The organism is Chryseobacterium sp. LJ668 (genome assembly GCF_019613955.1).
Classification (GTDB): Bacteria; Bacteroidota; Bacteroidia; order Flavobacteriales; family Weeksellaceae; genus Chryseobacterium.
Map to the genome: position 1 here is coordinate 230,686 of NZ_CP080443.1, position 57,671 is coordinate 288,356.

A 57,671-nucleotide genomic window follows, 5' to 3' on the forward strand; every position below is an offset into this window, starting at 1 on the left:
GACCCGGAGAAGCCATAATACTGTTGTAATTGCGGCTCTCCTGTTTGACAAACTGTAACAGCACGGACAGATTCCAGTTCCCGTATTTAAAATCATTGGTCAATCCACCATAGAAACGCTGACCGATATTCCTGATCACCTGCCGGTCATCGGGTGAAGAAATTTTTCCGTCACCGTTAAAATCAGTAAAGGCATACTGTCCGTTGGTGGCATTGATGCCGTTATGCTGATAAAGCTTGATGATGCTTACAGACTGACCCACAACATAGGTATTGGCATACGAAGAACCTTCAAGACCGGGAAACGACAAAAGCTTGTTTCTCGGAAAACTGATATTAAATCCTGCATCCCATGTAAAGACATCCCCTCGGAGAAGGTCCCCTTTCACATCAAACTCCCAACCCTTATTTTGTACGGTCGCACCCAAATTGGCAAGTACCGACGTAAATCCTGTTACTGCTGAAAGCTGATAACCGAGAAGCTGGCTTGATGACCGGTTGTCATAATAAGCAGCCGTCAGATTAAGCCTGTTCTTAAAGAGAGCCAATTCAACAGCAGTTTCGAACTTCAGGGTTTTTTCCCAGCTGAAGTCAGGATTGAAAAGCTTTGAAGGAAGCAATCCCACTACTCCATTATAGATAAGGGTTGACGTGATGTATGTGTTGAGATATTGGTTTTCACCAATGTTGTCACTGCCTGAAGAACCATAGCTCCCTCTTAGTTTACCGAAACTCAGCCATGAACTTTCTTTAAGTAAATTCTCCTTCGAAAAAATCCATGCGGCTCCAACCGCTCCGAAAGTCGCAAACTTGTTATTGGGTCCGAACCTGCTGCTGCCATCCCTCCTTCCGGTCAGATTGAGAATATATTTTCCTGCATACTGATAATTGATTCTGCCGAACAATGCCGCATATCGGTATTCGGTCGTCACATCATCAGAAACCACTTTGGTCTGTGCCGCTCCGATATTATTGATGAAAACATTGCTTTCAAATCCCAAACCCTGAATCGCAGCACTGGTATTGGTATCACGCTGATACGTTCCTCCTGCCAACAAATCAACCTGATGATTACCAACCTTAAAAACATAATTGATCTGCGGTTCAATAATCATCGAAAAGCGGTTTTGATTGCTCTTTGATGATGCAGACTGTGCTGAGGTCATCCCAGAGGACGGATTATTGGCAGTATGCGGACGAAGAGACCATTCTTCAAAAGCCTGATAGTTGATTCCACCATTTACTCTCAGGGTAAGGTTTTTCACTACTTCATAGGAAGCATTAATATTGTTCAGGAACTGCATCTGATCATTATTATACGTATTCCTGTACGCCGCCAAAGGATTATTGAAGGTATTGTTCTCCCAGTTCAACTGACCGTTGCTATCATACAATGCAGGTGCATTGGGCGCAAGCAGATACGAAGTAGTGGTCATATCCGAAGTCAGTACATTATTATCCAATGATGAAAAAAGATTAGACATATTGAAACTGAACTTACGGTCAGTCGAACGATGTGCAATATTTCCGGATATTGTATTGGTTCTATACCTGAAATCCTCTCCGAAAACCGTGGTCTGTTGATTATGTCCCAAGCTCAGCAAATAAGAAGTGTTTTCACTTCCACCGCTGAGGGAAAGCTGCGTATTGGATAAAACCGCTTTTTTCCCGATGAGTTCCCTGCGCCAATCCGTCATTCTACCCTGATCCCAGGTTCCGTTGACATCATAGGCATTGGCAGGATAAGTGCTGATGTTGTCATTAACAAAAGCCTGTTTTCGCATGTTGATGTACTGTTCCGTATTCATCATCTGCAATCCCGATACAGCATGACTCATTCCGTAAGACGAATTAAGGGTCAATCTCAAATTCCCTTTCTTGGCTTTTTTAGTCGTAATCAATACAACACCATTCGCCCCTCTCGATCCGTAAATCGCTGTTGCATCAGCATCTTTTAAAATCTCAAAGCTTTCAATATCATTGGGATTAATGCTGTTTAGAGGATTGATGTTGGCTTGGGCAAGGACTGATCCGGCATAACGGGAATTCACTCCACCTCCTATCGGAACGCCATCCACAATATACAGCGGCTGATTCCCATCAATCTCAGAATTGCTTCTGGTACGCAGTGAATTTCTGCCTCTGATCTGAATATCAAAACCACCTCCCGGTGTTCCCGAGTTCTGCGTAATCGAAACCCCACTCATCCTGCCCTGTGCCGCAGCAAGGACATTCGTGACGGGTTGGTTTTCGATGTCCTTAGCGGAGATCTTGGCAATGCTACCTGTTCTTTCTTTGTCTTTGACTTTATAGTAGCCGGCATTGATCACCACTTCTTCGATGCCTTTGACTTTTGGGTTGAAGTTGAGGTTGACTCTTTCTTTGCCGTTGGGATAGATTCGCTGTTCTGCATATTCAGGATGTCTGAAGATGAGGACAGGGTTTTCTCCTGTAATCTGGAGCTGATAATTTCCTTGTGTATTGGTGACAGCGGTTTGATCACTTCTTTCCTCAGAGACAGAGACTCCTGAAAGAGGCTGGTCATTCACGGTAACTTTCCCCGTGATGGTCTTGGTCTGAGCCTTTAGGTTGCCGCAAATAAGGGTCAACATAAAGGCAAAGCCAATACTTCCTATAGTATTATAGGATTTTTTCATAATTTTGTAAAGTTTTTAATTAAACGATTCAATCCAATGCTCCTCCCAAACGTTTTAGTCAGCTAATGGGAAGGGGCTTTTTTTATTGAATACTTTTCTTCTCAGGCTGAGCCTGACGAAGTGCTATTTCATTTTTTATAATATCACTACCGGATTCATGTATTTGAAAACAAAACTTTCCTAAGTGCCTTTTGGTTTGAAAAAGGACATGGTGAGGTCTTTGAGCAGTGACCAAAAGACACCGGAAAGCATTAATTAATATGAATGAAAATTTGTCCAAATAAGCTTAAAAAGCCGCAATAGGTTGTACACCCTATTGTATCATGTCAAGATACTCTATGTGGTGAAGCGGGCTTAGATTTTTATGTAGAAATGAGCGAACTGCATTGAAAGAAAAACGGCATGGAACTCTACATATCCAATTCGGGGTACTGGTATACCTTACATACAGATAAGAGAGCCCACGCCTAGGTCGTGAGCTTCCTGCTTATCATCTCGTATGTTAAAAATTACCAGTTTTCGAATTTGAGATTCTAAGCAATAGCTTCTATTATTCTTTGAAGTATCGCAAAGTTACATTTCAGTAACCTATTTTACAAATATAATAATATTTTATCATTGCGCACAGAAAACCGCACTATTTTTTTACTCTTTCTTTTAATTTGTTACAATGGACGATGAGAAAGACATAATTATTACTATTTGTAAGTATATTTATACAAACTGGATTTCACAGGCGGAATCACAGAGGGAGTTTGCGTCTAGATGCGGTATAGAAGAAAGTACTGCCAGAAGAATTAAAAACATTGCATTAGGTACCTCAAAGACCGACTATAATATGTCTTTAAGAACTTTAATTAGAATTTGTAAAAAACAAGAAATAAGTTTAGAAGATTTTTTCGGAAATATAAAAAGCTAAAATCCTGATGATGTCAGGATTTTCTTTTTTGTCTTACTCGTTTTTCTCTAGTTTTCATAAAGAAATTCCAAAAAGAAGTAATAAGAGAATCAAAAAATCAGACTTTCTGCACAAACTACCAGAATGAACTAGCCGAACTCCTTAGTGTTTCAAAAAGACAAATCTATTACTGTATATCATCAAGAAAAAATGGAATAGTACTTAGACAGATTCCACAGCAGACAATGCAAATCTTCTTTTAAAGCAAATTGTAGACTTTTAATATCACCAAAAGTTTTTGAGTTTAATTTTTTGCGAGTTTAATTTTGTATCTCATTTATTTGCTATGTTTGTAAAAACAATTAACACATGGAATTACAAAACATTCTCAGAATTTCTAATGCTATAAATGAAAATACTATCAAAGTAGGTAAAACTATTGATAAAACGTTTGATAATACGACTTACACTCATAAAAAATTAGAGCAGTTGGAAAAGGATATCTCGTATATCCATAGTAGCTTGGATCAGATCATTTCAAATCAAGGGTTATTAAATAGTAATTTAATAAAAATTGCAAACTCAATCGCTGAATTAAAGATGAAATAAAATAAAGACCTCAATTAAGAGGCTTTTATTATTTGTTTTTTGTGTTTTCAGTTTTTGTCTTAACTGCTTCGGGTTTAATCATAGGTCGGATAGTAGTTTTCCCACTTTGCTTAACTGCAATTGGCTGACTTGTAATGACTTTTCGTGGATCAATTTTCGGTTTTTCTGCCATGGATGTTGATTTTTGGTAGTTAAGTATTTCCTTATAATTTTTCAATTCAAATTTTGTGTTCTCATTTCTATTTTCAAATATAACAAATCCAGCAGTTAAAACATAAAAAAATGCCGCTCCTAATAACCAAAGAAAGTTAAAATAATACTTTTTTCTCTTTTCCCTATATGCTTTAATATTAAATGCTAAAGCAATTTCCTGTTCCCTAAGATAAGTGTGGTTGACATATTCATTCAATAAAGCTTCCTCATCTGTCGTTGGATCATCAGAGATATTTAAGTTTATCCTATAATTTTCTAAGATTGTTGTATAAAAGTATTCTGGTTCATGTATGTAGAGTACATCTTCGGGTCTATGAAATAAATAAGTGTATTTGATTGCAAAAAACAAGCAAATAAGTAAGGATAGAAAAGAACAGGAGAATACAATATTAAATCCTTCTAATTTAGCATCAATAAAATATTTAAATAATTCGATTATATAAACAAATATAAACGAATAAAGGACTATTAGAATGTTAAATTTACTTTCTATTTTACTATCCAATTCGTAATAAAAATCCAGTTGTTTAAGGTTAGTTTCAAGCTTACTCTCAAGGTCAAAAATTTTCATAGATATAATGGGTTAAATATTTCCTAAAACTTGAATTATAAGCCAACTGCGGATCTGCAAATTACGAAATTTAGCCAATACATATAATTCTCAGCTTTGTATTTATCATCTTTTTTCCAAGCAATTGGTTCTTTCAAATAATTTAAAAGGTTAATAAAGCCGTTTGCTGTTTTTTGTGAGACGGTCGTATTCGGTCTATTCTGGCGAGGTTATGCTCCTGTTGATTCTTCAGATAATAACTTCTCTAATTTTTCAATAATGTCTTTCACTTCTTGCTCAAGGTTTGCTCTGCTAAAAATGCTTATAAAATATCCTCGTCTATCAAAACCCTCTGGTCTCTCACCTCCTGAAGCTATTCCCAAAACTTTATCATTACTTTTTAGCCAAATTTCAATCATTCCTGAAGCATTATCCATTACCCGACTACCTTCTTTTCTGATTTTTGCATTTCTTCCGTTTCTATAATCATGATAAGCATCCCGATATTGCTTATTAAAATGCCTTAAGGATTCAATAGCTAACTGAATATCGTCTTTTTCTTCTTGTTCCATTTGTGGTTATTTTTTATTTTCTTGGTTATTTTCAAACACAGTGATATTGTATTTTTCTCTCCGAATTTGATATTAAAAGGATTAGTCTTTATTTGGTAAACTTTCATGATCTTTTATTCTGTCGTAGTAGGTGTGTTCTGCAGATGTCACTAATGGTTTAGTAGATGTCCATATTTACTTGCCTTAAACTCATCAATAAACTTTTTATACTCGTTCATGTTTAATATATCAACCTTTTCGATAGCAAGATAATCTTCGGTTTCAGTTAATTCATGGTCGATTTTCATATTTTTAAATGAAACATTATAGATTGAGTCAAGATATTTCTTTACTTCCTTTAGCTCGATGCTTCTACAAGGCAAGAGCTTGAAATCTTCTCCTGCTGGAACAGCAAAATGACCTGTAATTTGAATTTCGTTCATGTTTATTGTTTTAGTTTATCGAATATACAAAAGATTAATCACTCAATAGTTAATTTGTTCATATTTCCATAGAGCTTTTGCAAGTATTCTAAAGCCTTTTCCGCATCATTCTTACTGAAAGCTTATTAGTATATTCCTGAGATTATGTAAGTTTTTTAATACTTTTTTATTATAAATTTCTTATGGATGAAAAATTATTATAAATTTACCATTGCAATGGAAGATAATAATATTAAGATCAAATTAGACTTGGCTGAAAATGTTGATGTCGAGTTAGATAAGATGTCAATTACGGCTTTAGAGTCGTTTTTGAAAGTCACCAATGCGTTAAAAAACATTGCAGCGGCTGTATCTGAAAATGTTGTCTTCTCGATTGAAAAAGGTTCTGCGGCGGCTGTAGTCCATGGTTCTAAATATGAAATTCAGACGATTTATGGGAAAATAGATGAAGCCATAGAAGGTAAATCAGACGATGGAATTATTACTAAAAATCTTCGTGATATTCAGAATGAAATTAAGAACGATGTTTTACAATATCAATTTTTTTATTCCAATATTAAGCTAGAGGAAAGAATTAAGAACGCCACTAAGATCAAAAAAAAATCTAAATACAAATCTTATAGAAATGAATTTAGAATTCTTACCGGTAAATTTAATGAGGTAGGTGGGCAAACCATCAATTATCATTTAGAATATCCTGGTGGCGGTCAGGAAACTATTGATTGTACAATTTCTGAAGCTTTAGAACTTAAAGATTTTTTATTTCAAAATATATCATGTTTAGTAAAAAAGAAGATTGCTGAAAATGATATAGCAAAACCAACTTTTATTCATTGCACATTTTTAGCTGCAGATCAAATTTCACGTTTTAGAAATTTTGTTGATCTATTACAGGAGAAAGACGATATTATTGATAGATTAGATTTAATATATGATTTTTTTGATAGCTCTCCTTCAGTAATTGCTGATATGGCTGCCATGTTAAAAGCCTCCATAAATTTATTTGATGATATCAATGAATTAAAAACCTTACTGATTATAAGTAAGGGCATGAAAGATAATGAACACATAAAAAATATAAGAAATAGTGTACTAAGTAATTTTGAACTTCAAATGAACAAACTGTAATATGTTGGAGCTCATAAATACTGCCACAGAAAAAAATTATAAAAGCGATTTCATTGCAATAGGTTGTTGGAAAGATGGCGATGGAAACCCTTTTCATTCTGTATTTATTATAAAGTATAATAATGAAACATATCAGTATCATTACACCGGGGAAGATACTGATGCTATCAAATACAATAAAGATATAAGATCAAATTGTTATCATAAAATTACTTTTACGATTCATCCACACATCATTCCTTCATTTATAATGATGTGCAAACAAATTCAAAAAAAGGCAAATCCTAGATATGGTTTCTTTTATACAGGTGAATATTTTGACTTGAATGGTCAACATTTTTCTGAAAAGGAGATTGGTCAAACAATGACATGTACAGGGTTTTGCCTGAATGTTCTCAAAGGATTCTTAGAAGAGAATTATATTGATTATACTGAGTGGACTGAAGAAACCCATCAGGAGTATAATTATTTACAAAATTTTGCTGACGATCATGGTTTGAATGTTGAAGATATTGCAGAATCTCATCGCAGAATTTCACCCTTAGATCTGATATGCTCTGCATATTTTGCAGATTTACCAATAAAAAAAGAAAGTATTAATTCAAAAAAAGAAGAGGTATCTACTTACTTAGAATTTTCTTAAAATATATTCTTTTTTATATTCTTTTTGAAAACCATAAACATTTAATATAAGTATATTTTCGTAGCTTTATCATACTAATTCAAATAAATAAACGATATATGTCTTTAGTTTTTGACACAAAAGAAAAAAAGTTAATGCTTGCAGCTATTGACTTAGCTAAAAAAAATCACGAAGATAAGGAAGACTCCGATTACTTGGATCTGGTTGAAATAGAAAATGAAGTTATGCTCGAAAATATTTTTCTATCGAGAAAACAAATCAGCCATATCGAAACCATTACAGGACCACTTTTAGATTTCCCTGAAGAGTATGAGCAAATGGATATATATGATTTGGAAACAAAACTTCTTGATTATGTAGAATTACCATAATTTGTATATTTACAACATGATTTTTCAAAAAGTCATAAACATTATTATCAATGCGGATTACTTGAGCACTCCTCATTTTTGTGTAATAAATATTACAAATCCTATATTTGTGATATTCAGGGGCGTCTTTATAGAAAAACAAGATTATTTTCTCACATCTTATAGAATGTATTAATCTAGCAGAATCCAACCACATAAAAGCTGCCGAAGAAAAACTTGCTAATCATTATACTTCTAAAGAAATACAACAAAAGCAAAAGAGAAAAGAAACAGATAAGTTTATGAGTCATTGGAAAGATAGAAAACCTATTGTAAACAAAGATTTTCCAGCTCAAGGAACCGAAGAGGAGTAAGAGGAATTCACTCTAGAACGCTATGCCGTTAGATTTTTAACGAATTGGAAAAAAAACAATTATGGACAGATGGCTAAGCATATTTGTTTATTCTCTAAAGGAGATAATTTTGGAAAGGAAGCTGGGCGGGTTCGAAAAGTTTTTGAGCAAAGAAACTTAAAGGATTTTAAAATAATATCAGTTGAATATAAAGCTCCCGCAATTGCAGAAGTCAAAGTAAACGTGATGATCTTATTCAAAGAAATTGAATATAGAAAAAAATATTATTAAGATTGCTGTATCAGAATGAACAAAGAGAAAATAAGAGTTATGGTTAAGTAGGAGGTGTTTGTAAATATATGGATTCTTTCTTCTTTCATAAGATAGAAATGCTAGATTATGAGGTGTAATAGAATCATATTTAAAAAAGGCTCATCTTTCGATGAGCCTTAACATTAGGCAATCATTACAGTCTAGCGCAGTGTGAACATAATGGCTTACCGCCAGTTCCGCTCCGCTTGTTTTCTGTTTCAATATTGTTACCCTCCGTACAAGAAGTGTTGTTGTGGTGTACGGTTTGTTTGATGCTGTGAAAAGCTGTTGTTTTTGCCATAATTATTTTATTTATTTGTTAGCATTGTAAAAGTGGTCATTAAATAAATATAGTGTTTACGGGAATCCTCATTTCGATACATTTTTTAAAAAAAATTTTTATTATCAAATTTTTTATCAATACCTTATTATTTTAGTAAATGAATAACTTGTAAATTTAGCAGATGGCAGTAATATTAAAAATCGAAGTTTTAGAAGCTTTAAAAGAAAAAGTTATTGGAAATTTACCATTTGATGTAAATCAAAAAATTTACATAAGCGACCATATCTCTGCAAGAGATTTACTTCAGTTTTTTATAAAATCTACGAACTCTGATGATTTTAAAAATATAAATATTCTCTCACCCTCTTTAGATACAGCAGATGACTTTGTAAAATTTACAAGTGATTTAATTAAAATTAAGTTAATCACAGCAATGCTACAAGCTGCAACACAAATGGAATTAATTTCTGACAGCATGACACATGACGAAAAAATTAACTTCTTAATCGATCTTAAAAATTTAGATAATATTGCAACAATTAATAGTATTATATCTGATACATTGGAAAATGATCTTATACACTAAAACTATAAAGTTTTGAGTTCATTTCTTGAGATCTACGACAATGATAGCATATTAAATTATAAAACTGCCTTACTTTAGAATTTATACTGCTTGAAAATTTATTAAAATTGTAATCATCTACCAATGCACAAAAACACTTCTCCACAACTAAAATCCCAAGCCATCTACATTGACGGCAATGAAAGAACCGATGAAATAGAATCTTATTCTTTTGAGGGCGGTAAGTGTGTAGTGGTCTATAAGAATAACGGTAAATCTTATTCATATCATCAAAACAAAATTCAAATTGTAAAATCTGCTCTAAAAACCCAAAAAGCAGAAAATATTTTCAGTTATTTTAAAGAAATTGCAGAGACCATTGGTTTGAAAACAGAGGAAGGAAATAATATTCTTGCCGACAGCTACGAAAGAATATCTTTTATTCCAGAGACTTTGATTCTTTCCAACTATTTTAATAAAAAACAACCGGAGAAAAATGAACGATCCTCTCCTATTGAGATTTTTCCATTTGGTTTTAATCTCAGTCAAAAAGATGGGGTGAATAATGCTTTTTCCTACCCTTTAAGTGTTATTGAAGGTCCTCCCGGAACAGGAAAAACACAGACTATCTTAAATATTATTGCCAATGCAGTGATGAACAATCAAACTGTGGCGGTGGTTTCAAGCAATAATTCTGCAACCAAGAATGTTTTTGAAAAACTGGAGAAGAATGGAATCTCTTTTATGGCGGCACTTTTAGGAAGTTCTCAAAATAAAAAAGAGTTTATAGAATCCCAAACTGAGATCCCTGATTTGTCAGATTGGAGTTTATCTTTTGAAGAAGCAAGTGCACTTCAACAATCCAATACCCTACTTTTTGCCCAGCTTTCAGAAAAACTGGAACTCAAAAATGAGCTGGCTTACCTGAAACTGGAGATTGAAAATATAGAAACTGAATATCAGCATTTCTCTTTCGCTAATACTTTGTTTGCAGAGGTTCGTTTTAAAAAGAATGTCAGTTCAGATCAGTTACTTTCACTTTGGATCACGATTGAAAACTACGAGCAATTGGGTAAAAAATTCAATTGGTGGCGAAAATTGACTTTTCCTTTTCTGTATGGTGTAAGAGATAAAAACTTTTATGAACTGTCTTATCAGGATTTAATCAGATTAGTTCAGTCGAAATATTACACGACAAAAATTTCAGAACTTAAGTTGAAGCGACAGGATTTAGAATCGGCATTGCAGGATTTTTCTTTCGATGAAAAAATGAAAGATTATACAGACGTTTCGATGCAATTGTTTAAGAATATCCTTCATAAAAGGTATAACGGAAAACAACATAAGGAATATACAGAGCGTGATCTTCGCTCAAGATCACAAGAGTTCATCGAAGACTATCCGGTGATTATGAGTACAACCTATTCACTCAGAAGAAGTCTTGCTGAGAATGTGATGTATGATTTTGTCATTATTGATGAGTCTTCACAGGTAGATCTGGCAACGGGGGTATTGGCTCTATCCTGTGCTAAAAGAGCGGTGATTGTAGGAGATTTAAAACAGCTTCCGAATGTGGTTGATGCTCAGACGGCACAAAAGACGGATTTTATTTTTCAGAGCTATCAGCTTCCTGAAGCGTATCGTTATTCCAACCATAGTTTGCTTTCATCGATCACAGAAATGTTTCCTGATATTCCTAAAACGCTTTTAAAAGAACATTACCGCTGCCATCCTCAGATTATTGATTTTTGTAACCGCAAATTTTACGACAACCAGTTGATTATTTTATCCGAAGCGAAAACAGACCGGAATCCTTTGGTCGTCTATAAGACTGTGGCAGGAAATCATGCACGGGAACGAATGAATCAACGGCAGATCGATGTCATTACCCAAGAGATTATTCCACAGCAAAGTCTTGAAGATGTAGATTTTGGAATCGTAACGCCTTACCGTAATCAGACTTCTGCGTTACAAAATACCTTTCAGGGAACCCAAATCAAAGCTGATACGGTAGACAAATTTCAAGGAAGAGAAAATGATGTGATTATTCTTTCCACGGTAGATAATGAAATATCAGATTTTACTGATAATCCGAATCGTTTGAACGTTGCTATTTCTAGAGCAAAAGATCAGCTGATTCTGGTTGTCAATGGAAATGAAAGTGAGAAGGACAATAATATCTCTGATCTTATTCGGTACATCGACTATCACAACTTCGACATTGTCAAAAGTGAGCTCCACTCTATTTTTGATCATCTGTACAAAGGGTATGAAGAGAAACGAAGAGTCCTCCTATCAGGTCAAAAGAAAAAATCGGTTTTCGATAGTGAGAATTTAATGTACCTGCTCATCAATGAAGTTTTATCCCATGATGAATTTTCCAAATACGGTGTGGTTCTTCATTTTCCTTTAAGAAATCTTCTGCTGGATTTTGACAAACTTTCAGAAGAGGAAGAGCGATACGCTAAACATCATGCTACACATCTTGATTTTCTTATTTATAATAAGCTCGGTAAAAATCCTGTTTTGGCAATAGAAGTGGATGGGTATGAATATCATAGAAAAGAAAGCCTACAAGGTGAAAGGGATCAAATGAAGAATGAGATTTTGGAGAAGTATAGAGTTGCTTTACTGAGATTTTCTACAACAGGTAGTGGGGAGAGGGAGAGGTTGATTGATGCACTAAAAACGGTAAGAAAATAATTTCTTCTAATTACGGATTTCCGTATTTTATTTTGTTGTTATTGATTTAGATTTGTAAGTGTTCTCAATGAGATAAAATATCTAACAAATTTAAAATCAATACTAACCATGAAAAAAAAACTACTCTACCTAACGATCTTACTATCGTTAATTTCTTGTACAACAAATTACTACACCGTTTTATTATCTGAAGATACTCCAATATACGGAAGTAGTAATAATGAAAGTATTGTAACAACAATACCAAAAGACACTCAATTTTTCATTTCAACTAAAGCCAATAAGAAAAATTACAAAAGAATAAAATGGGACAATTATTTGGGCTGGGCATATAATCCAAGCTATACAACTTACAGTTCTTATACATCCTCTACCACGTATAACTCAACCAAATCAACTTCATCTTTCACACCACGTTCTAGTTCTGGTGGTTCTGTGCAAGTAAAGGGATATACAAGAAAAGATGGAACCTATGTAAGACCTCACACTAGAAGTGCACCGAGACGTAAGTAATGCAATTACGGTAAGATGACAAGTAAACGAGACCATTTATGAGTGTGATCACCTTTTATTTTATCTCATAAAATGTAAAATTTTAAGTAGATAAATAAGAAACCTGCACTAAATGCAGGTTTTGTTTTTCTTATAATAATTTATTTCTTTGATTCCTCAACAGAAACTTTTCTGAAATCCTTAAAAAGTTTGCTCAGTTCTAATGCTGATTTTCTTGCTCTTGTTCCAGCAGCTTTATTTCCTTTTTCAGATTGCTGATTTGCTTCAGTTGAAAATGCTTCAAATTCAGCATTGATTTTTTCGATAAGTTCTTTCATAACGTGATTGTATAAAATTTAATTGAATGACAAATATATTATTTTTTTTAAGTTTCACATGGGTTTCACTCTTGTTTAGAAAGTTTACATTTTGTGACCGTTAGATTTAACAACAGAATTTTTATTGCCTTCACCTAGTTTCTTCGGATTCTTAAAAGAAAACTCAAACTTCCCAATGTTCTTATCGAAACTGATGTAGCCTTGGTATTTTTTGCCTTTGCTGTCGGTGAGTCCGTTGATGTAGGAGGTCTCCCCTGCTTTGAGTTTTTCGATCTGCCATTTATGGAGAGGTTTGCCTCTGAAGGTGGCGGGTACTTCTGCTTTGATGGTATTTTGGAGGTTTTTATGTTGTAGCTGCAGTTGTAAGCCTTTGATATTTGAGTTGAATAGAAATTCCACATATCTTTTTTCTGCATTGAACTGAACCATAGCATTGAACAATGTGCCTCTTTTGGAGATCATGTTTTCAATGAATAAAGGTTTGCCTTCTTTGAGGGTTTTCTTTTGTTCGTCGTTCAAGGTGACTCCGCTTAGGACTAATGGAAGCCTTATATGTTCTGCTCTTAATGCGATGAGTTCATTGGTCAGTCGGTCTCTGCTGATAACGGATGGGGTCAGTTCATCGGTCATTGGGTTGATCAGGTTGACGATCCTGCCCATGTTCCCGGTTTCAAGAAGATTGTGTCGGTCTTCTTGGGTGAACTCATGACCAAATAGCTTTGTGGTAAAATCAGGTTCTTTTCTGACGGGATGAATGCGGACCTCAAGATATCCGACATCGTTGAGTCGTAAGGAAAGTCTGACATCCATGGCGGTTTTGATGGTTTCCTGATTAAATGTAATGGGAATCAAGGTGGGTGTTTTATATCCTTTAAGTAAGGGTTCTAATGCGTTGAGATATTTCAGTTTCTCTTGATTGAGATTGAGCTTGCTCATAATATTCCAGTCAATCTGTTCCGGGAGATAGCGGTACTGCTGTTCTTTAATGTGAGGTTGGATACTTTTACTTTGTTGGAACTGGGTGAGTTTATTTTGACGGTCTAATTGTGCTTGGACTGCATCAATGGAAACCGCATAGTCTTTGAGTTGGTCGATTTCTTTTACGGATGCTTGGTCGATGTAGTTTTGAAGGTCTTGGGCTATTTCTTTGGCTTCGTATTCGGTGATTTTGAAGAAAGTGAAATCTTCCGGGTTTTTTAACTGGTGGTAGAAGTCTGAATAGAATTGGGTGAAAGCATCTTCTTTTTGGTTGATTTTTAAGATGGGATTCGAGTATTCTTGGTTAGGTGCTGTGTGATTGATCGTTCCGTCTGGATTGATGTTTTGGACGAGGCCGATGGTGTTGCTGTTGTTGTGGAGAACCAATAAGGTGTCCGAGGATGGTGTGTTTTGCGTTTGGTTGTGGTTTTGGTTTTGATGATGATCTTTTTTTGGATCCTGATTTTTATCTGTTTCCATTATATGCTTGATTTAGTGAAGATCTAAACTAAGCGGTATTTTCAGAGTTGATAATTTTTTAGTATTTGATGACTTTAATTGGAAGGTGCTGCCCCATATTATTTTATTAAAACAAAGTAAGAGTAGAATAACATTTGTAGCGTTTATCGGACTAGTTAATCCAATGAGAAACTTAGATGAGACTACACTGCCATTGATGCGACAATTTAGATCTTACATTCACAAAATACGTACATTTGAGTGTTAGCTGAAATCTTTGGAAAATGACTGTACAAGAAGTAAAAAACATAGTTGATAAAATTGAGAATATAGATTCGTCAGATGAAAATGCTTACGAAAAAATTATTTTAGCATTAATGGAAATCAAACATTTTCCAGTATTGCTTTATGATATTCCAGCAGGCTCAATATTATTTAGAAGCAGGACGAATAGTGAAGATGATTTTTTCCAGACGATTGATGAAATTTCATTAACCCCGAATCAATTCATTCTGTCTTTTGGACGTTGTAATCGTCCCTTTCAGTCGAAATTCTACGCTTCAGAAAACCGCCCGACTTCGTTTATGGAATTAGTTGAATATTGGTCAAAAGGTAAGAAACCTGGCGACTCTGTATATGTCACAATTGGCTGCTGGCACTTGATTAACGATTTAAGAACTATCGTTATTACGACCCCAGATGCAGAAAATAGAGTAAATGAATACGATAAAAGAAATGGTGAAATTTTAGATAAATTTATTGAAGACTCTGCATCAGAAATTAGAGAAGCAAGTAAAGAAGTTTATAGATTCTTTTTTGACAAATTCCGTAAACCTTCAAAAGATGATCTTAAAAACTATCTAATTACAAGTGCAATAACAAATCTTAGTTTATCACTTACTGAAGGAAAAGCTTCTGGAATAACCTATCCAAGTGTCCCATTTGGTGGTCAAGGAGAATAACTTCGCAATCAATAGAGATTTTGTTAAGAAGGAAAATATGACTTTAATAAAGGTTATTAGAAACAAACTTAATATTACTCTTAATGAGCTTAATAAGTTCACATTTCAGGAATCAGAATTAATTGAGGCTATCAAAATTGATGGCGCAAAAAATGAAATTTCTTGGCCAAGTTAGGTTTAAACTAATCACTGCTGACCAAAATGGCTGGATTTTCTTGTTTGAACTCTAATTATCATGAAGTATTCTTTCTTTAGCTAGAAAGAATTCGGTTCACTTTTATGGGCAGCTATTTATTAAGAAAATCCACAGCTTTTTTTAACTAAAGTTCACTCACCAATCGAAAAGTCAAATTAATACGTTCATTCATATGCAAATTGGATTTAGCGACACGATGTTCCCAGTGCTCCTGCAAATCACCTTTCATCATTAACAAAGATCCATGTGGAAGCGGAATACTGTGTCTGCTTTGATGATGGTTTAGTTTTCTAAAGTCAAATTTTCGGGTCTGCCCGAGACTTAGAGATGCAATGACCGGTCTATCTCCGTATCTGCTTTCCTTGTCTCGGTGCCATGCTACAGAATCATTATTATCACGATATAGATTAAGTAATACTGAATTAAATTCATGACCAAAAACTTCTTCAATTTTGTTCTTTAAAGAAAGCAATTCAGGCGTCCATGCATTCACCTCGAATTCACTTCCTCCTAATTTGTATGATCTCTCACTATCACCATACCATGCGGTCAAACGTGGAGTTAATACTTTTTTATCATACATCGTCTGAGTTCTCTGTTTCCAAGGAGTATTTTCCAAAAGTTGAGAAAAAAGCCGATCTGATTCTTCTGAAGTTAGAAAATGTTCTCTGAACTCTAAAAGATCCTTTGGGAAATCATAAAATTCTTCTGCGCTAAATAAACTGAGTTGACCCATTGTCCTATTAACCTTTTTTATTATCTTTACACTATCCCACAATGGGAATTTTTTTTCATCATTTGTGTTTTAAGCTTTCCTAACAGGAAAGCTTTTTTGATATATACTATAAAATAAATTCTCTACTGAATATTTTTGTTAGAACTTCTGATCTCTGATCGAAGCTCCTCAAACATACTTCTGATTTCCTGGTATTCTAAGTTTTCAATTTTCAATTCCTGAGTATTGATGCTGCATGCAAACTCCCATATTTCATAGACTTCAGACCATTTGATTTCGTAGGGTTCATAAAAAGAATTGTCAGAACTCACGAAACTACCAGAATCATTTTGCTTGGAATATCTCTTATAAACGATACCGTCTTTGGTGATAAAAATGTAGGTCTTTCCTTTTTTCAGATCCTTTTTATCTTCAACATATTTTCCAACGATATACGTTCCGTCATTGTAAGGTGGCATCGAATCACCATCCGCAGGAAAAGCCCGGAACTTTCCATTTCGGAGGAATGGAAGCGACAAATGCTGAAGCCCCTCCACAAATTCAGGATCATTATAACCACTTAGATATCCCATACTTGCTTTTTGAGGAACAATTTCAATCCGGTTTTCTCCGGTATGATCTACTTTCATCGGAAGCAATATTCTGTTGTTCGGTAGGTTGACAATATCCTCCAAAGGATACTTTCGCAAATCCACAGTCAGCAGCAAATCAATGCTCACTTTATAGTATTTGGAAAGTTTCACCAGCAGTTCAATCGGTGGTTCCGATCTTCCGTCCTCATAAGTAGCATACCTTCCGCGCGTGATTGAAATTTCATCACCAACTTTCTGTTGGGATGCTTTCATTTTGTCTCTTAAAAACCTGATGTTTTCTGAAAAAATTGACATTGCTATAAATTATAGCAACAAATATACGAAATTTTGCAATAAAACGTAATAATTTTACACCATGGAAAGAGCGATAGTGCATATGGATTTGGATACGTTTTTTGTCTCCTGTGAACGGTTAAAAAACTCCGAACTTGAGAAAAAGCCTGTGATCATAGGAGGTGGAGACCGTGGTGTGGTAGCATCCTGCTCTTATGAAACAAGGTTTTTCGGCGTACGAAGTGCCATGCCTATCAAAATGGCATTAAGATTATGTCCTGAAGCACGAGTTATCAAGGGAGATATGGATATGTACTCCAAAATGTCACATATGGTCACAGATGTGATTCAGGAAAAAGTACCTGTTTTGGAAAAAGCAAGCATCGATGAATTTTATCTGGATTTGTCAGGAATGGATAAATTCTTCGGATGTTACCAGTGGACGAATGAAATCGTCGATGCGGTCACCAAAAATACCGGCTTACCGATAAGCTTTGCTTTATCAACCAATAAGACCGTAGCGAAAATCGGCACCGGAGAATCAAAACCAACCGGCAGATTTGAAATTCAGGAACAGAATATCAAACCTTTTTTAAATCCTCTTTCGGTCAAAAAAATTCCTATGGTCGGTAATGTAACCTTTCAGCTTTTATCAAGACTTGGGGTAAGAACCATTCAGACTTTATCAGAAACACCCATTGAAGTTTTACATCAACTCATCGGTAAAAACGGAAGCGAACTTTGGAAAAAAGCCAATGGAATCGATGATACTCCGATCGTTCCGTACTCTGAAAGAAAATCAATTTCCACAGAAAATACTTTTTCTCAGGATACGATTGATGTTCAGAATCTGAAAAGCATCTTATCAGGAATGGTTGAGCAATTGGCTTTCCAATTGCGTCAGGAAAAATGGCTGACTTCAACGATCTCGGTTAAGATCAGGTATTCCAATTTTGATACTGAGACCAGGCAGTGTAGAATTCCTTATACCTCAGCAGACCATACTTTGCTCAAATATGTATTGGAACTCTTTAAAAAAGTGTACACCCGAAGAATGCGAATACGACTCATAGGCGTAAAATTCACAGGACTGGTTCATGGATGTCATCAGATGGATCTTTTTGAAGATACCGAAGAACTGATTTCTTTATATCAAACCATGGATAAAATCAAAAACCGGTTTGGAACCGGGAGTGTGGGCAGAGCGTCCGGACTCTTAAGATAATTAAAGATTATGTTTCTCAACTGTCACTCTTTTCACAGCCTTCGATACGGAACCATTTCTCTTCAGGATCTGGTTCAGCAGGCTGTCGATCATCAAATAAAAACTTTAGCGCTAACGGATATCAACACTATCACAGGAATTTACGATTTTTTCAAGCTATGCAATGACCATGACATTAAACCTATTGTAGGAATGGAAATCAGAGTCGAAAGTGAACTCTATTTTATCTGTCTGGCTAAAAACCAAAAAAGTGTCGGGGAGATTAACCGCTTATTGACCGCTTACAATTGTGACGGAAGTGAAATTCCAAAACATAATCCAAGCCTTGAAAATACCATTGTCATTTATCCCTTACATAACATTCCTGAAGTTTTGCAGGAACACGAGTATATTGGAATCAGACCCGAAGAATTGAACCATCTCGTAAAGCCTGATTTCAAAAAGCTGATAGATAAAATGGTCATCTTACAGCCTGTCACATTCACAACCAAACTGGATTATAATCTCCACAAAATCTTAAGAGCGATTGACAATAACACGCTCATCAGCAAATTGACTGATAACGATAATTGCAGAGACACCGAAACATTTGTCAATAAAAAAGATCTGTTGGATCAATACCGCCATTATCCACAAATCATACAGAATACAGCGGATATTATTGATCAGTGTAGTTTTGATTATGATTTTTCAACTCCTAAAAACAAGCAGTATTTCACAGACAGCCGGGAGAATGATTTTAAGCTGTTGACCCAACTTGCTTACGAAGGTTTGGAAACGAGATATGGAAACGATCATCCCGAAGCTAAGGCCAGAGTTGAAAAAGAACTGGGAGTGATCGACCAATTAAAATTCAGCGGTTACTTTTTGATCACCTGGGATATTATTCAATACAGCAACAGGATGGGATTTATGCATGTGGGAAGAGGAAGCGGTGCCAACTCCATTGTCAGTTACTGTTTGGGAATTACAGACATCTGCCCTTTGGAACTGGATCTTTATTTCGAAAGATTCCTGAACCTCAATAGGAAAACCCCACCTGATTTTGATATTGACTGGAGCTGGCAGACTAGAGATACCATCCTTGAATATATTTTTACTAAATATGGTAAAGAGCATGTTGCATTTTGCGGAACCAATGTAGAATTTAAGTACCGGTCCATTTTCAGGGAGGTTGGAAAAGCATTTGGCTTACCGAAGGAGGAATTGGATGTTTTGGCGACCAAACCGATGAATGAGCATGATAACAATTCCGTTTTTAAATTGGTGCACAAATACGGGAAGCTTTTGGAAAAGTTTCCGAATCAGAGAAGCATGCACTCCTGCGGAATTTTAATTTCAGAGGAACCTATCACGAATTTCACAGCATTGGAAATGCCACCAAAAGGTTTTCCGATCGTCCAGTTCGATATGCATACGGCTGAAGATATCGGATTTGAAAAATTTGATATTCTATCCCAACGAGGACTCGGTACGATAAAAGATACCGTAGAACTCATCAAAGAAAAAAGAGGGATTACGGTGAACATTAAGGATACCACGATTTCAAAAAATGAAGAGAAATGCAATAGTTACCTCAGTATTGGAAAAACCATCGGCTGTTTTTATATTGAGAGTCCCGCGATGCGGGGATTGCTCCGACGATTAAAATGTGAAGACTATAAAACACTGGTGGCAGCATCATCCATTATCCGTCCGGGAGTTGCGCAAAGTGGAATGATGAAGGAATATATTTTCCGACATAATAATCCGACAAAGTTCGAATACTTTCACGATGTATTTAAAGAAGAGCTGGGTGAAACCTATGGGATCATGGTGTATCAGGAAGATGTTATCAAAATTGCCTTGCATTTCGGAGGATTGTCAGCAGCAGACGGTGATGTTTTAAGAAGAGCGATGAGTGGAAAAGGAAGATCACTATCCGCATTGCAGAAAGTCAAAGACCATTTCTTTGAATCCTGTAGAGAATTGGGACATCCTGAACAATTGTCAAAAGAAGTCTATCGTCAGATTGAATCTTTTGCAGGATATTCCTTCTGTAAGGCGCACTCGGCGTCTTATGCGGTAGAAAGTTACCAGAGTTTGTATCTGAAAGTATACTACCCTATTGAGTTTATGGTGTGTGCCATTAACAATGGAGGTGGATTTTACAGGACTGAGGTATATGTCCATGAAGCGAAAATGTCAGGGGCAGCGATCAAGAATCCATGTGTCAACCTCAGCGAGTATCAGACGACCGTATATGGGACTGATGTTTATTTAGGTTTAATGCATATAGAGAAAGTAGAAGGAAAAATCGCTATGATGATTCCCGAAGAAAGAAGAAATAACGGGGAATATACGTCGCTGGAAAACTTTGTCAAAAGAATACCGATTGGAATTGAAACCCTGCAGATTCTTATTTTTATAGGAGCGTTTAGGTTTACCGGAAAACAGAAACATGAGCTTCTGATTCAGGCAAGATTTCTTTTTGGGAATGATCAGTCAGCATTTAGACATCCCACCTTACTGGATGAACCACAAAGAGAATATAAGCTTCCGTCCATTATCAGAAATCCTTTTGAAGATGCTTTTGATGAAATTGAGATCTTAGGATTTTCTGTATCATACAGTCCTTTTGATCTGTTGCAGACCAAGTATCGAGGCAGTGTAATGGCTAAAGACTTAGTTAAGTATCATAAAAAGCAGATCAAAATGCTCGCTTACCTTATTTCTAGGAAACATGTCCCTACGAAAAGAGGAGCCATGTTTTTCGGAACCTGGATCGACGCAGAGGGAGAGTATTTTGACACTGCACATTTCCCGAACTGCCTTGAAGATTATCCTTTTCAGGGTGGAGGCTGCTATCTATTACTAGGAACCGTTGAAGTGGATTTTCATTTTCCAACGATCACCATTCATAAAATGGCCAAAATGCCCTTTATTCCTGATCCCAGGTATTCGATGGACAAAGAAAAATCTTTAGAAGCAGCCAGAACACTGCATGAAGATGTCAGCATGACACAGAGAAAACCTTATCCGCAGGAACATGAAATCGGATTGCCAAGGCAGAAAATGATCTAAAATAAATACTTACTAAAAACAATAATCTCTTACATGAAACTCAAAGCTACCATCGTTGATGAAACAAGTCTTGATCACAATTCTGTCATCGTTAGTTTCGAGGGTGACAAAAACAAAAAGCATTTTGAGATCAAATGTTCTTTCAATCCTTATGTCCACAAAATGAGGAAGTGGGACAGCTGGGAACTGACGATTACATGGGATAGCGAAATTTATAAAGATGAGAAGACTGGTGAGAAATCATATTTTACCCATCTTCTTTGTGATAAGGCTATAGAGATTAATTCTCCTTATGGTAAGAAGGATTAAAATTTAGACCGCAATTAAAATAAACTTAATCATTTTAACATTTGGTGAAATTTTTAAAAGATAAAATAAAAAATATGGTTTCCCATTAAACTATAAGAAGATAATATTTTATTTTTGTGAATACACCTTCTGGTGACTGATACCCTAAAATGAAAACACAATACAACCTGCCAACCCTAAATAAGATCACTGAAGAATTAGATAACTTAATTGTAAAGAGAACTGGAGGAGCCATTAATTTTCGTGGAATGCACTTTCAGATTCTCTACTCCTCGTATTTAATACTCAAAGAACTTGATCAAAACTCTGATGAAAAATCTATCAGAATGGAAGGAATTGAAGATATTGACTTAAGTACTTCTCAAAACATTTTAATAGACAACGAATATATTCAGGTAAAATCTTCAATTAATAAAATGGATGCCGGTAGTTTTTGGAACTTGGGAGTTCTTCAAAATTTTGCAGAAACCTATATGATAAATCCTGAAAGTCAATTTAAATTGGTGTATAACATGGAAATTTCGAAAGGAAATCTACATGATCTTATTCACAATAGGGATATATCTGAATTTTGGATAACTAAATTACAAACACTAAATAAGAATATAATATACGAGGACTTTTTGCTGAGAATATCTTACGAGCACAAAACCTCTAATGATCTTTTTAATGAAATTCTAGTACTATTATTTAAAAATTGGCAAATAAATAAGGGAACAGAATTTCAATTCTTAAGATCTTTATTTTACAATGTATTTATATGGTCACAAAACAGATCAACTGTAACCAATAATGATATTAATATTCTTTTTCAAGATATAAAAGATTCTTATTCTAAGGCTGCTGTAAACAGTGCTGTGCAAAATAATTGGATTTCAAAAGTCTCTTATGCTATAATGGGAAACTATAGTTCTCATGACTTTTACGATGGGAAAGCTGCAAGACCTGTACATATAGGTTTAGGATTGCCTGTACAGCGAAGAATATGGCAGAAAACAATATATGAAAGTTTAATAAATGCAGATGTTACTGTCATTAAGTCTTCTAGTGGTCAGGGAAAATCTACTCTAGCATGGCAAACAGGTTTAAACTTGCAAGAAAAAAACAATTATACAATATACGAACTTCGTAATTGTGCTAATGTGAATGAGGCTGACTCAGTAGCAGAATTTCTGCTGACAAGAGTAATAATTGGCGAGAAACCTCTGTTAGTTATTGACGGTCTAAATAGTTTAGTTGAATCTTGGTTTGAAATTGTCACTAGAACCAGGGATTATCCAGTTAAGTATCTTCTTACAGCAAGGCAAGAAGATTGGTACAGGTTCGGGGCTGATCTTTCACAGGTAAAATTAATGATTGTTGATATATCATTGTCAATGAGCGAAGCAGGAGCTATTTTTGAAGAATTTAAAAGAAAACAAAAAATTCATCTTGACATCAGCAAATGGCAACCGGTATGGGAGCAGGTTCGTCAAAAAGGATTGTTAATAGAATACACCTACTTACTTACAAGAGGTGAAATGATTCAAGAAAGACTTTCTGCACAATTAAAATATTTATCCAATTCTAAATCTTCAGGGGCAAAGTTGGAGATGCTAAGAATGATTTCACTTGCAGATTGTCTAAACATAAGGTTAAAAACCATAAATTTAATAAATTACATCAAAGCTGAGATAGGTTTCGATCAGGACAGAGGTGAATTATTGAATGAGCTTGAAAAGGAATATTTTTTAAATTTCGGAGGTGATTTTGTTGAAGGATTGCATCCGGTACGATCTCAGCACCTGAACGATTTATTACATAAAAACTTACCTATAGAAGATTCTCTTAGAAATCTTTTTAAAATTATAACTGACGAGTACAAGCAGCATTTCTTCAGTAATATACCTATACTTGTAACGGAACAAAATAAAGCTTCATTATATAATACATTGGCAGATGCAATTTCTGAAGATTCCTTTGATAATATAGTGCTCGCTTTAGATGGTATTATGCATGCTGAGCCAAAAAGATATTGGGATGAAAACAAGTTAAAATTTGATGAAGCATACAAATCAGGTGGTATAGATCTATTCGCCATAACTTCTACCCCATTTACAGAGCTTAATACTTTAACTGATATGGCAGAAATATTAGGAGATCAGGGGGGTAATTTTAGAAATCTTGCTACATTAAAAGATGAATTATCTAACTTCCAATTTGAAAATTCAGATGTAATTATTTTTGCGAAAGCACTCAATTCAAATTTGCAGAAGCGACTACTTTCCATCGATTCATATAAGGGTTTAGGATTTTTAATAAAATGGTATAATTCTTTACAATTACCCTTAAGCCTTCCGCTAATTAAACCTGAAATTGACGAACTTACTAAAATGGATTTCCAGGAGGCAAAAGAATTTATGTTGTTTTTTCAACTTAGCAATCCACTTCCATATAAAGATTTTATTGAAGAAAATATAGATAAAATTAAAAGCTATCTAAAAGTTAATACAGATTCTTTAAATATAGAAGAGAAGGATAATGAAATACACATAGAATATCTTTTAGAAGATAAGAATGCAAAGCTGGCAAACAATTTAAGTGTTTCAAAAATTGACGACATACATTGCTTTTTACCATTTTACAAAAAATATTGTACCGAAGCTTTAATGTTACCTTTCCCATCCGAAGAAATGATTTCAATGGTTAAGCAAGATTCAATTAAAAGATTAAGTCCAGAAATAATTGGTAATTCTTTTGAAATTCATCTTAATCAGATTTGGAATAGCGAAATAAGCAAAATATATCAAGAATCATCTTCATATCATTGGCAGGAAAAGATCCTAGGTATTCGAAAAGTAGCATTAGAATGGTCAAAAAGCATAACACGTATTATTGATGCATTGCTTGAAGGAAATGAAAAGAAAAAGAAAACATATATAGAAGAATTAGATAGAAATAGAACACTTTTAAATAATTCAATTATTAGCAGGAAAAAATATCCTCGCTTTGATAATTACAGTGAGCAAGAAATTGTAGTTATTGATGAGAAAGAGATTAATTTATGGATTTCATCACTTATAAATATTAATAATCAAATCTATAAGATTTTCATTCCTGATGTTGAACATGAGAGAAATCTTGCTCTAATAAATTTTAAAAGTATTTACTTCAATCTTCAAAATATGCAAAATGCATTCAGAGTTATAGAGAAAAAGTCAGTGGCTTATTTTGATTCTGAGAATATTTGTGCAGAAGAAAATAAACATTACGATAGATTATATGCCACTATTTTATATTACTTATCTCAAATTCCGTTAGAAAATAAAACGGTTGTTTCAGTTGGCAGAAAGGCTGTCGAAGAGTGGTGGTTACATGCCAAGAGCGCAACAATAGATGATCTTAACTTGTCCTTAAAAATTATTGAACGGACTTCTGATTATAAATTTGTATATCCTGAAAAAATAACCGAAACTCCTACCTTAACATACCTGACAGTTGGAATCTTGGATTTTGACTTTTCAGACACAACCAATTTTCAGCACTTGTTATTTAATTTGGGACTTTTACGAGATATCCACTACGATTTCATTACTATCATTAATGTAAAAGATAATATAGCATTGAACGGTTTTAGACTAAAAAAAGACTTGATCAATGTTCTTGACAATTTGATTGATGGTACAGAGGATATTGACATGACTTATTTAGCGCCGCTACCAATTGCCGTTGACGAAGAAACAATTAAGAATTTACCTGGAATTTATCTTTCAGAAAAATCTATAAATAATGACCTAGATAAAAAGTTTGAAATTTTAATTGATCTCTGGAAGCTGTCAGAATGTAGAAATTATTTAAATATAGATTCCGCTATCGAAATGGCATGGTTAAAAAAACTTCAATTAGATTCAAAAATTAAATCAAAACTTAGTACAATTAAAGCTCCTTCAAACCGTTTTTCAGATTTTGTTCTTAATGGGCTAGAACCAAATTGTATCTATTCGAAGGAAGATATTACTGTAGAGATATACGAACAAATTGCAATACACAGTGTCTCAAGCGAAAACAAAGATATTTGAAAAATATCTCGTCTATAACCATTGCATCTTATAGATTTTTAATATTAAATTTGAGTTATGAAAAAATTTATTCCTGAATTTAATGATAAAACAATTGATAAAATAAAGCTACTTATACCCGAACCCTACTGGGCAGTTGGAGATAATTTGTCTTTTAATCTGTCAAAAGATATATTACCTGAAGAAGGAAGGTTTGAATTTTTTTTTTATCAAAACAGCTTCCCTTGTTTATCATAGTGAATTTGGTGAAGTAGATATCAATAAACTGTTCACCTCAGATGACAAAAATAATAAAAGGATTTCACGAATTATTTATCACTGGGAAAATGGACAATACCTTGATCCTCCTAAAATACATCTAAAGCCAAATACTAAGATTATTCATTTTGAAGATGGAAGACATAGAGCCAAATTAGCATATATCTTAGGTTTTGATCAAATTCCAGTAGCACTTCATGTCGATGACATTGAAAATATCAGATCAATTATAAAGTTAGATTAATTTGAATATTAATATCATGTCTAATCTAAGATGATAATCTGTATTTGATATACAAATATTGAAAATAATCCTTCTCCATAATTCTTTTAGATTATTGTCTTTATCCACCCGTGAGTTTTCTATGAAACCAACTATATCTAGGTAGCTCGCCTGTTCTGATCTGGACACCTCTTCATTTTTACCGGTCATTGTCATTGCTGAGGAGAAGTGGATTCGACCAGTACCAACTCTATCAAACAGTTTAGTGAAAACTGTTTGATAATTACTGCTTAGAGACTGCACATGCATAGAAAAGATTGATTTACTATAAATAAGTCTTTATGCAAGCTCACTTAAATAACATGCTAAGTTTTTCCATTACGGTGCGCTAATAATTCCTTTTCTTGTCTAAGAAGGCTTATGGCTATTAAATTTTCTATAGGAGATCCTTCTCCAATCACCTCTCAAGCGAAGATGAAATTCTGACAATTTCTATCATATGTGATATTTGCAATAAGTATGTAAAAATTTACAACGGTAGATATTTTCAATGAACCAACTTTACGACATACAAATATCTGAAGAGAAGGATGATGAAAAACTCCGAATTAGGATTGAAATAAAAAGATTTTATTTCAATCCTAATTCGGAGTTAATGGGAAAAATAACGAGTAAGAATACAATCAAAGTAATGCAATCACAAATTGTACATATATCTGATTTTCACAATAGTTATCACAGTAAACTAATATTTAAGAAATAAAATTTAATCTGCTCAATAGAGCGAATCCTTTAAAACAAGATATGTTTTATAAAATATATAAAATGAGTGACTTTTCATTGCTAAAAAAATACACGTTGCTTAGTTTAATGTTAATCAGCATCTTGTCAACTGCGCAAATACGGGATTCTACACAAATCAAAAAGGTGGAAGATGGTATTAAATATCCTCAACTTCAGATCAAAGGTCTTTTTCAGGCACGTTATCTGGTTGGTATGAATAAAGATGTTGATGTAAATGGTCTTCATCACGCTGACGGATCAGGAACCAGCAACAATTTTATGGTTAAATACATGAGGGTTCAGGTGCGTGCCCAGATCAGCAAACGTACGGAAGTGGTGGTCCTTGCTAACCTTGCTGATTTTAAAAATGATCCGAAATCCAGAGTTCTGGAAAATGCATATCTAAAATATACTTTCAATAAGAAATTAGCGATTACTGTCGGACAGTACAGACCTTGGTTCGGTATTGAAGAAACGTATCCTATTGATATTATTAAGTCACTGGATTGGTCAAACCAATATACAGAATTCGGTAAATTAGGATGGACAAGTTTTCAAATTGGATTGTCTGCAACCGGACAGCTTGAAATAGGTGAAATTCCTTTTCAGTATGCAGTGTCAATTGTCAATGGAAACGGGAAAAATCAAGTGAGTGACAACGATAACGGAAAGCAGTATTCTACTCGATTGGTTTTTGGTCTTTCTAAAAAATACAGTATTAATCTTGGTATAAATGGTGGTATAGGCGAAGTTCTCAGCAAAAAGATCTATGCTGTAGGAATTGATGTAAGTTCTCTCGTACATTTTGATTCAAAATGGAGTCTGGATATGCAGCTTGAAGCTAAACAGGCAACGAACCATCTTCTTTATTTTGCTGTTGCTCCTGAACAGAGGACAGGAAGTCCGGATCAATACCTGATTCGTGGCGCTTACTTTCTCCCGAACTTAAGATATGAGGTCAATCACAGGAATCTGAGTGCCTTTGAATTATCTTGTCGTTATGAATATCTGGATACCAACTTTAGATCAAACTCAAATCCCAGACAAACCATTACACCCATGTTTGGCCTCGAATTTTTGAAAAATTATGGAGCTAGAATTCAGCTAGGGGTGCAGTTCGACCGGTATAAAAACAGCATAGCCAATACAACGCAATATAACAACAATCTATTTATTATTCAGGTACAAAGTAGATTTTAAACATTAAAAAAACTATTATGAAAGAAATAAACTTTAAAGGCTTAGCAATTACGTTTGCTGTTGCTCTGATTCTATGGTTTATTCCGGCACCTGAAGGAGTAACAGAAAATGCCTGGCATCTGTTCGCTATTTTTGCAGCGACTATATTGGGAATCATACTAAAAGCTGCTCCTATGGGAACTATGTGCATGATGGCTCTTGGAGTAACCGCACTCAGTCAGGTTCTAGCACCGGGAGACGCGGGAAAATCAATCACAAAAGCACTTTCAGGTTTTGGAGATAAAGTAATCTGGCTTATTGGTATTTCATTCTTTATTGCGAGAGGGTTTATCAAAACCGGGTTAGGGAACAGAATAGCTTTTTTATTCATAAGAATATTTGGGAAAAGTTCTTTAGGTTTGGCGTATGGATTAGGTCTGGCAGACGTTTGTTTGGCACCTGCTATTCCCAGTAATACCGCTAGAGGTGGTGGGATTATCTTTCCGATTATGAAATCTATGGCGATGAGTTTCGATTCCGTACCTGAAAAACCTGAAACGCACAGAAAGCTCGGTTCCTTCCTAACATTAAACAGTTATTACATGAATCTGATTGCCTCGTCTATGTTCTTAACAGGAACAGCGAGTAACCCCATGTGTCAGAAGTTTGCCGCAGGATTTGGAATTAACATCAGCTGGATGTCATGGGCAGCTGCAGGTTTCTTGCCGGGATTGGTTGCATTCTTGGTAGTGCCTCTGGTTTTATATAAATTATATCCGCCTGAACTAAAGAAAACCGATGGTGCTCCTCAAATGGCTGCACAAAAATTAAAAGAAATGGGACCCATTTCCAAGAATGAATGGCTGATGTTATTGGCATTCTTTATTTTACTGGGTCTGTGGATTTTTGGCAGTGCATTATCGATCGATGCCACAACAACAGCTTTTATTGGTTTAACTTTACTCCTGCTGACTTCTGTATTAACCTGGGAGGATGTAAAATCCGAAAAAGGGGCATGGGATACCATTGTATGGTTTGCGGTACTGGTCATGATGGCAAGTTCATTGAATGAACTTGGTTTTATTGGATGGTTCAGTGATCTCATTAAAGTTAAAATTGGTGACATGACCTGGACCGTTGCCTTTCCTGTGATTATCTTGGTCTATTTCTTCAGTCACTATATTTTTGCAAGTGCGACCGCCCATGTTGCCGCTATGTATGCAGCTCTACTGGGGGTTGGTATTGCAGTTGGAATTCCTCCGATGTTACTGGCAATGATGCTGGGTTTTCTAGGTTCTATTTTTGGAGTACTGACGCACTACGGTCATGGTCCGGCTCCGGTATTTTTCGGAAGCGGATATGTTGACTTGAAATCTTGGTGGATTCACGGATTGGAAATAGGGATCGTACTGCTGATTATCTATATGGGAGTCGGTGGACTTTGGATGAAAATCTTGGGATATTATTAATCAGTAAATACTAAATATGCTTTCAACATTATCAAGAAAAATACTGATGTGTCTTACAGGACTTTTCCTCTGCTTTTTCCTGCTGATTCATTTCTTAGGAAATCTTCAGCTTTTTTTATCGCAGGAGCAGGCGCATCTGCAATTTAATGCCTACTCGCATTTTTTATCTGGAAATATTGCTATTAAAATTGTTTCCTATGTATTATATGCAAGTATTATTCTGCATGCAATTGATGGTCTAATCATCACGCTGAAAAATAAAAAGACAGGAGGGAATTATCAATATGAGAAACGAGAAGAAAATAGCAAATGGTACTCCAGAAATATGGGGATCCTGGGAACGTTGATTTTAATTTTTCTGGTGATCCATTTTCAGAATTTCTGGTATGTCTATAAATTTGGAAGTCTGCCATTGGATCAAGATGGAAACAAAGACCTTTACATATTAGTAGTGGCCGTTTTTAAAGAATGGTGGTATGTCATTATTTACGTTCTTTCAATGGTCGCATTATGCTACCATATGATTCATGGAATTTACAGTGCTACCAGAACATTGGGATTATTTCATCCGAAATTTGTCAAATGGTTTAAAATTATTGGAACTGCTTATTCAGTTGTCATCAGTATAGGATTTGCCCTAATGCCTGTTTATATATTTTTCACCGCCAATTAAATTGAGAAACTATGATTTTAGATTCAAAAATACCGGAAGGACCATTAGAACAAAAATGGGAAAATTATAAAAAAAGTGCAAAGCTCGTCAATCCTGCCAATCGAAAAAAACTGGATGTAATTGTTGTAGGAACAGGACTGGCGGGAAGTTCTCTCGCCGCTTCATTGGGTGAAATGGGCTATAATGTAAAATCATTCTGTTTTCAGGACAGCCCGAGACGAGCGCATTCCGTAGCGGCACAAGGAGGTGTCAACGCAGCCAAAAATTATAAAAACGATGGGGATAGTGTTTATAGAATGTTTGTTGACACCTTGAAAGGCGGCGATTTCAGAGCGCGTGAGGCCAATGTTTACCGAATGGCAGAATGTTCATTGAACCTCATCGATCAGGCTGTTGCACAGGGTGTTCCGTTCGGGAGAGAATATGGTGGGTATCTGAACAACCGGAGCTTCGGAGGGGTTCAGGTAAGTCGTACTTTTTATGCGAGAGGACAAACCGGACAACAATTGCTTTTAGGTGCTTATCAAGCTTTGATGCGACAGGTCGGGAAGAAAAGTGTTCAGTTATTTTCAAGGCACGAAATGCTTGATATGGTAATCATCGACGGAAAAGCTAGAGGAATCATAGTCCGGAATTTAGACACAGGAGAAATTGAAAGACATGCAGCCCACGCCGTTATTCTAGCAACGGGTGGATACGGAAAAATTTATTATTTATCTACTCTGGCGATGGGTTGTAACGGATCTGCGATCTGGAGGGCACATAAGAAAGGAGCACTAATGGCAGCCCCAAGCTGGATTCAGGTACACCCGACTTCACTACCACAATCTGGAGATTATCAGTCGAAGTTGACTTTAATGTCAGAATCTTTACGAAATGACGGTCGGATCTGGGTTCCTTTAAAAGAAAATGAAAACAGAAAAGCCAATGACATTCCTGAAAATGAAAGAGATTATTATCTGGAGAGACGATATCCTACTTTCGGAAATCTGGCACCAAGAGATATTTCATCAAGGGCAGCGAAAGAAAGAATCGATGCTGGTTTCGGAATCGGACCATTGAAAAATGCAGTCTATCTGGATTTCTCAAAAGCACTTAAGGAACAGGGAGAAGAAAAAATCCAGGAGAAATACGGAAATCTATTTAATATGTATCTTAAAATCACTGGTTATAATGCGTATGAGGAACCGATGATGATCTCACCTTCCGCACACTTTTCGATGGGTGGTCTTTGGGTAGATTATGAATTGATGACCACCATTCCGGGGTTATTTGCTTTAGGAGAAGCTAATTTTGCAGACCACGGAGCCAATCGACTGGGTGCAAACTCTCTGCTTCAGGCCTCTGTTGACGGATATTTTATCGCACCTTATACGATTGCCAATTACTTATCTCAGGAAATTCATACCGGAAAAATTTCGACGGATGGTATTGAATTTGAGAACGCGGAATCTCAGGTAAAACAACAGATTGAAAATTTTATTCAAATTAATGGAACAAAAACCGTTGATTATTTTCATAAAACCTTAGGGAAACTGCTTTATGATTACTGTGGATTGGCAAGAAATGCAGAAGGTCTGAAATTCGCCATCGAGGAGATCCGAAAACTGAAAGAGGAATTTTATAAAGACGTCAAAGTTTCCGGGCAAGCCGATACAATGAACAGTGAACTGGAAAAAGCAGGTCGCGTGGCCGATTATTTTGAAATTGGTGAACTGATGTGCTATGATGCCTTAACAAGAAACGAATCCTGCGGCGCCCATTTTCGAGAAGAATATCAAACTCCAGAAGGCGAAGCATTGAGGAACGATGCTGAATTTCAATTCATCTCAGCCTGGGCTTGGACGGGTGATAATAACGAGCCTGAACTTATCAAAGAACCTTTAGTTTTCGAAGAGATACAACCCACTGTAAGAAGTTATAAATAGAATAGAGAATTATGGATTTACATCTTAAAATATGGAGACAGAAAGATCATCAGAGCGAAGGGAAACTGGTGAACTATGATTTAACAGAATTAAATCCTCACATGTCTTTCCTTGAAATGCTGGACACTTTAAATGAAAAATTGATTCTTAAAGGAGAAGAACCTGTAGAATTTGACCACGACTGCCGTGAAGGAATCTGCGGGCAATGCGGCTTTATGATCAACGGCCGTGCGCACGGACCTCTTGCAAAAACTACAATATGTCAGCTTCATCTGCGATCCTTTAAAGATGGAGAAAGAATTGTAATTGAACCTTTCCGAGCCTTAGGATTTCCACTAAAAAGAGATTTAAAAGTAGACCGTTCTGCGTTTGATAGGATTATATCATCAGGAGGTTTTGTGTCAATAAACACGGGCCAGGCTCCAGATGCCACCGCTGTTGCAGTTACTCATGAAACAGCAGAAGAAGCCTTTGATTCGGCCGCTTGCATTGGGTGTGGTGCCTGTGTTGCTGCCTGTAAAAACGGAAGTGCAAGTCTTTTTACTTCAGCTAAAATAATGCATATGGCATTACTTCCACAAGGAAAAGAAGAAAGAAAAAACCGAGTCTTAAATATGGTAAAACAAATGGATTCCGAACATTTCGGTCATTGTTCCTTCACTGAAGCTTGCGAAGTTGAATGCCCGCAAGGAATTTCTGTTTTGAATATTGCCCGAATGAATTATGAATATGGCAGAGCATTATTTCTGAGGAAGAAATAATTTTTAATTTAGCTCTCTACTTCTTTACCACATACAATTTTTTTAGTTTGTGGAGCTTTATTTTCATAGTGTTATAAGAAATTTAATGTCAATAATAAAAGATCACAGGTTAGAACGACTATTTTTTAAATAATCATTTAACTCAATTTGATCTTGTTACGTTTTTTTCTGTTCATATTTTTATTTATCATTGATTTTTCTTGTGAGTTCTGTTCTGGTAGACTATTGCTGATTGAGAGCTTAATTTTTCTTTCGATTACAGCTAAATCATTTTATGAATCAACAATAGATCTTCTTTCGGTCAAGTGTTTTTGATGATCTCACTTAGAATTGGAATATCATTACGTAATTCTTTTATTTTTTTCTCTTCTTGTTTGATGAGTTCAGGAATTTTTTCTAAGGCATTGAGAAAATTCATTGATGCTAATTTTGAGTCGGAGGCCATAATACCATTATTGTAAGTATATTTTATATTTCCCTCTCCGGTAATGAAAAAGCGGTTGATTTTGATATCCATTCCTGCCTTTTCTGAAAGTTCTGAAAGGAGTAACAAATCACCTCTTTTCTGGTTTCTATTTCTTAACTCACCCTTAATCATAGACATAAATCTCACTACCTCGATAATACAAGAGTTCGACATTCATTTCCGTCAAAACACATCTTTTTAGGAAATATTGAACTAATTATTTCTCTTTCTGTCCTGATATCACCTTCCCGATATATTATATCTACGGGAAAACCACTAATAAAATGGCATCCAAAAGATTTGAGAAAGTTCGAGAATTCGGTCTTCCACTTGCCACTGTGAGTTCGGCTTCATGCTTATTGACCACACCTTCTCATTCACTTTTATCTCCGTGTATTCTTTTAGATCAAGGTCCTCTGACAACAATACTCGCTCGCCTTTGATAATTTTTGATTGACTTTGTTAATTTGCTTCGCGTTTTGTTTACTGCATTTTCAACCTGCTTTAACTTTTTGTGATACAAGTCGGCCAAGAAACTTATAGTGGCGTATGGAGTGTGGGTGCTTCTTTATCCACAAGTTCAATAATAATTAGTCTGAAAGGGAAGTCTTAAGTTTAGCTATGGACTTGGAATTTAAAAATGCTTTAAGGAGATGTAGATATATTTGTAGTGTCGGTTTTGTACTATCATTTACCACTGAACCACTATATCTTTGAGGTTCAGATATGTTGTATGCAATTTTGACATGAGAATGTAGTTAGATCAAACAGTAATTTCAGAAAAAAGAATAACTCTAAGGAAATTATTCAAGAGCATCATAATAATATATAGATATTAAATAATAAGGAGAGATGAATATTAATTACAAACAAATTGGCCCCGACGATATTGATGATTTAGAGGCGTTACTTAAGGTGTATGTCGATGTTTTTGAAATGGAAAATTTTATTATCCCAGATAAATTGCATTTGCATTCACTTATTTCAGATAATCGGATAGTCTTTCAGGTTGCTCTGGCTAATAATATGCTAATAGGTGGACTGTCCGCCTATATTTTACCATCTATCTATTCGAATATTTGTGAAGTTTATATTTATGATTTAGCAGTAAAAACAACGTTTCAAAGAAGGGGAATTGGGTGTGGCTTAATCAGTTCGCTAAAAGAATATTGCGTAGACAAAGGATACAGGTCACTATTTGTGCAAGCAGATATTGTAGATAAACATGCAATTAATTTTTATAAAGCTACGGGCGGTAAGGAGGAAAATGTTGTCCACTTTACATACCAAATTTGATCTGCTATCTGAATTTTATAGGAAATAAAATTAATCCGATATAAATTACTAAATAAAAATTGACCCGCTGTTTTATCCACATTTTCGAAGCCATTGCGATAAGTTTGTTGTGATAGCATCTAAAGACTATTTATTCAATTGTGAGTAAAAAAGTACAATTGTACCAGTGAATTTACCAAAGAAACTGGTAATTTTAGGCATGAGAGGAATACAAACATAAAGTATCTTTAAGAGATGACCTATTTAGAAATTAAACCCCACATTTTACTTCAAAACTATATTGATTCATACTGGTGCGTAAAAACTGGACTGATCCACCAACCGATGATGATTAAATTACTACCGGACGGATGTATAGATATTATATTGAATTTAGGAGCCGATATTCTTTCTGAAAATGGTAATTATGTGATGAAAAGTGGAACAGCCACCCTTGTTGGTACGATGACCGTTTTTAAGAATACATTTATACAAAATGATACTCATCTTATAGGAATCCGATTTAAGCCATTAGGCTTTTCTGCTTTTTATATATATGATTCTTTACATGCAATCACTAACAAAAGTATTGAATTTGAGAAAAAATTACTCCCTAATATTTTTCCAAACAATTTAGAAGCTAAAGATATTTTAGACGGATATTTTCTTGAAAAACTGAATCAAAAATATAATCCTCTACGAAACATTTTAAGTAATATAAATAATTATAAAGGATTAATCACTGTCGATCAACTTGCAAAAGATAATTGCATTTCAAATAGGCAACTCGAAAGAAATTTTAAACACTTTATCGGTACTAGCCCAAAAGAATACCTAAATTTTGTTAGATATCAGCTCGCATTAAAAATGATAAAGCAAAGAGCTGGCAACAGAAGTTTACTGGATATCGCGTTTGAAACCGGTTTTTATGATCACTCACATCTTACAAATCAAGTAAAAAAACGTACTGGACTACCTCCGTCTCAATTTACGGCATAAAATATTTACTACTTATGATACGTCACTAATTTTAAGTAAGCAAAATAGTGTCGTTTTTTTCCAAAGTAGAGCTAAAATTTCTTCGTTACTTTTGCCTTAAATAGTTGGTTTTTTTATAAAATTTACATGAAACAAAGAGCAAGCATCATAATGATTGGAGTTGATAATCTGGAGGCAATGAAACAATTTTATATAGAAAAATTTGAATGGCAAATTGAAGCTCAAGCTAGCGATATTATTTTTTTTAAGCTAAACGGCTTTCTATTTGGACTTTATGGGAGAAAGAACTTAGCTAATTTTGTAGGTACGACAGGAGAAAGAAGTGGTTTCAAACCCTATCTATTAGCTTACATGGTGAGTTCAAAACTAATCGTAAAACAGCTGTATAAACAGCTTAAGACAAGAGGAGTACAAATTATTGGAGAACCCGAAGAATCATCTTTTGGAGGTTATTATTTCTTGATCGCTGATGTTGAGGAAAATGTTTGGGAAATAGCTTACAATCCATTTATTAAACTTGATAAAAAAGGCAATGTAGTCGCACATCAAAATATTGATAAACTTTAAACATTAAACATTAAAATAATGATACAATTTTCTTATACTATCCTTTACGTAAACGACGTAAATAAGTCAGTTTCTTTTTATGCAACGGCATTTGGCTTCAATAAAAAATTTGTAACGCCTGATAACCAATATGGCGAGGTTGCTACCGGACCAACTACGCTCTCATTTGCGACGACTGCACTTGCAAATTCTAACCTTAAAGACGGTTTTTTAAATGCTGATCTAGAGAATAAACCTTTCGGAATTGAAATTGGTTTCACAACCGATGATGTGAAAGCTTCTTTAGAAAAGGCTGTTATGGCAGGAGCAGTAGTAGTTTCCAGCCCTATAACAAAACCATGGGGTCAAGTTGTAGCATACGTTAGAGATATTGATGGTTTCCTAATAGAAATTTGTACTCCAATGGTGTAACCTAGTGTAAGTCCTCCTAATTCGCACTACTTTGCAAATTTTTTAATCAGGCGGCCAAAAATTTACACCAGCCGTGACGCCTTGCATCTTAATGCTTTGATGTTCATCAAGTTTTATAGCGGCAGGCGTTGATCTAAAAAATGGTTGCAGAAGTTGTCATTATCCAACCGCTGCAAATTATCCTTAGGCTAAATCCGCGATATCAGAAGACAAAGCTTATCGATATACAAAATAAGGAGACATAACCGGGTGTGCTTCAGGATAACTACTACTCACAAGAAGAAGTTCAAATTGTATTGATATCTTTATTGCCTATCAGCCTGTAAGGTTGTTATCTCGACAGCATATCATTAACAGCAATGCCATCTGCGTAATTACAATTATATCGGTAGGAACAGTTGTGCCATTGTATGTAAAATATTCAATATTATTATAGCCTTCTGTGTCAGTGCGCTTAACGGAATCTGATCTGACATCGTCCATTGTATAAGCTTTTCTCCTTAAGAGGTTTGAACCTTCATGCTTAAAATAATGAACAGCCCGCATGTCTTCCGCTTATGCCGGAAATCCATCTTATTCTAAGCTTACACCAGTATTAAAATATGGTTGTAAATAGTGAGATGCCGTAAGTCCAAGTATATATCTGCCTTTTGCGCTGTCAACAAATCCAAAGAGTATGTCGCCTTAGAAAAAGCTTTTACAACTACTTCCTCAGTGATATAATTAGTGTGAACAGTTACCTTTGGCTAAATTGTAACATATGTTGATTATTACTTGTTATGTCTTAATAAATTATCAAACTCTGATCTGTCATGATAGCAATAAACAAGAATTTCAGGATTCTTTGATATGAAATTTTTTATTCTTTTTAGCGTGTTTATTCTTTCTGAATCATTGTCAGCTCTAAGTTGTGCAAGCTGATTAACTGGATGTAAATTATTATATAATTCCTCTCTTAAATAATAAGCATCTCCAATATAAAACAGCCACGTATCATTATACTTTATTGCTATACCACAGTGTCCGATAGTATGCCCAAATAATGGAATTAAAAACACTGAAAAACTTTTTCCTAATGTAACCTCTCTGGCTTCAAATTCAAACCAGGTTTTCTTTGATTTTGAGTAGGTGTAAATATTAAGTTCATTTAAAATTTGCCATTTTAAATACCGGGGATTTCCTTGCTTAAAATTCTCGTATTCTTCATAACTGACATGGACTTTTGAATTAGGAAAATCTGCTAAAGCTCCAATATGATCTGGATCTAAGTGTGAAATCACACAATGTTTGACTTTGTTAGGATCAAGACCAAGTTTCTTAATTTGTTTAAAAGCAGTTAGATCTTCATCAAACATGAATCCGGCTGCTTCGATTAACTCATCGCCAAGACGCTCTGATGGATTTTTTGTGTCAAGCATTCCGATACCTACATCAATCATTATTAAATCACCTTCATTTTCTATCAGTAGGCAATGACCTATAACATCGTCATTAATTGGATTTACAATTTTAAGACAGTTGAGATGATGCAAATTTTTCATTACTAACTTAAGGTTAACATTTAAAAGGAGAAAATGTCCTTTCATAATTTGTTCAAAAATAATATGCATATACAACAATTGATTGTAAAATCCCGACAGCGTAGGTCTCATCGGAAAAACTATTTTATACCTATGTCTGATTTTTACAATTATTCACTTGCATTATTTCAATTTTGAAAAAAAAGATAATACATGAAAGACATCGTATCAAGCTTATTGATTGGCATGAAGCAAAAAAAATTTATTGTAAAAGCAGCTGTTGGTCCTAAGTTTATCAAAATCAATGTTTATAAATATGAATGGTTGAGTGTTTCGTATTCAAAAGGTTTATTCGCAGATCATCGATGCAGAAAAGTTTATATGAATTAATGCTTTCAAGAAAAGTTTAGATTTGGAGAATGAAGGTGCCAAGGCTTACAAAATTAAAGAAAATACGTCTTTATTTATTTGCAATTATTATGTTGATTATCATACTGTTAACAACTGGTTTAAAATTTTTTATCATCAATGGAAAAACTTTAATAGAACTTGCAAGCTAATTTGTTTATCTGTTTTTAAATTAATGCTTAACTAAAATTTTCTGAACAAAAGTGTGTTGTTTTGAATAAATTTTTAGTCATACCACATTTTATAATTAATTTTGATTTATAAAAACTTTAGAAAATTGTGAAATATCAAGTTTATAATCCACCTCCAATATTAAAAGAATATGTACGTTATTTTTGGAGTATCGATCATGAAGATGACGGTGGTGTAGAGAAGATAATAAAAATCTTTGCAGACCGATTTCCTAGATTAATTTTCCAAAATCTCGATGGCCACATTCCCACAAAATCTGATAGCGGAATTGTCCTACCTAATTCCTTTTTAAGCGGAATTATTACAAAACAAACTAAATATCACGTTAAAGGGTCTTATTCTCACATAGGAGTGAGTTTCTATCCCCATGCGATTAAATCGCTATTTGGAATAGATGCACAGGAATTGACTGATTCCTTACCTGATATTACAAATTTCAGTTCTCAAGAGTTAAATGAAAAATTATATGATGTATCTACGCATGAGGAAAAGATAGAAATATTAGTCCAATATTTAACCCTCAAGTTTTTTAATTTTCCAACCAAAACTGAGGAAATTAAACAGATTATTCACTCAGGTATGGATTACTCCACAACTGTAAAAAAAATGGTAACTGAACATAGGATATCGGAAAGAAAATTGGAAAGAATGTTTAAAACATCGATAGGGGTATCCCCTAAAAAGTTTTTAAGAATATTAAGATTTGAGAAAGCAATTAATTTGCTGAATAGCGATAAAAAGAACTGTATTGCTGAAATAGCTTATGAGTTAGATTATGTTGATCAATCACATTTTACAAAGGAGTTTAAAGATTTTTCTGGATTTACACCTAAAGATTTTCAAAATAAAAAAAAATTTGGACAGGAAAGTTCATCATTTTTGATAAAATAACTACTGCAAAAATTGATATTCCTGATATTATTGATGACATCTTGATGCTGCAGGCTTTTTTTGTGCATCATCGGATATGCCGAGGGAGCAAAACTCTCAAAAACATTTGGGGATGGCAGGTAATCTCTCGGGCATTAGGTATATCATTGTTTTTATGGCTCCTGTAATCTTCTTCCTGCCTCTGTCATCATTCGCTGAGTAAACACAGCTGCCTAACGTGGCTACCTTTCGTGTACGCATTTTGAAAAGATTTGTGGGCAAAGGAGACAGTACGCCCTTATTTAACTATTAGGCTTCTCCTGAAACTAATCAGATTTCTTATACGAATCGCAAGCTTATTATTTTGAGAAAATGGATCAGAGTTACTAATAAAAGACTTGATAAAGGCACCGGTTCCAGCGGAGGGTTCAAGAAAGTTCTTAATAAATATTCCCTGATTATTAATTACTTCTGTAATAGTATCTATTAACATTGGTGGTGTATAAAAAGCTGTCAAAACAGAACTTCAGATACTGTCAAGCTAACGAATATATTCTTTTTCATTGATTGAATTTTCTCACAGAATCTTGTGGAGCTCTTGAGTGAGAGGGAGAAAAGGAAGGTCTGATTTCGTCCAGTATTTTTCAACACCGGAACCTTGAACAGGATTGAGCACAAATTTCAATCCTCCGAAACCGGAGTATCTCTGCATTTGCGCAATTTCTGCTGCACTTGCTTTGCGTTTTTGTTTTTCCAGGGCAAATACAATTCGCAGAGCATCTAGATTCTCACGCAAATGCTGATTCCTATTGAACCCCATGTTCCTCAATCTAAATTTGAATACGTCCGGTCAGTTCAGTATACAATACATCATAGTCCAAACTGTCCTCAAACTCTTTTGTAAGATGATATCCTGAAAATACAGAGTCACATTCTGTCAACATCTTCAACGCCAAAGGTCGAATCTCTTCGTCAGCTAAGACAAGACTGAATTCATTGCAAATCACTTTAAAGATCAGATCGTATCTTGAAAAAGTTAATTCTTCAAACAATATTGATTCTGCGATCTCAGTGCAGTATGAAACAGAATGACCTTCTTTGAAGGCATTTTCATAGGCACTCTCCGCAAGCTGTGATCGTAGCAAGATGAATTTTTGATCGTTTCTTTTATCAGGAAAGCTTACAGACAGAAGCTCTGTCAATCGTAAACTGAAATACGACAAATCTGGTTTTTGTTGGTTCATAACAGTAGTTTGTAAAATTGGAGAGTTGTGTTACTTTTTTGGTTCGAGCTTATTTGCGTTTCATTTTTCGATCTGGAAATTCGAATCCTGTCGAATAGTCATCTTGCAGAACCAGTGATGCATCGAACTTTTTCCCTGATTTACTTGTCATGTTTTTCAGGAGCGAAGTTTTACCTTTTTCAAGTAATGAGCTGATGTCAGCTAGCTCTAAGTGAACACCACAAATATTTCTGAATTGTATCCACAAACATTTCTCATCAGGACATTTGACCACTTTATCCTTAATAATCAATATTTGATTCTTGCATTTAGGACAGTTCAGAACGGGTTGTTTTTCGCTGGGAATATCGAGTGATAAAAGTTCGGCAGTAATTTGGGATGTATACTCTTTAATTTTATTAAGAAAGTCATCTTCATCTGATTCTCCTTGCTCAATTTGGTGGAGCGCCATCTCCCACTCTGCAGTCATTTGTACATTGGCTATCTTTTTATCTTTCACGAGTTCAAAAACCTGCAATCCTTTTTGAGTCGGAATCAGTAATTTGTTCTTTCGTTCGACATAATTTCTCTTAAGCAAGGTTTCAATAATAGAAGCTCTCGTTGCCGGTGTACCGATTCCTATATTCTGAATTGCTTTTTGTTCTTCTCTATCTTTAATCAGTTTACCTGCATTTTCCATAGCAGATAATACATCAGCCTCGGTATACAGTTTAAGAGGTTGCGTTACTTTATCTAAAATTTCTGACTTTGAGATCTTAAGTTCATCTCCTATTTTGAGTTCAGGAAAATCAGCTAGTGATTCCATATTCTCATCAAGATCAGATAAAATTCCTTTTATCGCCCGCCATCCTTGCTGAAGTATTTTCGTCCCTTTTGATTTGAATTCATAATCATTCACTTTAAGCGTGATATGGGTAATCTCTTTAGAACAGGGTTCAGATAATGATTCTAAAAGCGAGAAAGCAATCATATCATACACTGCATTTTCTTTTGCAGATACTGTTGAAGGAATCTTGCCGGTAATTATTAATGCATGGTGATCAGTGACTTTAAGATCATTCACTATCTGCTTGTTAAAATTTCCAAATTGCAGGTTTGAGAATGCTTTTTTAAATTTTTCGTGACTGTTAAGGCATCTTACAAGCTCTGGAATTTCAGTCCATAGATCCTCGGGAATATATCGACTGCCTGTTCTGGGATACGTGATGAATTTCTTTTCATACAGACTTTGTGCAATTTGTAAGGTCTCATCTGCAGAAAACCCAAGCTTTCGGTTGGCTTCTTTTTGCAAAGCCGTGAGATCAAAAAGCAAAGGAGCGGACTCTGAAACCATTTTTACCTGCACATCGGTAACCTGAGCTTTTCCTTCGCGCTCGATGAATCTAAGGATCTGTTCAGCTGATCTCTTTTCATCCCATTGATCAGATGACTGACTCGTGAAGTCGATGTAGCCTTTTCGATGCTTTAATTGAATCTGCCAATATTTTGTAGAATTAAAGTTCTGATTTTCCTGAAACCTTCTGCAGATCAAAGCCAATGTGGGAGTTTGCACTCTTCCTAAAGAATAGACTTCATTACCTGCAGAAATACTGAGTGCCTGAGAAGCATTGATCCCTACCAACCAGTCCGCTTCGCTTCTTGCTTTCCCTGCGTAATACAATCCATTAAAATCTGATCCTGCCTTTAATTGTTTAAATCCATCTGCGATCGCTTTTTCAGTCAGTGAACTGATCCAAAGCCTTTCAAAAGGTTTTTTGCATTTCAAAAAATCATAAATGTAACGGAAAATCAATTCTCCTTCCCTGCCGGCATCGGTCGCTACAATAATGCTACTGCATTGATCGAAAACCTCATTGATGATTTTTAGTTGTTTTACAGCCAACGGATCAGGATGGTATGATTTCCCTTTCTTCATATTCTTTTGGGTCAACTGGAAGGGATTAGGAATGATCGGAAGAGATTCCTTTTGAAAAGATGGAATGTTGTAATCTTCCGGCATCGCCAGTGAGACCAGATGACCGAGAGCCCAGGTTACACAATATCCGTTTCCGATCAGATATCCTTTTTTTTGCTCAGAAATCTGAAGAAGCTGGGCAATTTCTCTTGCAACACTGGGTTTTTCTGCAATGATTGCTTTCATGATTAATGGTATATTTTAGTTAATGCAAATGGATTGATGGATTGATTGAAGGTTGGAATGCTTAAAAAGTTTAAATTCCTATACTCTTCGTCCTTTTGATCTCGTAGGTTTATTCTGCTGATCTTCCTGTTGCTTATTCGCAGGTTCTTTCTGTTTTGGCTGAAGCGGCTCTTTTATATTTTTGGTAGCTTCATTGGTTTTACCGTCAGAGTTAACAGCAGTCTGTGTCTTGTGATCTTCCGACGGCTGCACTTTTTCTTTCAATTGGTTTGGATTGTTAAATGAAAATTCTGTCTTTGAAGTTTCTTTATTAAAGGTGATATACCCTTGATATTCTTTTCCTTTACTGTCTGTCAATCCACTCACATAGATTGTTTCTCCAGCTTTGAACTTATTGTACTGATCAGCTTCGAGCTCTTTTCCTCTGAAAATCTTTGGAGCTGCAGTGTTGGTATTTTGAGATTGAGACTGGATATTCTTTTCAGATTGACGTTGATGTTGGGTTTTGTCAAACAGAAATTCTACATACCGCTTGTCTGCATTGAACTGTACCGTCGCATTAAAAGGTTCTCCTTTTTTTGATATCATTCCTTCAATATGCAGAGGTTTTCCGTCCTGTAAAGTTTGTTTTTGTTGATCGTCAAGTTTTACTCCTTTCAGTTCATCAGGAATTTTAATGTATTGCGTTTTTAAGGCGATCAGTTCATTCGTCAATCGGTCAACACTGATAATGGATGGAATGGGTTCACCGGTCTTGAAATTTTTCAATTCCACGACTCTACCCATGTTTCCTGTGGTTAACAAGTTTTTCTTGTCTTCCTCTGTAAATTGGTGTCCGAAAAATGGGAAATTAAGTTGGGGTTCTTTTCTGATACCATGAATGGCCATCATTACTTTTCCTTCTTCATTTTGTTGTAGAGAAAGCCTCGCATCCAATTTCGTAATGGCTCCTTCAAAGTTGATACTGATCGAAATTAAATCATTGGTTTTATAGCCTTTTAATAGTGAATCTAAAATATTTAATTTCTCCAGTCTCTCTTTATTGAGACCTAGATTGGACATCGTATCCCAATCAATCTGCTCAGGTTTGAATCTGTAATCATTGTTTTCTGTGTTTGGCTCTTTTGCTTCCATGTCGATTTTATTTTTTGTTGTTTCTGTGTCATTTAATTTTACTTCTGCACTTTCCAGCGCAGCCTTGCTTTCATCAGTCGGATGATCAACATATTTTTGAATTTCTTTTGCTTTTTCCTGTGCTTCTACCGCCGGAACTTTAAAAAAAGAGAATTGACTTGGATTTTTCAACTGGCTGAAAAAATTGGAGAAGAAGTTGGAAAACAGATCACCGGATTTATCAACCCTCATGAACTGGTTTTGATTTCTTTTATTGGGCTCAACAGTTTTTAATCTACCTTTTTCATCAATACCGGTAACGGCTTGGATTTTCATTTTTTTCTTATCAAGTACGAGTAATATATCTGATAGCTCTTCTAACTCAGGAATTTTGCTTGAATTGGTTTCACTCATAATAATTGTTGTTTTAATTGTGACCTTAAAATTATCTGGCTTTTGAAACAGTTTACATTATCTAGTAATCTGAGGAATTACTTGTCATTGCCTTTCTCTGTAATCCTGACAGCACTATGAAAATTATTACGGATAAACTGATCGACATCAGATCTCTTGTAGTATAATTTACCACTGATAGTGTAGTACGGTAGCTTTTTATCTGATCGGTATCGCTGCAGCGATCTTGAACTGATCTTAAGGAGCTGTAGGACGTCCTGATTATCCAGCAATTGTTCTCCGTCAATCTCTGTGTTTTGTAACTGCTTCTTGACAATAGACTCTTTAAGGATGTCAAACCGTTCCATGATTCTTTCCATCCAAGCTGTAAATTCTGTTCTTTCTATATGCATCTTTTTGAAATTTTTAATTGTAAATCTTCTTTGGTGATTAGGGATAATGTAACCCCTATTAATCTATTTTGTTAAAGCAAAGTTTCTAAACATTGGGTATAAAAAATCACTACCTTTTCGGAGTACCGAAGGAATTAGTGATAATAGCAGATTTTTAAATCCTGAATGGACTTCAACTAGTATACAAAATCAGGCATGATGAGTTGATCGAATAACAAAGTGGAATATCTGGATATATAAAATAAATTGAACTAAAAGTAAAATCAATGGATGAAATTTTTGACGTTATAGTGATTGGTGGAGGTCAAAGTGCTTTAGCTTGCGGATACTATCTGAGGAGAGCTAAACTAAATTATCTTATATTGGATAAACAATATGGACCCGGAGGTGCATGGCTTCACACTTGGGACAGTCTTACTCTTTTTTCACCTGCTGAATACAGTTCATTGCCAGGTTGGGCTATGCCAAAATCTGAGCATAAGTTTCCGCTAAGACATGAGGTGATTGACTATTTACGTCTTTATGAACTTCACTATCAACTGAATGTTAGAAGAGGAATTGAAGTCAGTACAATCATAAAAGAAGAAAATATTTTTACAGTTCATTCAAAGAATGGTAATTTCAATGCCAAAACAGTTATTTCTGCGACAGGAACTTGGGGGCATCCTTTAATTCCAGATTTAGAAGGCCGCAAAAATTTTCAAGGAATACAGATTCATTCTCAAATTTATAAAAACCCCGAAGATTTTACTGGAATGAAAACTTTGGTTATCGGTGAGGGTAATTCGGGTGCTCAGATTGTTGCAGAACTTTCAAAAGTTACGAACGTAAAATGGTCAACAAAACATGAACCACGATTTCTTCCTGAAAATGTCGATGGGTATTATTTATTTAATGTGGCTTCAGCAAAATATAAGGCGGAGAAAGAAGGAAAACCATTTGACGCATCTAAGTATAACTTGGGAAACATTGTGTTGGTTCCTCCTGTGAAGGAAGCTCGAGACAGAGGTGCTCTGATTTCGGAAGGAATATTCCATAAACTGTATGATAAAGGGGTGATTTGGGATCATGGAGAAAAAGAAGAATTTGATGCTTTAATATGGTGTACGGGTTTCGGCTATGATACTTCCTTTTTAAAATCAATCATTCAAGTTGATGAAAAAGGTATTACTGAAACTAGAGATAGTAAATCATTAGAAGTGGAAGGTTTGTGGTTAGTGGGCTATGGTAATTGGACAGGCTATGCATCTGCAACATTGATCGGTCTGAACAGGACAGCCAAACAAACCATTATCGAGATTGAAGAATTCTTAACTAAAAATAAATAATATGAAAATTGTTTTATTCAGCGACATTCATGCTACTCTGATTTAAGCTTCCCATCAACATATTTTTAACACATTTGTCCATCTAATGTGTAATGTATTAATTCGTTTCTCGTTAACTTTGATTTTAAAACTAAACCGATAATTTTTTAAAGGTTTCTTTCCGATGCTTCTGCTATTTTTTTTTGTTCATAGCACTGACTATCTTAGTTGCATCAGCATTAATATCATTCAATGTTTTTTTTCTCCCTTCTTTAATCCAATCGAATAATTCTTGCCTGGAAAAATAAAGACGATTCCCTTGTTTGTAGAAAGGAACTTCTCGTTTGCATATTTTTGTATATAATGTTGCCAAGGAGAAATTCAATAATTCCGATGCATTTTTAGCATTCATGAAATCATTCTCAGAAACTTCCATTTGAGATCCCTTAGACAAAAGATCTTCTATCTTATCTAGCCTTTCATCAATTTTTTTCATAAAATATGGTAATTGATCAAACGTGTAATTTTTCATATTTTTTTTCAATAGTATTTATAATCTCGGATTTTAACCTAAAACTGGTTAGACGAGGACAGAGTTGACACTCATTGACCTATCCTGTTTCTGCTCCTTTTAATATTAAATAATTTATGATTCTCGAAATTGAATGGAATTAATACTTTCTCCGATGTTGAAAACACTAAGTTTGATTTTTTCTGAAGCTTCTTTTTTAAGGCTATCCACCACTTTTGCATATATTTCTGTTGTCTGAATATTTTTATGGCCCAATAGTTTTGAAACAGTATATATTGATGTTCCTGCTGACAGTTGTAGCGTAGCAAATGTATGTCGAAAACCGTGAAATGTGAAATGTTTTTCTACACCAGCATTAGAAAGCCATTTTTTTAGTTCTTTTACTACATGATCATACTTTAAACCCTCGAAGACTCTTGAATTAGGATCACCAGGTGGGCCTAATAACTGAACGGTTTGATCCGAAACAGGATAATACTCCGCACTATCAGTCTTTTGCTGACTATACAAAATGTAATAATTCCCCTCACAACCTTGGATTTCCTTCCATAGAAGTGTTTGAACATCAGAATATCGAAATCCTGTCATTGCTGAAAATAGACCAGCTTTTTTAATAATTATTGAATCACAATGCGCAGAAGCCATATTTTGTAGCTCATGCATAAATAAAAATTCACGATGTGTATCTTCTGGCGTTATGCTATCAACAATTCTTCCCAGATCTACGGGCAGATATCTCTTTTTATATGCTTCTTTTAGAGTACTTTTAAACTTAGCAAAATAACTGACAGCAGTATTGGTTTTTATCTTTCTTTGGGCACGCCCTATTCCGGGTGAAGAAAGTAGAAAATCCGCATATTCTTCGCAAAATGTTTCATTCAAGTGGGTAAATGGAAATACTTCACCAGCAAATTCTTTAAAATAATTAACTGACATACGCCAATTAGCATTACCGTCTCTCTTAAGAGCTTCTTCTTCAAAAAAATCAATAAAGTTGGATTTCAGTTTTGAATCAGAAAGAAAATCAAATCTCCTATTCTGTACGTCCAACTGACGTTTTGCTCTTATATATTCACCTAAGCTTAAAGTCTCTTTATTATGATCTTTTTCTAAAATATTTTTAGGACGTGTGTAAACAGCAATTTTTAGATAATACTTTCTCTGCAGCTTACCGGTAGCAGGGTTTGGAATGGGTGGATATATGTCTAAATACAAACTATGTCTTCCCCCACTTATTGCTTTTTTTCTTAATGTGACTTTCGACATAAGACTAAATTTGGAATTAAAATAGAAATTTGATACAATTTTTGTTCAGGATTTACCATTGTTGGAATACAATGGCACTACCTGCTACTTCAAATATTTTGTTTCCGTTAATATCGTATGTCAAATCGCTTAAGTATAGGATCAATTGTTTGTTTTTTAATATAAACATACTTGCCTTCCTTATATTTAGCGATATTATTTTTGCTGACAATATTTCGTAATGTTACCTCAGCAAGACTATATTTAGCTAAAATCTGGCCCACTGTATAGCAATCTTTAAGCGGTGGTCGTTTATCTTGGTTTGGTAAAGGTTGTTGTGTATTGACTTCTCTAATGGGGTTTAAGAACATCCCATCAAGATCTTTTTTGAGAACTCTTGTTTTTCTAGTTGACAAATTGATAGCATTGAGCCTACCTAATTTTATCATATTGTGCACTGTTCTGCGGTCACATTTCAACAATGTAGCAACATCATTGACAGTTAGATACTCAAAAGTTTTTACGTGTATTTGAGGTCTTTCTCTTATTATTTTGGTTTTAGCATCGCTTTCCTCAATTTTTTGTTTTTTGATTCTTGCTTTATATGCTCTTTTAGCACAGTTGTCACTGCAATGCTTGGTAACTGTAGTTTTTGCAATAAATTCATGCCCACAATGCTGGCATATTCTGGTAATCTTAATGTTTGAACTCATAATATTAATTTTATAGTCGATTAAGACACATTAAGGTACATTAAGATACAATTAGGTACGTTAAGATACATTAAGCGAAGTAATCTCCCCTTGTTTAAAAAAAATTAATTATTATGAATATGAGGGACAAATAAGGGACAAATTTTACAAATACAGATCAAAACCAAATTAATTGAAAAGAAATTAATTTCAATTAACCAGCTCAAAATCAGATAGTTTATTTGTTTTAGTTTGTTTGAATTTGTGCGCTTATTTGCCGATACAAAATTTAGAAAAAATATTCCCAAGCACTTCGTCATTCGTTACTTCACCGGAAATTTCACCAAGATATTCCAATGCATTTCTTAGTTCGTATGCCAATAATTCTGTTGAAATCTGTGATAAAATGGCTTCTTTTACCTTACTTACGGCATCTGAAGAATTTTTTAATGCTTCGAAATGACGCTGATTGGTGATAACCACATTACTTTCCTCAGATTGCAGCTGCTCAACATAGGAAGATAATTCATCTTTTAAATCCTGCATATTCTGGTTCTCAACGGCCGAAATGGTTATAAAATCAAAATCACTCAATATTTCTTTCCTGAAAATGCTTTCTACAGATTCATATTGATGGGGTAAAACTTCATCAATTTTTGTGGCACAAATGATGAGCTTCAGATCATCTCGTATCAAAGATTTTATCATCAGAATGTCATCAGAAAAATCTTCGGTTGCTGCATCTGCTAAATAAACAAGTATATTGGCATTTTCTACTTTTTCTCTGGCTTTTTTAACGCCGATTGCCTCAATTTCATCAATTGTGTCGCGCAGTCCCGCTGTATCAATCAATCGGAATGCATGTCCCTTGATATGAAGAATTTCTTCAATCGTATCTCTTGTTGTACCGGCAATATTACTTACAATCGCTCTTTCCTCTTTCAATAAAGCATTCAGTAAAGTAGATTTTCCTGCATTTGGCTTCCCGATGATAGCGACCGCAGTTCCGTTTTTAATAGCATTTCCGTACTGGAAACTGTCAATTAGGGAGTTTAATTTGGTTTCAATTTTGTCAAGCAGCAGATTTAAAGCAGATCTGTCCGCAAATTCTACGTCTTCTTCTGCGAAATCCAATTCCAGCTCAATCAACGAGACAAAATTTAACAAATCAGTTCTCAAAAATGAAATTTCATTGGTAATTCCGCCTTTCAACTGATTCAAGGCAACTTTTCTGGATGCTTCATTATCAGAAGCAATTAGATCTGCAATCGATTCTGCCTGACTCAAATCGATTCTGCCATTCATAAAAGCACGCATGGTAAATTCACCTGCTTTTGCCATTCTTGCTCCATTTTTAATCAAAACTTCAAGTATCTTTTTAGCAATATGTGGTGAGCCGTGAAAAGAAATTTCCACAGAATCTTCTGCTGTAAAAGTTTTCGGAGCTTTAAAAACAGAAATCATCACCTCATCAATCACCTCATCTTCATCTTTTATAAATCCGTAATGAACGGTATGAGACTGGACTTTTTCCAAATTTTTACCATCAAAAATTTTAGCAGCTACAGGAATTGCATCATCGCCCGAAATCCTGATAATTCCGATGGCACCAATTCCGTTTGCAGTTGCCAATGCGCAGATTGTGTCGTGATTCATTTTGCAAAGATAGCGGTTTTAGGGTAAATTCTAGGAGAGTGGAAACTGCTTTCTGGTATTTGATTTTTATTCTTTAGGCGCGGCGGCTTCGCCGCCGCGCCTAAAGAATAACTAAAATATTACTATTATAATTTAGAAAGATTGAGAATAACATAAGTTAGATTAGCATAATACAAATTATCCTAATTAAAAAAAACCTACATCAAAGGATATAGGCTTCTTTATCATATATATATATATCCTTTTACAAAGGCTGCACCAGTTCCAAAAACCAGTCTTTAACTTCACCTTCCAAATGCGGAGCAATTTTTTCTTCACAAGTTCTGTGATAATCATTCAGCCATTGAATTTCCTCAACTGACAAAATCTCTTTAACAATTGTATCTTTAAAGAACGGACAGAATGTCAATGTTTCAAACTCGTAAAAAGTTCCTGAACCTGTAGTTTCAAATTCTTTTACTGCGATAAGATTCTCATGACGAATTCCGTACTCTCCCTCTACATAAAAACCCGGTTCGTTTGAACAAACCATTCCTACAAGCAGTTCCTGAGGATTGAGATCTTTTCTGATATTCTGCGGACCTTCATGTACATTCATAAAGCTTCCTACACCATGACCCGTACCGTGTTGATAATCTTTACCATTCATCCATAATGGAAGTCTTGCAATAGTATCTAATTGAACTCCTTTTGTTCCCTTTGGAAATTTCACCATTGATAAACGGATCATGCCCTGCAGAACTAAAGTAGAATTTATTTTAAACTCTTCAGAAACCGCTCCTAAAGCTAAAGTCCTGGTAATATCCGTTGTTCCTTCAAGATATTGTCCTCCAGAATCGACCAAAATGCTTGCATCATTCGTCACTTCATTACTTCCTTCAGATTTTGCAGAATAGTGAATCACTGCACCATTCTTTTTATAACCTATGATGCTTCCAAAACTTTCTCCGACAAAATTTTCTCCTTCAGCACGGAAGCTTTTCAGTTTTTGACCGATAGAATATTCATTCATAGAATGTTTTCCTGCATTTTGGGTAAGCCAATAAAGAAATTTTACCATTGCAACGCCATCTCTCACCATTACTTTTCTGAAACCTTCCAATTCCGTTTCATTTTTCTGAGCTTTCATCAAATTTCCCGGAATTGCAGCTTTTACAAACTGATTTCCAATTTTCAAAGCTTCAAAAATAGACTGATTGCTATTCGGAGAAATTAAAACTTTTTCGTTTCTTATGCTGCTAAGATGTCTGTAAAACTCTTCATAGGGCATCATTTTTATCCAAGAGTCGGTCATTTGCTTTCTTGCGTCAACATTCATCTTATCAAGGTCAGTAAACAAAAATGCGTCATTTTTTGTAATAATGATATATCCTAAAAAAACCGGATTGCTTTCCACGTCACTACCTCTCAAATTCAATGTCCATGCAACATCATCAAGACTTGAAATGATATGAACGGTTACTTCCTGCTCCTCCATTTTCTGGCGAATGGCTGCAAGTTTATCATTAACAGATTTTCCAGCTCTTTCAACCGGATGAACATAAATTGGATTATTAGACACCTCTCCCCTTTCCTTCCAAACTTCCTTAAGCAAAGGGCAATCCACTAATGTTATATTCTTTGAATGTAATTTTTCAAAAAGCATTTCCCAGTTTGCATGAGAAGTCGCCAAGGCATTTACACCTACTTTTCCGCCGGCAGGAATTTCAGAAATCATCCAGTCGATATAATTCGGAGTTCCTTCCATACCATCTTTAAAAAGATCAATTCCCGAACCCTCCAGTTCTGTAGGAGCTTGTGTAAAATATCTTCCGTCAGTCCAAAGTCCTGCCTTATCTTTTGTAACTACCACAAAACCGGCAGATCCTGTAAAACCCGACAACCAAGCTCTTTCTTGCCATTCTGATGGTAAATATTCGCTCATGTGCGGATCGGCAGAGTATATGATAAATGCATCAATATTATTTTTTTGCATCTCCTCACGAAGTGCAGCTACTTTTTCCTTTGAAGTCATTATATAATTTTTAATACGTGAAGGTAAGAATTTTTATAAAAAACCGCGGTATTGATTCCGCTGAATTATGTAAGAAATCTAAATCAGTGCATTGATTTCTTTAATATCTGCGTTTTTATGATCGTGATAAACCGTAAAATGAAAATCGTTTAATTTTTTTAAAATTTCTAATAGATTTTGCTTTTCTTGATTGGACAACTTTGCTGAAAGAACTCTTGAAGTGAAAGTAACATCCTGTACAGATTTACTGAAAACATCTCTTCCTAAAACAGTTACCTTCAAGCGTTTTGATCTTTTGTCATCGGTATCCTGAAATTCGTCGATAAGACCATTTTTAATCAATCTCTTTATAATTTCGAGACCTGTCTGTTTTTCATGGGCATTTTTTTCCACCAATTGCATTTTAGTGAGAGAATCATAGTCCATCAAACGATAAAGATAAGTAAACTCTTCATTGGCAAGCATGGGAAAATCATTCAGTCCGCGGCGAACCATCTGCTTTGAAAATCTACCAAGAAGAATAATTTGCTTGCAAATTTCGTTTTCAAGATCAAAAACCTTGTGCTGATGTTTAAGAAATAAATTTGTCGGATTTTCTTTCTGGTACGCCTTCTCATTCATCCAGACCCGGAAATCGTCGATAGACTGTCCATTTTTATAGTGCGTAGACTGCTCAAACTCCTGAACTTCTGCGACCAGTTTGATGAAAAAATTAGTATCCATGTTTGCGAATTTACAATTTCAGAGAGCTCATTCCACCATCAATCCCAATAATCTGACCGGTCATCCAGCTGCTGCCGGGAGATAAGAGAAATCCCACTATTTCTGCCATTTCTTTTGGGTCTCCTATTCTTTTGAGAGGGTGTCTTTCTGCTGCAGAAGTTTTTTTAGTTTCGGTAGAAAGAAGACCCTGCGCCAATGACGTATCTGTAAGCGAGGGAGCAATCGCATTACATCGTATATTCTGAGAAGAATATTCTGCTGCAAAGCTTTTTACCAAACCTTCAACAGCTGATTTGGCTGCTGCTACAGAAGCGTGAAAGGGCATCCCTATTTTCGCAGCAACTGTACTGAACAAAACGATACTCGAATCGTGTGATTTTTTAAGATTGGGAAGTAAAAACTGGATCGTTTTGATTGCTCCCAAAACATTAATTTCAAAGTCATTTTTAAAATCGTCTAATGTCAGACGATTAAAGGGTTTTAGATTAATGCTTCCCGGAAAATAGACCAGACCATGAATCTCTTCAGGAAATTCAATGCTTGAAAAATCGTCTTTTAAAGTATCAAATTCATAATGCTTTGTGTTTTCGTTATGACTGAAGTCAAATTTTGACCGTGAAAGTGATGTGATATTGTATTTACCGGAAAGCAGCTTCAGCGTTTCGTTGCCAATGCCTTTCCCGGTTCCTACTAAAACTATATTTTTCATCTTTTTGATATTTTATTATTACTGATAGTCCGTTGTCTGCTGCACCGGAATCTACCTTCCAGAAAATTTCTTTTTACTAAATGTTTTGTAGTTCTTCCTTGCACTCTTTTTCGCCACATTCTGAAACTTGAAGATTTCATCTCAGCTCTCATCAATTCAATTACTTCCTTTTCAGATAATCCAAATTGCCAAAATATTGCTTCAAAGGGAGTTCTGTCTTCCCAAGCCATTTCTATGATTCTGTCAGTCGGGTTTTCAGTCATTTTGTTGATCTCTACATTAAACTTTTACTTCTTCTGCACTTCTCACTGCAGTATTTTACATCATCCCAGTTCTTCTCCCATTTTTTTCGCCATGAGAAAGGAAGCTTACAAACCTGACAGATCTTGTGTGGCAGATCTGATTTCGATATCTTTTTTGAAGTTTTCAAAATTTTTAATTTTTACATTTTTTGCCTTCAGATCGTGCATCATATTGTACAACCCGAAAAATGTACGATTCATATAAATAAAATGCCTGGAACCCCTGTTGGTATTCATCGTTCTTATTTCGCTGACCTTTGCATATCGCTGACCTAAATCTGCAATTTCCTGGAAAAAACTTTCGTCAGAAAAATCAAATTCAACTGCATTAAAAGGTCTGGTAAAGAGCTCAAGCATCTCAAAAAATAATTTTGTAAAAAAAACTTTTTCTTCTGGTGAATCATCATTCGTAAGAATTTCTAATTCGTATAATTTTTTCTCGAAAAAGTCTGGATTGCGGAGGTTTTTCTGATCGGCTAACTCGAAATAAGGAATGTAAAAATCTTCAGGTATTTCTTTGATACAACCAAAATCAATGACTAACAGCTCATTCTCATCAGAAACAAGAAAATTCCCGGGATGCGGATCGGCATGGAGTTTTCTGAGGATATGAAGCTGATACATATAAAAATCCCACAAAGTCTGCCCCAATAAATCAAGTGTTTGCTGACTGTTGTTTTTTGCTGAAAATTCTGAAAAATGCAACCCATTCATCCAATCCATAGAAAGTATTTTCTCGCTGGATAATTCAGGATAATAATTCGGAAACTTTAAGTTGGGGAGATGCTCACAAGATTTTGAAAATATTTGGCTGCGTTTAAGTTCCAAAATATAATCTGTTTCTTCGAAAAGTTTTTCTTCAACCTCCTCAAAATATTTTTCTGAACCTTCTTTTTTGATATTAAACATTCTCATGGCAATAGGTTTCACCATTTTCAGATCTGTCGAAATGCTTTCTCTCACTCCGGGATACTGAATTTTGACGGCAAGTTCTTTCCCGTCTTTTTTAGCTTTATGCACCTGTCCTATGCTTGCCGCATTGACAGATTCTACTGAAAAATCATCAAAAATTTCTTCAGGATTTTTACCAAAATATTTTCTGAACGTCTTCTTTACCAACGCTCCAGACAAAGGCGGAACTGAGAACTGTGACAGGGAGAATTTTTCAACGTATGCAGCAGGAAGCATGTTTTTTTCCATGCTCAGCATCTGTGCTACCTTCAAGGCAGAACCTTTCAATTCTTTTAAACTGTCATAGATATCTTCAGCATTATTTTTATTTAAGGTTTCTTTAGCTTCAGCTTCATCTTTGGTTATTTTATCACCATAATATTTCAGGTAATTCATCCCTACTTTAGCTCCGGCTTTCAGAAGATTACCCGCCCGTTCTACTTTCCCTGTGGGGATTTTATCTAGTGTCTTCATTATTTAAATTTAAATTAAGAAGTCTGGAATTTTTCTTTCCATAAAAATTTACTCAGGTCAAAAACTTTGTCGATCAAAGGATTTTCTATAATTTCAAAACCTGTATCTATGGATTTTTCTATATACAGATCGGTTTTTTCAAAAGCTGCAGACTGATCCTGAACCCAGAAATCAAGGATCGATAAAAAATGTTTCCATAAAACTTCTTCTCTTGATTTTTCACCTATATTTTTCAGACGTGGTGACGCTTTTTCCAAAATCTTCCACTCTTCGAAACGAATATTTCTTACAAATTCTATATGTTTATTCTTCAGGGCATTGAGATTTCTGAACTTTGATTTCGGATCCGTTTTCAAAAGTGTGATCACAAGTGATCTGTTCATGTTAAAGTTTTCAAATAAAATATAATAGAAATTCAGCAGTTTTTCTTTTGCTGTAAAATATTCAAAGCCTTCGATCTGGTAGCTCAGTTCTAAAGATTTATTGAAAAAATAAACCATATATTCTTTCTCTAACGTTTCAAATCCAGAAAAAAACTGATAGAATTCAGATTCAGAATATCCATTATCTTTTGCAAAAACATATACATTGATTGGTCTTTTTCCGTTGGTAAGGACATAATCTAAGTACTTGTCCATAATGCTTTCTTTATTTAGTTCTTGATGTTCCATTTCTTTTTTAAGGCTAATTTAGTAAAACATTTTACCTTTAAATAAAAATTAATAAAGTTTTTGACTATATACATTATATAATTTTGGAAAGATTATTGCTATAAATTAGGAATGAAAACGCAGAATTACCAAAATCACAGGAAGTTTTACCCCCCGCATCATTTTATTTATCTTCCGTTGCTTCTGGTTTTAGAAGGATATGGAATTTATAAAATTTATAATGACTCAGTACATCAACTAACATGGATTTTATTTTCTGTCATTATTTTTTTGCTTTTATACCTGGCAATTATGCTGAGACAAAATTATGCACTTGGTTTGCAAAACCGTCTCGTAAGGCTAGAATTTAAACAGCGATACTTTGAAATTTTTAGTAAAAGATCAGACGAAGTATGTGAGAAACTTAATTTCGGACAGATTGCAGCACTTAGATTTGCTTATGATGATGAGTTTAAAGAACTTTTATACAAAGCACTGAATGAAAATATTTCAGGGGATGAGATTAAAAAGTCAATTAAAAATTGGCGTCCGGATCATCAAAGAATTTAATAATCACTAAAAATATACTATTATGAAAAAATTGTCTCTATACAGCATGAGTATTTTTACCATACTGTTATTAACGAGTTGTGAAGCAGTAGAAACAATCTTCAAAGCCGGTATGTGGTGGGGAATAATTGTTGTTGTTGGCATCGTAGCCTTACTATTATGGCTTTTTTCTAGGGGTAAGAACTCTTAACCAAATATTTATGGATCAATCAGACCAGGAGATTATTTCTCACCTAAAGCCGTCGAAGATTGTTAAGATTATGAAGGATCCGGTAGCTTCTGCAAAGGCAGTAAATCTCATTTACACTTCCGATGCAGAGACAGCCGGTATTATACGCAGAAAAAGAGGTAAAAAATATCTGTATTTCAAAGACGGGGAAAAAATCAAAAACAAAGAAGAAATTAAACGGATCAACAGTCTGGTTATTCCTCCGGCATGGGAAAACGTCTGGATCTGTGCCTTGGATAATGGTCATCTTCAGGCGACAGGCTATGACGCATTACAAAGAAAACAATATCGATATCACCCGCTTTGGAGTGCATTAAGAAATCATACCAAATTTTATAGAATGCTTAAATTTGGCTATTCCTTGCCACAAATTCGTCTTCAGCTGGAGAAAGA

General features: G+C 34.9%; 57 protein-coding genes (2 of these 57 only partly in view). 29 read left to right on the plus strand and 28 right to left on the minus strand.

The features are described 5' to 3' along the window. Nucleotides 1-2,656 carry the 5' portion of a SusC/RagA family TonB-linked outer membrane protein gene (locus tag K0U91_RS01110; protein WP_220180085.1) on the minus strand. The gene continues 338 nt to the left of window position 1, outside the view, so only the first 2,656 of its 2,994 coding nucleotides appear in the window; its start codon is at nt 2,654-2,656; its stop codon lies beyond the left edge, outside the window. 670 nt (nt 2,657-3,326) lie between these two features. On the opposite strand from K0U91_RS01110, the gene K0U91_RS01115 reads away from it, so the two are divergent. Together K0U91_RS01115 and K0U91_RS01120 are read left to right on the plus strand one after the other, a co-directional pair. Next, the gene (locus K0U91_RS01115) at nt 3,327-3,575 is read left to right on the plus strand and encodes a transcriptional regulator (RefSeq protein WP_220180086.1); all 249 of its coding nucleotides are present in this window, start codon (nt 3,327-3,329) and stop codon (nt 3,573-3,575) included. 348 nt (nt 3,576-3,923) lie between these two features. Then, nucleotides 3,924-4,163 (plus strand): hypothetical protein, encoded by a 240-nt coding sequence (locus K0U91_RS01120; protein ID WP_220180087.1) that lies wholly within the window; start codon nt 3,924-3,926, stop codon nt 4,161-4,163. Nucleotides 4,164-4,191: 28 nt separating this feature from the next. On the opposite strand, the gene K0U91_RS01125 is transcribed toward K0U91_RS01120, so the two are convergent. The 3 genes from K0U91_RS01125 to K0U91_RS01135 form a co-directional block, all read right to left on the minus strand. Further along, entirely contained in the window at nt 4,192-4,947 is a 756-nt protein-coding gene (locus tag K0U91_RS01125; RefSeq protein ID WP_220180088.1) for a hypothetical protein, read from the minus strand. Between the two features lie 209 nt (nt 4,948-5,156). After that, nucleotides 5,157-5,498, minus strand: a complete 342-nt coding sequence (locus K0U91_RS01130; RefSeq protein ID WP_220180089.1) for a hypothetical protein — start codon at nt 5,496-5,498, stop codon at nt 5,157-5,159. A gap of 149 nt (nt 5,499-5,647) precedes the next feature. After that, nucleotides 5,648-5,920, minus strand: a complete 273-nt coding sequence (locus K0U91_RS01135) for a hypothetical protein (protein WP_220180090.1) — start codon at nt 5,918-5,920, stop codon at nt 5,648-5,650. 186 nt (nt 5,921-6,106) lie between these two features. Between K0U91_RS01135 and K0U91_RS01140 the strand changes: the two genes are divergently transcribed. The 4 genes from K0U91_RS01140 (at nt 6,107) to K0U91_RS01155 (ending at nt 8,685) form a co-directional block, all read left to right on the plus strand. Beyond that, nucleotides 6,107-7,048, plus strand: coding sequence for a hypothetical protein (locus tag K0U91_RS01140; RefSeq protein WP_220180091.1), 942 nt, complete (start codon nt 6,107-6,109; stop codon nt 7,046-7,048). Nucleotide 7,049: 1 nt separating this feature from the next. Then, the gene (locus K0U91_RS01145) at nt 7,050-7,691 is read left to right on the plus strand and encodes a hypothetical protein (RefSeq protein WP_220180092.1); all 642 of its coding nucleotides are present in this window, start codon (nt 7,050-7,052) and stop codon (nt 7,689-7,691) included. Between the two features lie 98 nt (nt 7,692-7,789). After that, a complete protein-coding gene (locus K0U91_RS01150; protein ID WP_220180093.1) occupies nt 7,790-8,062 on the plus strand; it encodes a hypothetical protein in 273 nt (90 codons plus the stop codon). 422 nt (nt 8,063-8,484) lie between these two features. Then, nucleotides 8,485-8,685 carry a hypothetical protein gene (locus K0U91_RS01155; protein ID WP_220180094.1) on the plus strand — a complete coding sequence of 67 codons (201 nt, stop codon included), beginning with the start codon at nt 8,485-8,487 and terminating at the stop codon, nt 8,683-8,685. Between the two features lie 175 nt (nt 8,686-8,860). Here the strand turns inward: K0U91_RS01155 and K0U91_RS01160 are convergent, their stop codons facing one another. Further along, nucleotides 8,861-9,007 (minus strand): hypothetical protein, encoded by a 147-nt coding sequence (locus K0U91_RS01160; RefSeq protein WP_220180095.1) that lies wholly within the window; start codon nt 9,005-9,007, stop codon nt 8,861-8,863. Nucleotides 9,008-9,170: 163 nt separating this feature from the next. On the opposite strand from K0U91_RS01160, the gene K0U91_RS01165 reads away from it, so the two are divergent. From K0U91_RS01165 to K0U91_RS01175, 3 genes are all read left to right on the plus strand, one after another. Further along, on the plus strand, nt 9,171-9,575 hold the full coding sequence (locus K0U91_RS01165; protein WP_220180096.1) for a hypothetical protein: 405 nt from the start codon (nt 9,171-9,173) through the stop codon (nt 9,573-9,575). A gap of 123 nt (nt 9,576-9,698) precedes the next feature. Then, nucleotides 9,699-12,257 (plus strand): AAA domain-containing protein, encoded by a 2,559-nt coding sequence (locus K0U91_RS01170; protein ID WP_220180097.1) that lies wholly within the window; start codon nt 9,699-9,701, stop codon nt 12,255-12,257. Nucleotides 12,258-12,365: 108 nt separating this feature from the next. Then, on the plus strand, nt 12,366-12,770 hold the full coding sequence (locus K0U91_RS01175) for a hypothetical protein (RefSeq protein ID WP_220180098.1): 405 nt from the start codon (nt 12,366-12,368) through the stop codon (nt 12,768-12,770). A gap of 140 nt (nt 12,771-12,910) precedes the next feature. On the opposite strand, the gene K0U91_RS01180 is transcribed toward K0U91_RS01175, so the two are convergent. Together K0U91_RS01180 and K0U91_RS01185 are read right to left on the minus strand one after the other, a co-directional pair. Next, nucleotides 12,911-13,087: a histone H1 gene (locus tag K0U91_RS01180; protein ID WP_220180099.1), complete on the minus strand. Its 177-nt coding sequence runs from the start codon at nt 13,085-13,087 to the stop codon at nt 12,911-12,913. 84 nt (nt 13,088-13,171) lie between these two features. Then, the gene (locus K0U91_RS01185; RefSeq protein WP_220180100.1) at nt 13,172-14,545 is read right to left on the minus strand and encodes a DUF3945 domain-containing protein; all 1,374 of its coding nucleotides are present in this window, start codon (nt 14,543-14,545) and stop codon (nt 13,172-13,174) included. 263 nt (nt 14,546-14,808) lie between these two features. Here K0U91_RS01185 and K0U91_RS01190 point away from each other — a divergent pair, with 263 nt between their 5' ends. Continuing rightward, the gene (locus tag K0U91_RS01190) at nt 14,809-15,486 is read left to right on the plus strand and encodes a hypothetical protein (protein WP_220180101.1); all 678 of its coding nucleotides are present in this window, start codon (nt 14,809-14,811) and stop codon (nt 15,484-15,486) included. A 320-nt stretch (nt 15,487-15,806) separates the two neighbouring features. On the opposite strand, the gene K0U91_RS01195 is transcribed toward K0U91_RS01190, so the two are convergent. Together K0U91_RS01195 and K0U91_RS01200 are read right to left on the minus strand one after the other, a co-directional pair. Beyond that, nucleotides 15,807-16,418, minus strand: coding sequence for an alpha-ketoglutarate-dependent dioxygenase AlkB family protein (locus tag K0U91_RS01195; protein WP_220180102.1), 612 nt, complete (start codon nt 16,416-16,418; stop codon nt 15,807-15,809). Between the two features lie 122 nt (nt 16,419-16,540). Continuing rightward, the gene (locus tag K0U91_RS01200; protein WP_220180103.1) at nt 16,541-17,305 is read right to left on the minus strand and encodes an XRE family transcriptional regulator; all 765 of its coding nucleotides are present in this window, start codon (nt 17,303-17,305) and stop codon (nt 16,541-16,543) included. Between the two features lie 61 nt (nt 17,306-17,366). Here K0U91_RS01200 and dinB point away from each other — a divergent pair, with 61 nt between their 5' ends. From dinB to K0U91_RS01225, 5 genes are all read left to right on the plus strand, one after another. Further along, a complete protein-coding gene (gene dinB, locus K0U91_RS01205; RefSeq protein WP_220180104.1) occupies nt 17,367-18,509 on the plus strand; it encodes a DNA polymerase IV in 1,143 nt (380 codons plus the stop codon). A 9-nt stretch (nt 18,510-18,518) separates the two neighbouring features. Beyond that, nucleotides 18,519-21,572, plus strand: a complete 3,054-nt coding sequence (locus K0U91_RS01210; RefSeq protein WP_220180105.1) for a DNA polymerase III subunit alpha — start codon at nt 18,519-18,521, stop codon at nt 21,570-21,572. 33 nt (nt 21,573-21,605) lie between these two features. Next, nucleotides 21,606-21,881: a hypothetical protein gene (locus tag K0U91_RS01215; RefSeq protein WP_220180106.1), complete on the plus strand. Its 276-nt coding sequence runs from the start codon at nt 21,606-21,608 to the stop codon at nt 21,879-21,881. Nucleotides 21,882-22,030: 149 nt separating this feature from the next. Continuing rightward, a complete protein-coding gene (locus K0U91_RS01220) occupies nt 22,031-25,939 on the plus strand; it encodes a P-loop NTPase (RefSeq protein ID WP_220180107.1) in 3,909 nt (1,302 codons plus the stop codon). Between the two features lie 57 nt (nt 25,940-25,996). Next, the gene (locus K0U91_RS01225) at nt 25,997-26,176 is read left to right on the plus strand and encodes a hypothetical protein (RefSeq protein WP_220180108.1); all 180 of its coding nucleotides are present in this window, start codon (nt 25,997-25,999) and stop codon (nt 26,174-26,176) included. Nucleotides 26,177-26,432: 256 nt separating this feature from the next. Here K0U91_RS01225 and K0U91_RS01230 read toward each other — a convergent pair whose 3' ends face one another. Then, on the minus strand, nt 26,433-26,729 hold the full coding sequence (locus tag K0U91_RS01230) for a HipA domain-containing protein (RefSeq protein WP_220180109.1): 297 nt from the start codon (nt 26,727-26,729) through the stop codon (nt 26,433-26,435). 561 nt (nt 26,730-27,290) lie between these two features. On the opposite strand from K0U91_RS01230, the gene K0U91_RS01235 reads away from it, so the two are divergent. From K0U91_RS01235 to K0U91_RS01255, 5 genes are read left to right on the plus strand one after another with little or no spacing between them, the layout of a single operon-like run. Further along, nucleotides 27,291-28,403 (plus strand): porin, encoded by a 1,113-nt coding sequence (locus K0U91_RS01235; RefSeq protein WP_408912595.1) that lies wholly within the window; start codon nt 27,291-27,293, stop codon nt 28,401-28,403. Between the two features lie 17 nt (nt 28,404-28,420). After that, entirely contained in the window at nt 28,421-29,851 is a 1,431-nt protein-coding gene (locus K0U91_RS01240; RefSeq protein ID WP_220180111.1) for an anion permease, read from the plus strand. 16 nt (nt 29,852-29,867) lie between these two features. After that, entirely contained in the window at nt 29,868-30,524 is a 657-nt protein-coding gene (locus K0U91_RS01245) for a succinate dehydrogenase cytochrome b subunit (protein ID WP_220180112.1), read from the plus strand. 11 nt (nt 30,525-30,535) lie between these two features. Further along, on the plus strand, nt 30,536-32,452 hold the full coding sequence (locus tag K0U91_RS01250) for a fumarate reductase/succinate dehydrogenase flavoprotein subunit (protein ID WP_220180113.1): 1,917 nt from the start codon (nt 30,536-30,538) through the stop codon (nt 32,450-32,452). Nucleotides 32,453-32,463: 11 nt separating this feature from the next. Next, the gene (locus K0U91_RS01255; RefSeq protein ID WP_220180114.1) at nt 32,464-33,213 is read left to right on the plus strand and encodes a succinate dehydrogenase/fumarate reductase iron-sulfur subunit; all 750 of its coding nucleotides are present in this window, start codon (nt 32,464-32,466) and stop codon (nt 33,211-33,213) included. Between the two features lie 301 nt (nt 33,214-33,514). On the opposite strand, the gene K0U91_RS01260 is transcribed toward K0U91_RS01255, so the two are convergent. Then, nucleotides 33,515-33,853, minus strand: a complete 339-nt coding sequence (locus K0U91_RS01260) for a hypothetical protein (RefSeq protein ID WP_220180115.1) — start codon at nt 33,851-33,853, stop codon at nt 33,515-33,517. A gap of 678 nt (nt 33,854-34,531) precedes the next feature. Between K0U91_RS01260 and K0U91_RS01265 the strand changes: the two genes are divergently transcribed. From K0U91_RS01265 to K0U91_RS01280, 4 genes are all read left to right on the plus strand, one after another. Then, nucleotides 34,532-34,975, plus strand: a complete 444-nt coding sequence (locus K0U91_RS01265; RefSeq protein ID WP_220180116.1) for a GNAT family N-acetyltransferase — start codon at nt 34,532-34,534, stop codon at nt 34,973-34,975. A 234-nt stretch (nt 34,976-35,209) separates the two neighbouring features. After that, nucleotides 35,210-35,953: a helix-turn-helix domain-containing protein gene (locus K0U91_RS01270; protein WP_220180117.1), complete on the plus strand. Its 744-nt coding sequence runs from the start codon at nt 35,210-35,212 to the stop codon at nt 35,951-35,953. A 126-nt stretch (nt 35,954-36,079) separates the two neighbouring features. Beyond that, on the plus strand, nt 36,080-36,520 hold the full coding sequence (locus K0U91_RS01275) for a VOC family protein (RefSeq protein WP_220180118.1): 441 nt from the start codon (nt 36,080-36,082) through the stop codon (nt 36,518-36,520). An 18-nt stretch (nt 36,521-36,538) separates the two neighbouring features. Next, nucleotides 36,539-36,931 carry a VOC family protein gene (locus K0U91_RS01280; RefSeq protein ID WP_220180119.1) on the plus strand — a complete coding sequence of 131 codons (393 nt, stop codon included), beginning with the start codon at nt 36,539-36,541 and terminating at the stop codon, nt 36,929-36,931. A gap of 770 nt (nt 36,932-37,701) precedes the next feature. On the opposite strand, the gene K0U91_RS01285 is transcribed toward K0U91_RS01280, so the two are convergent. Continuing rightward, entirely contained in the window at nt 37,702-38,517 is an 816-nt protein-coding gene (locus K0U91_RS01285; RefSeq protein ID WP_258561888.1) for an MBL fold metallo-hydrolase, read from the minus strand. A gap of 147 nt (nt 38,518-38,664) precedes the next feature. On the opposite strand from K0U91_RS01285, the gene K0U91_RS01290 reads away from it, so the two are divergent. Both K0U91_RS01290 and K0U91_RS01295 read left to right on the plus strand, forming a co-directional pair. Then, a complete protein-coding gene (locus tag K0U91_RS01290; RefSeq protein WP_220180120.1) occupies nt 38,665-38,841 on the plus strand; it encodes a hypothetical protein in 177 nt (58 codons plus the stop codon). 297 nt (nt 38,842-39,138) lie between these two features. Beyond that, entirely contained in the window at nt 39,139-39,942 is an 804-nt protein-coding gene (locus K0U91_RS01295) for a helix-turn-helix domain-containing protein (RefSeq protein ID WP_220180121.1), read from the plus strand. Between the two features lie 556 nt (nt 39,943-40,498). On the opposite strand, the gene K0U91_RS01300 is transcribed toward K0U91_RS01295, so the two are convergent. From K0U91_RS01300 to K0U91_RS01320, 5 genes are all read right to left on the minus strand, one after another. Next, nucleotides 40,499-40,741, minus strand: coding sequence for a hypothetical protein (locus K0U91_RS01300; protein ID WP_220180122.1), 243 nt, complete (start codon nt 40,739-40,741; stop codon nt 40,499-40,501). Nucleotides 40,742-40,751: 10 nt separating this feature from the next. Beyond that, nucleotides 40,752-41,165, minus strand: coding sequence for a DUF1896 family protein (locus K0U91_RS01305; protein ID WP_220180123.1), 414 nt, complete (start codon nt 41,163-41,165; stop codon nt 40,752-40,754). Nucleotides 41,166-41,214: 49 nt separating this feature from the next. Then, nucleotides 41,215-43,305: a type IA DNA topoisomerase gene (locus K0U91_RS01310; RefSeq protein WP_220180124.1), complete on the minus strand. Its 2,091-nt coding sequence runs from the start codon at nt 43,303-43,305 to the stop codon at nt 41,215-41,217. A gap of 78 nt (nt 43,306-43,383) precedes the next feature. Next, entirely contained in the window at nt 43,384-44,832 is a 1,449-nt protein-coding gene (locus K0U91_RS01315) for a DUF3945 domain-containing protein (protein WP_220180125.1), read from the minus strand. A 77-nt stretch (nt 44,833-44,909) separates the two neighbouring features. Continuing rightward, nucleotides 44,910-45,224, minus strand: a complete 315-nt coding sequence (locus K0U91_RS01320) for a helix-turn-helix domain-containing protein (RefSeq protein WP_220180126.1) — start codon at nt 45,222-45,224, stop codon at nt 44,910-44,912. A 266-nt stretch (nt 45,225-45,490) separates the two neighbouring features. Between K0U91_RS01320 and K0U91_RS01325 the strand changes: the two genes are divergently transcribed. Then, the gene (locus K0U91_RS01325; RefSeq protein ID WP_220180127.1) at nt 45,491-46,552 is read left to right on the plus strand and encodes an ArsO family NAD(P)H-dependent flavin-containing monooxygenase; all 1,062 of its coding nucleotides are present in this window, start codon (nt 45,491-45,493) and stop codon (nt 46,550-46,552) included. Nucleotides 46,553-46,724: 172 nt separating this feature from the next. Here the strand turns inward: K0U91_RS01325 and K0U91_RS01330 are convergent, their stop codons facing one another. The 11 genes from K0U91_RS01330 to K0U91_RS01380 form a co-directional block, all read right to left on the minus strand. After that, on the minus strand, nt 46,725-47,027 hold the full coding sequence (locus K0U91_RS01330) for a helix-turn-helix domain-containing protein (RefSeq protein WP_259429444.1): 303 nt from the start codon (nt 47,025-47,027) through the stop codon (nt 46,725-46,727). A gap of 150 nt (nt 47,028-47,177) precedes the next feature. Further along, complete coding sequence (locus K0U91_RS01335) at nt 47,178-48,329, minus strand: site-specific integrase (RefSeq protein ID WP_220180128.1); 1,152 nt, start codon at nt 48,327-48,329, stop codon at nt 47,178-47,180. Between the two features lie 107 nt (nt 48,330-48,436). Then, nucleotides 48,437-49,021, minus strand: coding sequence for a helix-turn-helix domain-containing protein (locus K0U91_RS01340; protein ID WP_220180129.1), 585 nt, complete (start codon nt 49,019-49,021; stop codon nt 48,437-48,439). A gap of 249 nt (nt 49,022-49,270) precedes the next feature. Beyond that, nucleotides 49,271-50,656, minus strand: coding sequence for a tRNA uridine-5-carboxymethylaminomethyl(34) synthesis GTPase MnmE (gene mnmE / locus K0U91_RS01345; protein WP_220180130.1), 1,386 nt, complete (start codon nt 50,654-50,656; stop codon nt 49,271-49,273). A gap of 244 nt (nt 50,657-50,900) precedes the next feature. After that, on the minus strand, nt 50,901-52,670 hold the full coding sequence (locus K0U91_RS01350) for an aminopeptidase P family protein (RefSeq protein WP_220180131.1): 1,770 nt from the start codon (nt 52,668-52,670) through the stop codon (nt 50,901-50,903). A 78-nt stretch (nt 52,671-52,748) separates the two neighbouring features. Further along, on the minus strand, nt 52,749-53,393 hold the full coding sequence (locus tag K0U91_RS01355) for a MarR family winged helix-turn-helix transcriptional regulator (protein WP_220180132.1): 645 nt from the start codon (nt 53,391-53,393) through the stop codon (nt 52,749-52,751). A gap of 10 nt (nt 53,394-53,403) precedes the next feature. Then, entirely contained in the window at nt 53,404-54,102 is a 699-nt protein-coding gene (locus tag K0U91_RS01360; protein WP_220180133.1) for an SDR family NAD(P)-dependent oxidoreductase, read from the minus strand. Further along, nucleotides 54,099-54,365 carry a TIGR03643 family protein gene (locus K0U91_RS01365; protein WP_219970999.1) on the minus strand — a complete coding sequence of 89 codons (267 nt, stop codon included), beginning with the start codon at nt 54,363-54,365 and terminating at the stop codon, nt 54,099-54,101. Before K0U91_RS01365 ends, K0U91_RS01360 begins: the two co-directional genes overlap by 4 nt. Before the next feature lie 11 nt (nt 54,366-54,376). Further along, entirely contained in the window at nt 54,377-54,514 is a 138-nt protein-coding gene (locus K0U91_RS01370) for a DUF2256 domain-containing protein (RefSeq protein ID WP_219971227.1), read from the minus strand. Continuing rightward, a complete protein-coding gene (locus tag K0U91_RS01375; RefSeq protein WP_220180134.1) occupies nt 54,471-55,829 on the minus strand; it encodes an ABC1 kinase family protein in 1,359 nt (452 codons plus the stop codon). The genes K0U91_RS01370 and K0U91_RS01375 overlap by 44 nt, the downstream gene beginning before the upstream one ends. A gap of 14 nt (nt 55,830-55,843) precedes the next feature. Then, a complete protein-coding gene (locus K0U91_RS01380; RefSeq protein ID WP_220180135.1) occupies nt 55,844-56,467 on the minus strand; it encodes a TetR/AcrR family transcriptional regulator in 624 nt (207 codons plus the stop codon). A 144-nt stretch (nt 56,468-56,611) separates the two neighbouring features. Between K0U91_RS01380 and K0U91_RS01385 the strand changes: the two genes are divergently transcribed. Together K0U91_RS01385 and K0U91_RS01390 are read left to right on the plus strand one after the other, a co-directional pair. After that, nucleotides 56,612-57,049, plus strand: coding sequence for a DUF6526 family protein (locus K0U91_RS01385; protein WP_220180136.1), 438 nt, complete (start codon nt 56,612-56,614; stop codon nt 57,047-57,049). Between the two features lie 200 nt (nt 57,050-57,249). Further along, nucleotides 57,250-57,671 carry the 5' end (the start) of a DNA topoisomerase IB gene (locus tag K0U91_RS01390; protein WP_220180137.1) on the plus strand. 682 nt of this gene lie beyond the right edge of the window, so only the first 422 of its 1,104 coding nucleotides appear in the window; it begins with the start codon at nt 57,250-57,252; the stop codon falls past the right edge of the window.

What these genes read in the sequence shown, in the direction of transcription:
- K0U91_RS01240 (WP_220180111.1), top strand. Translation starts at nt 28,421, where the DNA reads ATGAAAGAAATAAACTTTAAAGGCTTAGCAATTACGTTTGCTGTTGCT.
- K0U91_RS01350 (WP_220180131.1), bottom strand. Translation starts at nt 52,670, where the DNA reads ATGACTTCAAAGGAAAAAGTAGCTGCACTTCGTGAGGAGATGCAAAAA.
- K0U91_RS01160 (WP_220180095.1), bottom strand. Translation starts at nt 9,007, where the DNA reads ATGGCAAAAACAACAGCTTTTCACAGCATCAAACAAACCGTACACCAC.
- K0U91_RS01220 (WP_220180107.1), top strand. Translation starts at nt 22,031, where the DNA reads ATGAAAACACAATACAACCTGCCAACCCTAAATAAGATCACTGAAGAA.
- K0U91_RS01145 (WP_220180092.1), top strand. Translation starts at nt 7,050, where the DNA reads ATGTTGGAGCTCATAAATACTGCCACAGAAAAAAATTATAAAAGCGAT.
- K0U91_RS01275 (WP_220180118.1), top strand. Translation starts at nt 36,080, where the DNA reads ATGAAACAAAGAGCAAGCATCATAATGATTGGAGTTGATAATCTGGAG.
- K0U91_RS01120 (WP_220180087.1), top strand. Translation starts at nt 3,924, where the DNA reads ATGGAATTACAAAACATTCTCAGAATTTCTAATGCTATAAATGAAAAT.
- K0U91_RS01130 (WP_220180089.1), bottom strand. Translation starts at nt 5,498, where the DNA reads ATGGAACAAGAAGAAAAAGACGATATTCAGTTAGCTATTGAATCCTTA.
- K0U91_RS01255 (WP_220180114.1), top strand. Translation starts at nt 32,464, where the DNA reads ATGGATTTACATCTTAAAATATGGAGACAGAAAGATCATCAGAGCGAA.
- K0U91_RS01380 (WP_220180135.1), bottom strand. Translation starts at nt 56,467, where the DNA reads ATGGACAAGTACTTAGATTATGTCCTTACCAACGGAAAAAGACCAATC.
- K0U91_RS01280 (WP_220180119.1), top strand. Translation starts at nt 36,539, where the DNA reads ATGATACAATTTTCTTATACTATCCTTTACGTAAACGACGTAAATAAG.
- K0U91_RS01190 (WP_220180101.1), top strand. Translation starts at nt 14,809, where the DNA reads ATGACTGTACAAGAAGTAAAAAACATAGTTGATAAAATTGAGAATATA.
- K0U91_RS01315 (WP_220180125.1), bottom strand. Translation starts at nt 44,832, where the DNA reads ATGAGTGAAACCAATTCAAGCAAAATTCCTGAGTTAGAAGAGCTATCA.
- K0U91_RS01200 (WP_220180103.1), bottom strand. Translation starts at nt 17,305, where the DNA reads ATGTCAATTTTTTCAGAAAACATCAGGTTTTTAAGAGACAAAATGAAA.
- mnmE (WP_220180130.1), bottom strand. Translation starts at nt 50,656, where the DNA reads ATGAATCACGACACAATCTGCGCATTGGCAACTGCAAACGGAATTGGT.
- K0U91_RS01375 (WP_220180134.1), bottom strand. Translation starts at nt 55,829, where the DNA reads ATGAAGACACTAGATAAAATCCCCACAGGGAAAGTAGAACGGGCGGGT.
- K0U91_RS01125 (WP_220180088.1), bottom strand. Translation starts at nt 4,947, where the DNA reads ATGAAAATTTTTGACCTTGAGAGTAAGCTTGAAACTAACCTTAAACAA.
- K0U91_RS01305 (WP_220180123.1), bottom strand. Translation starts at nt 41,165, where the DNA reads ATGAACCAACAAAAACCAGATTTGTCGTATTTCAGTTTACGATTGACA.
- K0U91_RS01170 (WP_220180097.1), top strand. Translation starts at nt 9,699, where the DNA reads ATGCACAAAAACACTTCTCCACAACTAAAATCCCAAGCCATCTACATT.
- K0U91_RS01310 (WP_220180124.1), bottom strand. Translation starts at nt 43,305, where the DNA reads ATGAAAGCAATCATTGCAGAAAAACCCAGTGTTGCAAGAGAAATTGCC.
- K0U91_RS01180 (WP_220180099.1), bottom strand. Translation starts at nt 13,087, where the DNA reads ATGAAAGAACTTATCGAAAAAATCAATGCTGAATTTGAAGCATTTTCA.
- K0U91_RS01230 (WP_220180109.1), bottom strand. Translation starts at nt 26,729, where the DNA reads ATGCATGTGCAGTCTCTAAGCAGTAATTATCAAACAGTTTTCACTAAA.
- dinB (WP_220180104.1), top strand. Translation starts at nt 17,367, where the DNA reads ATGGAAAGAGCGATAGTGCATATGGATTTGGATACGTTTTTTGTCTCC.
- K0U91_RS01185 (WP_220180100.1), bottom strand. Translation starts at nt 14,545, where the DNA reads ATGGAAACAGATAAAAATCAGGATCCAAAAAAAGATCATCATCAAAAC.
- K0U91_RS01365 (WP_219970999.1), bottom strand. Translation starts at nt 54,365, where the DNA reads ATGACTGAAAACCCGACTGACAGAATCATAGAAATGGCTTGGGAAGAC.
- K0U91_RS01385 (WP_220180136.1), top strand. Translation starts at nt 56,612, where the DNA reads ATGAAAACGCAGAATTACCAAAATCACAGGAAGTTTTACCCCCCGCAT.
- K0U91_RS01140 (WP_220180091.1), top strand. Translation starts at nt 6,107, where the DNA reads ATGAAAAATTATTATAAATTTACCATTGCAATGGAAGATAATAATATT.
- K0U91_RS01210 (WP_220180105.1), top strand. Translation starts at nt 18,519, where the DNA reads ATGTTTCTCAACTGTCACTCTTTTCACAGCCTTCGATACGGAACCATT.
- K0U91_RS01250 (WP_220180113.1), top strand. Translation starts at nt 30,536, where the DNA reads ATGATTTTAGATTCAAAAATACCGGAAGGACCATTAGAACAAAAATGG.
- K0U91_RS01175 (WP_220180098.1), top strand. Translation starts at nt 12,366, where the DNA reads ATGAAAAAAAAACTACTCTACCTAACGATCTTACTATCGTTAATTTCT.
- K0U91_RS01135 (WP_220180090.1), bottom strand. Translation starts at nt 5,920, where the DNA reads ATGAACGAAATTCAAATTACAGGTCATTTTGCTGTTCCAGCAGGAGAA.
- K0U91_RS01330 (WP_259429444.1), bottom strand. Translation starts at nt 47,027, where the DNA reads ATGAAAAAAATTGATGAAAGGCTAGATAAGATAGAAGATCTTTTGTCT.
- K0U91_RS01340 (WP_220180129.1), bottom strand. Translation starts at nt 49,021, where the DNA reads ATGAGTTCAAACATTAAGATTACCAGAATATGCCAGCATTGTGGGCAT.
- K0U91_RS01245 (WP_220180112.1), top strand. Translation starts at nt 29,868, where the DNA reads ATGCTTTCAACATTATCAAGAAAAATACTGATGTGTCTTACAGGACTT.
- K0U91_RS01270 (WP_220180117.1), top strand. Translation starts at nt 35,210, where the DNA reads ATGACCTATTTAGAAATTAAACCCCACATTTTACTTCAAAACTATATT.
- K0U91_RS01150 (WP_220180093.1), top strand. Translation starts at nt 7,790, where the DNA reads ATGTCTTTAGTTTTTGACACAAAAGAAAAAAAGTTAATGCTTGCAGCT.
- K0U91_RS01325 (WP_220180127.1), top strand. Translation starts at nt 45,491, where the DNA reads ATGGATGAAATTTTTGACGTTATAGTGATTGGTGGAGGTCAAAGTGCT.
- K0U91_RS01355 (WP_220180132.1), bottom strand. Translation starts at nt 53,393, where the DNA reads ATGGATACTAATTTTTTCATCAAACTGGTCGCAGAAGTTCAGGAGTTT.
- K0U91_RS01115 (WP_220180086.1), top strand. Translation starts at nt 3,327, where the DNA reads ATGGACGATGAGAAAGACATAATTATTACTATTTGTAAGTATATTTAT.
- K0U91_RS01320 (WP_220180126.1), bottom strand. Translation starts at nt 45,224, where the DNA reads ATGCATATAGAAAGAACAGAATTTACAGCTTGGATGGAAAGAATCATG.
- K0U91_RS01195 (WP_220180102.1), bottom strand. Translation starts at nt 16,418, where the DNA reads ATGGGTCAACTCAGTTTATTTAGCGCAGAAGAATTTTATGATTTCCCA.
- K0U91_RS01335 (WP_220180128.1), bottom strand. Translation starts at nt 48,329, where the DNA reads ATGTCGAAAGTCACATTAAGAAAAAAAGCAATAAGTGGGGGAAGACAT.
- K0U91_RS01165 (WP_220180096.1), top strand. Translation starts at nt 9,171, where the DNA reads ATGGCAGTAATATTAAAAATCGAAGTTTTAGAAGCTTTAAAAGAAAAA.
- K0U91_RS01260 (WP_220180115.1), bottom strand. Translation starts at nt 33,853, where the DNA reads ATGTCGAACTCTTGTATTATCGAGGTAGTGAGATTTATGTCTATGATT.
- K0U91_RS01235 (WP_408912595.1), top strand. Translation starts at nt 27,291, where the DNA reads ATGTTAATCAGCATCTTGTCAACTGCGCAAATACGGGATTCTACACAA.
- K0U91_RS01155 (WP_220180094.1), top strand. Translation starts at nt 8,485, where the DNA reads ATGGCTAAGCATATTTGTTTATTCTCTAAAGGAGATAATTTTGGAAAG.
- K0U91_RS01225 (WP_220180108.1), top strand. Translation starts at nt 25,997, where the DNA reads ATGAAAAAATTTATTCCTGAATTTAATGATAAAACAATTGATAAAATA.
- K0U91_RS01290 (WP_220180120.1), top strand. Translation starts at nt 38,665, where the DNA reads ATGAAAGACATCGTATCAAGCTTATTGATTGGCATGAAGCAAAAAAAA.
- K0U91_RS01360 (WP_220180133.1), bottom strand. Translation starts at nt 54,102, where the DNA reads ATGAAAAATATAGTTTTAGTAGGAACCGGGAAAGGCATTGGCAACGAA.
- K0U91_RS01285 (WP_258561888.1), bottom strand. Translation starts at nt 38,517, where the DNA reads ATGAAAGGACATTTTCTCCTTTTAAATGTTAACCTTAAGTTAGTAATG.
- K0U91_RS01215 (WP_220180106.1), top strand. Translation starts at nt 21,606, where the DNA reads ATGAAACTCAAAGCTACCATCGTTGATGAAACAAGTCTTGATCACAAT.
- K0U91_RS01300 (WP_220180122.1), bottom strand. Translation starts at nt 40,741, where the DNA reads ATGGGGTTCAATAGGAATCAGCATTTGCGTGAGAATCTAGATGCTCTG.
- K0U91_RS01265 (WP_220180116.1), top strand. Translation starts at nt 34,532, where the DNA reads ATGAATATTAATTACAAACAAATTGGCCCCGACGATATTGATGATTTA.